The 57,671-nt window shown below is 31.4% G+C and carries 63 protein-coding genes and 3 pseudogenes (2 of these 66 only partly in view); 49 read left to right on the top strand and 17 right to left on the bottom strand.

Features of this window, described 5'->3' with window-relative positions:
* Positions 1 to 355, top strand: partial view of a THUMP domain-containing class I SAM-dependent RNA methyltransferase gene (locus CPG45_RS03880; RefSeq protein ID WP_096230713.1) — the 3' end only. Its footprint begins 782 nt before the window's first position; 355 of the gene's 1,137 nt are visible here — the last part of the coding sequence; its start codon lies off the left edge, out of view; it ends in the stop codon at positions 353 to 355.
* Positions 356 to 1,294: 939 nt separating this feature from the next.
* Here the strand turns inward: CPG45_RS03880 and CPG45_RS03870 are convergent.
* Both CPG45_RS03870 and CPG45_RS03865 read right to left on the bottom strand, forming a co-directional pair.
* Positions 1,295 to 2,047 (bottom strand): DUF4367 domain-containing protein, encoded by a 753-nt coding sequence (locus tag CPG45_RS03870; RefSeq protein WP_096230712.1) that lies wholly within the window; start codon positions 2,045 to 2,047, stop codon positions 1,295 to 1,297.
* A complete protein-coding gene (locus CPG45_RS03865) occupies positions 2,044 to 2,601 on the bottom strand; it encodes an RNA polymerase sigma factor (protein WP_096230711.1) in 558 nt (185 codons plus the stop codon). Before CPG45_RS03865 ends, CPG45_RS03870 begins: the two co-directional genes overlap by 4 nt.
* A gap of 291 nt (positions 2,602 to 2,892) precedes the next feature.
* Here CPG45_RS03865 and CPG45_RS03860 point away from each other — a divergent pair, with 291 nt between their 5' ends.
* The 3 genes from CPG45_RS03860 (at position 2,893) to CPG45_RS03850 (ending at position 6,857) form a co-directional block, all read left to right on the top strand.
* Positions 2,893 to 3,642, top strand: a complete 750-nt coding sequence (locus CPG45_RS03860; protein ID WP_096230710.1) for a LuxR C-terminal-related transcriptional regulator — start codon at positions 2,893 to 2,895, stop codon at positions 3,640 to 3,642.
* 206 nt (positions 3,643 to 3,848) lie between these two features.
* Positions 3,849 to 6,215 carry a DUF1430 domain-containing protein gene (locus tag CPG45_RS03855; RefSeq protein WP_096230709.1) on the top strand — a complete coding sequence of 789 codons (2,367 nt, stop codon included), beginning with the start codon at positions 3,849 to 3,851 and terminating at the stop codon, positions 6,213 to 6,215.
* Positions 6,216 to 6,218: 3 nt separating this feature from the next.
* Entirely contained in the window at positions 6,219 to 6,857 is a 639-nt protein-coding gene (locus CPG45_RS03850) for an ABC transporter ATP-binding protein (RefSeq protein WP_096230708.1), read from the top strand.
* 373 nt (positions 6,858 to 7,230) lie between these two features.
* Here CPG45_RS03850 and CPG45_RS17335 read toward each other — a convergent pair whose 3' ends face one another.
* From CPG45_RS17335 to CPG45_RS03835, 3 genes and pseudogenes are all read right to left on the bottom strand, one after another.
* Entirely contained in the window at positions 7,231 to 7,962 is a 732-nt protein-coding gene (locus tag CPG45_RS17335; RefSeq protein ID WP_231968989.1) for a transposase, read from the bottom strand.
* Complete coding sequence (locus tag CPG45_RS17330) at positions 7,908 to 8,762, bottom strand: hypothetical protein (protein WP_231968984.1); 855 nt, start codon at positions 8,760 to 8,762, stop codon at positions 7,908 to 7,910. The genes CPG45_RS17335 and CPG45_RS17330 overlap by 55 nt, the downstream gene beginning before the upstream one ends.
* Positions 8,763 to 9,363: 601 nt before the next feature.
* Positions 9,364 to 10,604 (bottom strand): annotated as a pseudogene (locus CPG45_RS03835) (IS110 family RNA-guided transposase).
* Positions 10,605 to 11,102: 498 nt separating this feature from the next.
* Here CPG45_RS03835 and CPG45_RS03830 point away from each other — a divergent pair.
* The gene (locus CPG45_RS03830) at positions 11,103 to 12,065 is read left to right on the top strand and encodes a hypothetical protein (protein ID WP_096230706.1); all 963 of its coding nucleotides are present in this window, start codon (positions 11,103 to 11,105) and stop codon (positions 12,063 to 12,065) included.
* A 1,317-nt stretch (positions 12,066 to 13,382) separates the two neighbouring features.
* On the opposite strand, the gene CPG45_RS03820 is transcribed toward CPG45_RS03830, so the two are convergent.
* Positions 13,383 to 13,916 carry a transposase gene (locus CPG45_RS03820; protein ID WP_255405167.1) on the bottom strand — a complete coding sequence of 178 codons (534 nt, stop codon included), beginning with the start codon at positions 13,914 to 13,916 and terminating at the stop codon, positions 13,383 to 13,385.
* 63 nt (positions 13,917 to 13,979) lie between these two features.
* Positions 13,980 to 14,420, bottom strand: a complete 441-nt coding sequence (locus CPG45_RS18115; protein ID WP_096230703.1) for a transposase zinc-binding domain-containing protein — start codon at positions 14,418 to 14,420, stop codon at positions 13,980 to 13,982.
* Between the two features lie 277 nt (positions 14,421 to 14,697).
* Between CPG45_RS18115 and CPG45_RS03810 the strand changes: the two genes are divergently transcribed.
* From CPG45_RS03810 to CPG45_RS18105, 4 genes are all read left to right on the top strand, one after another.
* Positions 14,698 to 15,189 (top strand): molybdopterin-dependent oxidoreductase, encoded by a 492-nt coding sequence (locus CPG45_RS03810; RefSeq protein ID WP_197702851.1) that lies wholly within the window; start codon positions 14,698 to 14,700, stop codon positions 15,187 to 15,189.
* A gap of 498 nt (positions 15,190 to 15,687) precedes the next feature.
* On the top strand, positions 15,688 to 16,194 hold the full coding sequence (locus CPG45_RS18110) for a hypothetical protein (protein ID WP_096230701.1): 507 nt from the start codon (positions 15,688 to 15,690) through the stop codon (positions 16,192 to 16,194).
* A gap of 339 nt (positions 16,195 to 16,533) precedes the next feature.
* The gene (locus tag CPG45_RS18015) at positions 16,534 to 16,932 is read left to right on the top strand and encodes an ABC transporter substrate-binding protein (protein WP_284697563.1); all 399 of its coding nucleotides are present in this window, start codon (positions 16,534 to 16,536) and stop codon (positions 16,930 to 16,932) included.
* A gap of 164 nt (positions 16,933 to 17,096) precedes the next feature.
* Positions 17,097 to 17,300, top strand: coding sequence for an ABC transporter ATP-binding protein (locus CPG45_RS18105; RefSeq protein ID WP_157732436.1), 204 nt, complete (start codon positions 17,097 to 17,099; stop codon positions 17,298 to 17,300).
* A gap of 222 nt (positions 17,301 to 17,522) precedes the next feature.
* Here the strand turns inward: CPG45_RS18105 and CPG45_RS17320 are convergent, their stop codons facing one another.
* Together CPG45_RS17320 and CPG45_RS17315 are read right to left on the bottom strand one after the other, a co-directional pair.
* Positions 17,523 to 18,233, bottom strand: coding sequence for a transposase (locus CPG45_RS17320; RefSeq protein WP_231968986.1), 711 nt, complete (start codon positions 18,231 to 18,233; stop codon positions 17,523 to 17,525).
* Positions 18,179 to 19,033 carry a hypothetical protein gene (locus CPG45_RS17315; protein ID WP_231968984.1) on the bottom strand — a complete coding sequence of 285 codons (855 nt, stop codon included), beginning with the start codon at positions 19,031 to 19,033 and terminating at the stop codon, positions 18,179 to 18,181. Before CPG45_RS17315 ends, CPG45_RS17320 begins: the two co-directional genes overlap by 55 nt.
* 283 nt (positions 19,034 to 19,316) lie before the next feature.
* Between CPG45_RS17315 and CPG45_RS03780 the strand changes: the two genes are divergently transcribed.
* The 18 genes and pseudogenes from CPG45_RS03780 (at position 19,317) to CPG45_RS03695 (ending at position 33,233) form a co-directional block, all read left to right on the top strand.
* Entirely contained in the window at positions 19,317 to 19,727 is a 411-nt protein-coding gene (locus CPG45_RS03780) for a hypothetical protein (RefSeq protein ID WP_096230699.1), read from the top strand.
* 379 nt (positions 19,728 to 20,106) lie between these two features.
* The gene (locus tag CPG45_RS03775; protein WP_096230698.1) at positions 20,107 to 20,865 is read left to right on the top strand and encodes a membrane-spanning protein; all 759 of its coding nucleotides are present in this window, start codon (positions 20,107 to 20,109) and stop codon (positions 20,863 to 20,865) included.
* Between the two features lie 396 nt (positions 20,866 to 21,261).
* Complete coding sequence (locus tag CPG45_RS03770) at positions 21,262 to 21,711, top strand: hypothetical protein (RefSeq protein WP_096230697.1); 450 nt, start codon at positions 21,262 to 21,264, stop codon at positions 21,709 to 21,711.
* Entirely contained in the window at positions 21,701 to 22,525 is an 825-nt protein-coding gene (locus CPG45_RS03765; protein WP_096230696.1) for a hypothetical protein, read from the top strand. Before CPG45_RS03770 ends, CPG45_RS03765 begins: the two co-directional genes overlap by 11 nt.
* Before the next feature lie 33 nt (positions 22,526 to 22,558).
* Positions 22,559 to 23,200, top strand: a complete 642-nt coding sequence (locus CPG45_RS03760) for an ABC transporter ATP-binding protein (RefSeq protein ID WP_096230695.1) — start codon at positions 22,559 to 22,561, stop codon at positions 23,198 to 23,200.
* A gap of 155 nt (positions 23,201 to 23,355) precedes the next feature.
* Positions 23,356 to 24,168 carry a hypothetical protein gene (locus CPG45_RS03755; protein ID WP_231969070.1) on the top strand — a complete coding sequence of 271 codons (813 nt, stop codon included), beginning with the start codon at positions 23,356 to 23,358 and terminating at the stop codon, positions 24,166 to 24,168.
* 17 nt (positions 24,169 to 24,185) lie between these two features.
* Positions 24,186 to 24,959 (top strand): hypothetical protein, encoded by a 774-nt coding sequence (locus CPG45_RS03750; RefSeq protein ID WP_096230693.1) that lies wholly within the window; start codon positions 24,186 to 24,188, stop codon positions 24,957 to 24,959.
* A 1-nt stretch (position 24,960) separates the two neighbouring features.
* On the top strand, positions 24,961 to 25,761 hold the full coding sequence (locus tag CPG45_RS03745) for a hypothetical protein (RefSeq protein ID WP_096230692.1): 801 nt from the start codon (positions 24,961 to 24,963) through the stop codon (positions 25,759 to 25,761).
* Between the two features lie 14 nt (positions 25,762 to 25,775).
* Complete coding sequence (locus CPG45_RS03740; protein ID WP_096230691.1) at positions 25,776 to 26,411, top strand: ATP-binding cassette domain-containing protein; 636 nt, start codon at positions 25,776 to 25,778, stop codon at positions 26,409 to 26,411.
* Positions 26,412 to 26,426: 15 nt separating this feature from the next.
* Positions 26,427 to 27,131, top strand: a complete 705-nt coding sequence (locus tag CPG45_RS03735; RefSeq protein WP_096230690.1) for a hypothetical protein — start codon at positions 26,427 to 26,429, stop codon at positions 27,129 to 27,131.
* 102 nt (positions 27,132 to 27,233) lie between these two features.
* A complete protein-coding gene (locus CPG45_RS03730) occupies positions 27,234 to 28,058 on the top strand; it encodes a hypothetical protein (RefSeq protein ID WP_096230689.1) in 825 nt (274 codons plus the stop codon).
* Positions 28,051 to 28,851, top strand: a complete 801-nt coding sequence (locus CPG45_RS03725; protein WP_096230688.1) for a hypothetical protein — start codon at positions 28,051 to 28,053, stop codon at positions 28,849 to 28,851. Before CPG45_RS03730 ends, CPG45_RS03725 begins: the two co-directional genes overlap by 8 nt.
* 2 nt (positions 28,852 to 28,853) lie before the next feature.
* A complete protein-coding gene (locus CPG45_RS03720; protein WP_096230687.1) occupies positions 28,854 to 29,651 on the top strand; it encodes a hypothetical protein in 798 nt (265 codons plus the stop codon).
* 12 nt (positions 29,652 to 29,663) lie between these two features.
* A complete protein-coding gene (locus tag CPG45_RS03715) occupies positions 29,664 to 30,308 on the top strand; it encodes an ATP-binding cassette domain-containing protein (protein WP_096230686.1) in 645 nt (214 codons plus the stop codon).
* A gap of 40 nt (positions 30,309 to 30,348) precedes the next feature.
* Positions 30,349 to 30,606, top strand: a pseudogene (locus CPG45_RS03710) (Rpn/YhgA-type helix-turn-helix domain-containing protein); the annotation flags it as partial.
* A 259-nt stretch (positions 30,607 to 30,865) separates the two neighbouring features.
* A complete protein-coding gene (locus tag CPG45_RS03705) occupies positions 30,866 to 31,558 on the top strand; it encodes a hypothetical protein (RefSeq protein ID WP_096230685.1) in 693 nt (230 codons plus the stop codon).
* A gap of 71 nt (positions 31,559 to 31,629) precedes the next feature.
* A complete protein-coding gene (locus CPG45_RS16990) occupies positions 31,630 to 32,181 on the top strand; it encodes a hypothetical protein (protein WP_096230684.1) in 552 nt (183 codons plus the stop codon).
* Between the two features lie 251 nt (positions 32,182 to 32,432).
* A complete protein-coding gene (locus CPG45_RS03695; RefSeq protein WP_096230683.1) occupies positions 32,433 to 33,233 on the top strand; it encodes a sigma-54-dependent transcriptional regulator family protein in 801 nt (266 codons plus the stop codon).
* 109 nt (positions 33,234 to 33,342) lie between these two features.
* Here CPG45_RS03695 and CPG45_RS03690 read toward each other — a convergent pair whose 3' ends face one another.
* Complete coding sequence (locus CPG45_RS03690; protein ID WP_096230682.1) at positions 33,343 to 33,783, bottom strand: HTH domain-containing protein; 441 nt, start codon at positions 33,781 to 33,783, stop codon at positions 33,343 to 33,345.
* A gap of 176 nt (positions 33,784 to 33,959) precedes the next feature.
* Between CPG45_RS03690 and CPG45_RS03685 the strand changes: the two genes are divergently transcribed.
* The 9 genes from CPG45_RS03685 to CPG45_RS03655 all read left to right on the top strand — a co-directional run bounded on the left by CPG45_RS03685 (position 33,960) and on the right by CPG45_RS03655 (position 40,579).
* Complete coding sequence (locus CPG45_RS03685; protein ID WP_096233455.1) at positions 33,960 to 34,811, top strand: Rpn family recombination-promoting nuclease/putative transposase; 852 nt, start codon at positions 33,960 to 33,962, stop codon at positions 34,809 to 34,811.
* A 260-nt stretch (positions 34,812 to 35,071) separates the two neighbouring features.
* Positions 35,072 to 35,773 carry a hypothetical protein gene (locus tag CPG45_RS03680; protein WP_096230681.1) on the top strand — a complete coding sequence of 234 codons (702 nt, stop codon included), beginning with the start codon at positions 35,072 to 35,074 and terminating at the stop codon, positions 35,771 to 35,773.
* A gap of 138 nt (positions 35,774 to 35,911) precedes the next feature.
* The gene (locus CPG45_RS17870) at positions 35,912 to 36,043 is read left to right on the top strand and encodes a hypothetical protein (RefSeq protein ID WP_255405131.1); all 132 of its coding nucleotides are present in this window, start codon (positions 35,912 to 35,914) and stop codon (positions 36,041 to 36,043) included.
* Between the two features lie 18 nt (positions 36,044 to 36,061).
* Positions 36,062 to 36,205, top strand: coding sequence for a hypothetical protein (locus CPG45_RS16740; protein WP_157732320.1), 144 nt, complete (start codon positions 36,062 to 36,064; stop codon positions 36,203 to 36,205).
* Complete coding sequence (locus tag CPG45_RS03675) at positions 36,192 to 36,827, top strand: hypothetical protein (RefSeq protein ID WP_096230680.1); 636 nt, start codon at positions 36,192 to 36,194, stop codon at positions 36,825 to 36,827. Before CPG45_RS16740 ends, CPG45_RS03675 begins: the two co-directional genes overlap by 14 nt.
* A gap of 125 nt (positions 36,828 to 36,952) precedes the next feature.
* A complete protein-coding gene (locus CPG45_RS03670) occupies positions 36,953 to 37,756 on the top strand; it encodes a sigma-54-dependent transcriptional regulator family protein (protein ID WP_231968982.1) in 804 nt (267 codons plus the stop codon).
* 221 nt (positions 37,757 to 37,977) lie between these two features.
* On the top strand, positions 37,978 to 38,685 hold the full coding sequence (locus CPG45_RS03665) for a hypothetical protein (protein WP_096230679.1): 708 nt from the start codon (positions 37,978 to 37,980) through the stop codon (positions 38,683 to 38,685).
* Between the two features lie 950 nt (positions 38,686 to 39,635).
* Positions 39,636 to 39,776 carry a hypothetical protein gene (locus CPG45_RS17310; protein ID WP_231968981.1) on the top strand — a complete coding sequence of 47 codons (141 nt, stop codon included), beginning with the start codon at positions 39,636 to 39,638 and terminating at the stop codon, positions 39,774 to 39,776.
* Between the two features lie 110 nt (positions 39,777 to 39,886).
* Positions 39,887 to 40,579: a transposase gene (locus CPG45_RS03655; RefSeq protein WP_197702838.1), complete on the top strand. Its 693-nt coding sequence runs from the start codon at positions 39,887 to 39,889 to the stop codon at positions 40,577 to 40,579.
* Between the two features lie 56 nt (positions 40,580 to 40,635).
* On the opposite strand, the gene CPG45_RS03650 is transcribed toward CPG45_RS03655, so the two are convergent.
* Positions 40,636 to 41,829 carry an IS110 family RNA-guided transposase gene (locus tag CPG45_RS03650; protein WP_096230678.1) on the bottom strand — a complete coding sequence of 398 codons (1,194 nt, stop codon included), beginning with the start codon at positions 41,827 to 41,829 and terminating at the stop codon, positions 40,636 to 40,638.
* Positions 41,830 to 42,122: 293 nt separating this feature from the next.
* On the opposite strand from CPG45_RS03650, the gene CPG45_RS03645 reads away from it, so the two are divergent.
* The 6 genes and pseudogenes from CPG45_RS03645 (at position 42,123) to CPG45_RS18430 (ending at position 48,617) form a co-directional block, all read left to right on the top strand.
* Positions 42,123 to 42,623: a DUF1648 domain-containing protein gene (locus CPG45_RS03645; protein WP_096230677.1), complete on the top strand. Its 501-nt coding sequence runs from the start codon at positions 42,123 to 42,125 to the stop codon at positions 42,621 to 42,623.
* 480 nt (positions 42,624 to 43,103) lie between these two features.
* Positions 43,104 to 43,888 (top strand): annotated as a pseudogene (locus CPG45_RS03640) (helix-turn-helix transcriptional regulator).
* A 161-nt stretch (positions 43,889 to 44,049) separates the two neighbouring features.
* Complete coding sequence (locus CPG45_RS03635) at positions 44,050 to 44,811, top strand: geobacillin-26 family protein (protein WP_096230676.1); 762 nt, start codon at positions 44,050 to 44,052, stop codon at positions 44,809 to 44,811.
* Between the two features lie 1,209 nt (positions 44,812 to 46,020).
* Positions 46,021 to 47,157: a group II intron reverse transcriptase/maturase gene (ltrA, locus tag CPG45_RS03625; RefSeq protein WP_096230674.1), complete on the top strand. Its 1,137-nt coding sequence runs from the start codon at positions 46,021 to 46,023 to the stop codon at positions 47,155 to 47,157.
* Positions 47,158 to 47,437: 280 nt separating this feature from the next.
* On the top strand, positions 47,438 to 47,917 hold the full coding sequence (locus CPG45_RS03620) for a group II intron maturase-specific domain-containing protein (RefSeq protein ID WP_231968979.1): 480 nt from the start codon (positions 47,438 to 47,440) through the stop codon (positions 47,915 to 47,917).
* 223 nt (positions 47,918 to 48,140) lie between these two features.
* Complete coding sequence (locus tag CPG45_RS18430; protein WP_231968977.1) at positions 48,141 to 48,617, top strand: ATP-binding cassette domain-containing protein; 477 nt, start codon at positions 48,141 to 48,143, stop codon at positions 48,615 to 48,617.
* Positions 48,618 to 48,742: 125 nt separating this feature from the next.
* Here the strand turns inward: CPG45_RS18430 and CPG45_RS03610 are convergent, their stop codons facing one another.
* Together CPG45_RS03610 and CPG45_RS03605 are read right to left on the bottom strand one after the other, a co-directional pair.
* Positions 48,743 to 49,171 (bottom strand): PIN domain-containing protein, encoded by a 429-nt coding sequence (locus CPG45_RS03610; RefSeq protein ID WP_096230673.1) that lies wholly within the window; start codon positions 49,169 to 49,171, stop codon positions 48,743 to 48,745.
* Positions 49,161 to 49,406, bottom strand: a complete 246-nt coding sequence (locus CPG45_RS03605; RefSeq protein ID WP_096230672.1) for a CopG family transcriptional regulator — start codon at positions 49,404 to 49,406, stop codon at positions 49,161 to 49,163. The genes CPG45_RS03610 and CPG45_RS03605 overlap by 11 nt, the downstream gene beginning before the upstream one ends.
* A gap of 374 nt (positions 49,407 to 49,780) precedes the next feature.
* Between CPG45_RS03605 and CPG45_RS17300 the strand changes: the two genes are divergently transcribed.
* The 6 genes from CPG45_RS17300 (at position 49,781) to CPG45_RS03580 (ending at position 52,511) form a co-directional block, all read left to right on the top strand.
* Complete coding sequence (locus CPG45_RS17300; RefSeq protein ID WP_231968975.1) at positions 49,781 to 49,969, top strand: hypothetical protein; 189 nt, start codon at positions 49,781 to 49,783, stop codon at positions 49,967 to 49,969.
* Positions 49,970 to 50,077: 108 nt separating this feature from the next.
* On the top strand, positions 50,078 to 50,224 hold the full coding sequence (locus CPG45_RS17295) for a helix-turn-helix domain-containing protein (RefSeq protein WP_231968973.1): 147 nt from the start codon (positions 50,078 to 50,080) through the stop codon (positions 50,222 to 50,224).
* 226 nt (positions 50,225 to 50,450) lie between these two features.
* Positions 50,451 to 50,846, top strand: a complete 396-nt coding sequence (locus tag CPG45_RS03595; protein ID WP_096230671.1) for a hypothetical protein — start codon at positions 50,451 to 50,453, stop codon at positions 50,844 to 50,846.
* Positions 50,847 to 51,099: 253 nt separating this feature from the next.
* A complete protein-coding gene (locus CPG45_RS03590; protein WP_096230670.1) occupies positions 51,100 to 51,300 on the top strand; it encodes a hypothetical protein in 201 nt (66 codons plus the stop codon).
* A gap of 85 nt (positions 51,301 to 51,385) precedes the next feature.
* Positions 51,386 to 52,054: a hypothetical protein gene (locus tag CPG45_RS03585; RefSeq protein ID WP_096230669.1), complete on the top strand. Its 669-nt coding sequence runs from the start codon at positions 51,386 to 51,388 to the stop codon at positions 52,052 to 52,054.
* A 223-nt stretch (positions 52,055 to 52,277) separates the two neighbouring features.
* Entirely contained in the window at positions 52,278 to 52,511 is a 234-nt protein-coding gene (locus tag CPG45_RS03580) for a LuxR C-terminal-related transcriptional regulator (RefSeq protein ID WP_096230668.1), read from the top strand.
* Between the two features lie 103 nt (positions 52,512 to 52,614).
* Here CPG45_RS03580 and CPG45_RS03575 read toward each other — a convergent pair whose 3' ends face one another.
* From CPG45_RS03575 to CPG45_RS03555, 4 genes are all read right to left on the bottom strand, one after another.
* Positions 52,615 to 53,040, bottom strand: a complete 426-nt coding sequence (locus CPG45_RS03575) for a helix-turn-helix domain-containing protein (protein WP_096230667.1) — start codon at positions 53,038 to 53,040, stop codon at positions 52,615 to 52,617.
* Positions 53,041 to 54,740: 1,700 nt separating this feature from the next.
* Positions 54,741 to 55,028, bottom strand: a complete 288-nt coding sequence (locus CPG45_RS03565) for a hypothetical protein (protein WP_096230665.1) — start codon at positions 55,026 to 55,028, stop codon at positions 54,741 to 54,743.
* A 225-nt stretch (positions 55,029 to 55,253) separates the two neighbouring features.
* Positions 55,254 to 55,736 (bottom strand): helix-turn-helix domain-containing protein, encoded by a 483-nt coding sequence (locus CPG45_RS03560; protein WP_157732318.1) that lies wholly within the window; start codon positions 55,734 to 55,736, stop codon positions 55,254 to 55,256.
* 203 nt (positions 55,737 to 55,939) lie between these two features.
* The gene (locus tag CPG45_RS03555; protein ID WP_231968967.1) at positions 55,940 to 56,176 is read right to left on the bottom strand and encodes a transposase; all 237 of its coding nucleotides are present in this window, start codon (positions 56,174 to 56,176) and stop codon (positions 55,940 to 55,942) included.
* A gap of 319 nt (positions 56,177 to 56,495) precedes the next feature.
* On the opposite strand from CPG45_RS03555, the gene CPG45_RS03550 reads away from it, so the two are divergent.
* A protein-coding gene (locus tag CPG45_RS03550; protein ID WP_096230663.1) for a S41 family peptidase crosses the window boundary here: on the top strand, positions 56,496 to 57,671 show its 5' portion. The gene runs 438 nt beyond the window's last position; the window shows 1,176 of its 1,614 coding nt (coding positions 1-1,176); its start codon is at positions 56,496 to 56,498; its stop codon lies beyond the right edge, outside the window.

Genomic DNA, 57,671 nt, shown 5'->3' with positions numbered 1-57,671 from the left:
TAATGATGCTGTTAAACTATCAAAAAGCAATGCCGAGAAGGCCGGTGTTGACGAATTTATTATATTTAAGAACGTTCCATTAAAGGACTTAAAGACAGATGATAAATATGGGATAATAATATGTAATCCTCCATATGGCGAGAGGATGGGAGAATTAAAAGAAGTAGAAAGATTATATCGTGAGATGGGACACATCTTCAAAAGTTTTGATACATGGTCATACTACATAATAACATCCCATGATGAATTTGAGAAACTCTTTGGCAAAAAAGCTACAAAAAGGAGAAAACTTTATAATGGCATGATAAAAACTACATATTATCAATATTATGGTCCAAGACCACCGAGGAAATAATTAACGCTTAATGGCGTTATTTTTTTAAACCTTATTATTAAAAATTCTGAACACTTAAAAACTTATTTGTACAATTGCCGAAATTAAATTATTATATAATAAAATCATAAAAAATCAACGGAAAATATATCTTAATTAATTACAATTAAAAATATAGAGGGATAACATTTGGTGATATTTCACAAAGATGAAGGAAATATAAATACATTAAGAAAAAAGTCTCTTGACATGATAATTAAGACACAAATAATGAAAAACATGCATTAAAAAAATCATTAAGCTGGTTTGATCTTATTCTTTTTGGCATTGGAGCCATAATAGGAACGGGTATTTTTGTGTTGATTGGCGTAGCAGCAAAATATGCCGGACCTAATTTTGTCATTTATTCTGTCAGGTTTGCCCTTTTGCTGCATTAAGCTATACTGGGATCATTAAGCATTTGGAGGTAAAAATCTACTAATGAATAAAAGAACAGCACTATATTCAGATGGTGCTGTTTTTTTATTTTGATGAAAAACACAAATAATGTTCACTTTTCTATGTAAGCTATATATTAAATGAGTGTCAGTACTGCTTTGCCAATAAACATGACAAACTATCTTCATTCTCACATTTTAACAAGTTTTAGTTAAAAACCTCTTATCCAGATATGTTCCTTAATATATTAGTAATTTAAAATACATTATTTATGGATGAATTGCTCCATATAAAGTAAATATTCCATAGAACATTATAAAATTCAAAATTACAATTAAACAAAATACTAAAATAATTTTAAGAATAGATTTATTCAACATTAATTCCCCTCAATATAGTTTTCTATATAATATATACAAATTTAGAGGGTATTTTGTTACACTGCAAAATGAATTTTATTTGTATGGAAATAATTATTTTCCTTTGTTAATAGCTTCCTTGAAAAAAACTAAAAAATTAACTTTATTTATTTATTTTTGCGCTTTTAGCAGCTTTTATAAGTTCATTCTTATCGATCTTTGACATGAGGGAAAATAAGTTATTATCTTTACGCCAAACGATCGTGTTTAGCCCATTTTTTTCAACTAATATGCCTTCATGGCCGTTTATATCTATCTTTTGTGTGATGGCATTTTCTGTGTCTACCATCATGTCAGTGTTTTCGTTTGAGCTTTGGCTGAAAATTATGAAATCGCCTTTGTCATTTGTATACTGAATGATTTTGGTTACTTCCTGTGACTCTACCTTGCTTATCTTGAACCCATGTGGCACGTATGAAAGATAATATTCATTATCCCAGTTGGATGGAATCATGGATGTGGAAGAAGACGTACTGGGTTCATTGTTTTCTTTTAATTTTATGTCTGTATAATCTTTTTTGATTTCAATTATGAGATTAAAGACGCGAGTCCTAAATGCAGAAACAGTTGTTATTGCCACGGTAAAACCTATAAAAGCCACAAAGAAGAATACAGCTACTTTTGGGAAAGCTTTTTTTGCTGAGATGAAGAATTTTTTGACTGCTTCTTTTCTTTTGTGATGTCTTAACATCTTTCTAATTTTAATGTCTAATTCTTTAGGATAAGGTATTTCTTCACTATTGGCTTCTTCCAGTTCATTAATTATGTTGTTTACATGGCAAGCCCCTGCATATTCCAGCAATGCCTCAAATATTTTGCTTTCAGATTTTAGCTTTTCATTGTAAAGGTCTTTCATATTTCAACATCTCCTTTATACTCGTATAAAGCATTCTTAAGGCTTTGCCGCGCACGATACAGTCTTACTCTTACATTGTCTTCCGTGATGTTTAAAAGATTTGCGATGTCTTTATTTGAGTATCCGTAATAGTATTTTAAAGAAATAATGTCTGCGTACTCTGTCTTTAGCTCCTTTACTTTTTCAGATACTCTTCTAAAAATGTCACTGTTTATTATCTTCTCGTCAAACGGCTCTGAGTCATCATGGAAAAATTCATCCGCATCTTCAATAAATAAATTTTTTTGCCTCTTTATTTTATTGTACATATTTATTGAGATGTTTCTAACTATAATAACAACTAATGCCCTTATTTTGTTACAGTCATAATCAGAAATTTTTTCAATGTAATTGATAATATTTATGAAAGCGGATTGGACAGCATCTTGTGCCAATTGATAGTCGTTTAAAATGTTGTATGCCATTTTAAACATATCCCTACTGTAATTTACATATATATCTTCGACTTTTTTTCTTTGGCATTCATCTGTAATTGTGTCAAATAAGATGAGCAAATTTCTTCCCTCCCTCGTCCATGCTTATGAACAAAATTTAAAACATGTCAAAAAGATTATATCATAAAACTTTTTCTGTAAGATATTTAACGAAAATTTCTGTATGTAAATTATATGATTAATAATGCTTATGGTCTAATTTTTTATGACTAAAAAATTTTTATAAAAACTGTAACGAAATAGGCAATAAATTTGTTATATATTTTGGGAGTGGATATGTTCATCAAATATATAAGAAAAATAAATTTGATTTTATGGGCATTAGAATAAAGATATTATAGGTGAGGAGAGATGATTGAAATCGTAAGCACTGATAAAGATAGAGATATATTTGAAATATCTTGGGGAAGGTGTTCAAAAAGCGGACTTAATAAATCAATAATACCTAATATTAATCCTGTTCAATTAGAAAATAATTTTTTGGCTGATGCATTTAAAAATATAGTAGAGAAATTAGATGGAACAATAGCATTAACTGACAGCGTACTCATTATAACAGATAAAAATGGTATTGTTTTAGATATAAAATCATTTGATAAATCTGCAGAGGTAAACTATTTAATGAAAAGTGGGATGGTTTTAGATGAATTGAATGCTGGAACAAACGCCATTTCAATGGTATTAAATACTGGTAAGTTATCATTTGTAAGAAAAAAAGAGCATTATATAGAATGTTTTAAAGATTTGTCCTGTATAGCTGCTCCTATATTTGATAAAGATTCAAATATTTTAGGAGTAATAGATATAACGACTTGTAATGATATAAATGATGTACATAAAGTTTTATTGCTTTTTTTAAAAAAGACTATAGAATCAGATTATTATGAATTAAGCGCGAAAGAAATATTAAATAGATTAGATGCAATTGACATAGGGATATTAAAATTATTGGCATATGGGTATACAGATAGCCAGATATCAAAAAAAATATACGTTTCAATAAGCAATGTAAAATATCATAAAAATAAATTAAGAAAAATTTTTAAGGCAAAATCTATAAGAGATTGCATATATAAAGCCACAAAAATTGGAGTCATATAACTATCCAAAAGTACAAAATTTATTCTTGATTTGTACTTTAGTACAAAAATAGGTTCAAGTTTAAATAAAATTGATACTTTTGGACAGTAGACATATACACTTATATGTATTATTCTGAAGATAAGAGAATTACCGGTAATTTCTCCCTGTAAATTACTTTAAATGTCTGGCATGCAAAATTTTAAGTTAAATAGGGGATCAATGATATGAAAAAAGCAATAATAGGTTTTCTCATCTTAGCATGTATAATTTCATTTTCTGCAGTATTATACCAAACTAGAGCTGAAGAGCTTAGTAAAATGGCATATGTAGAAAAGAATATTGCAAGAGAATTTGTTATTCCCGATGCAGGTGCTTTGGCTAGCCCACAATTAGTTTATCCTATAATTTTAAAAACTGCAAAGCAATGCAATGTCAACATCTTTAGAACAGAGGTAACTTTTGATAAAAATGACAAAGCACAAATCAAAAAATACGTGCTTCTAACAGATAAAACTCATTTTTTTGATGTTTTCAGACTTAAAAGTGGCAGATTTTTAACTGCTGATGATACACAGAATAGTAACTTTTATATTTCAACAAAAGATAGTAGAGTTACAAGTCAAGTAGGAGTTTTAAAAGAATTTGGCGGTAACGATCTTGTTGAAATAAAGTCTCTTAAGTCCTCTTACGATGAATTCCCTGTGGCTGACGATTATTACGTAGAGGTGCAAAACGACGATGAGTTTAATAAATTTATAAATACTTTAACTGATAACTTTAATGAAGTTCTTTCTAAGGAAATTCCTAAGCAAAGAATCAATTCTGAAAATCTTGTTAAAAATACCGATCAAGGCGGTATAAAGGATTTAGACAGAGGGGCAGGTGGAGTTTTTAAAAATTACAATGATGTAATTTTAATTATTGTATTAATATTATTTATATACTATATATTTAACGAATCAAAAAGGATAGGAATAGTAAAAATGCATGGTATATCAAATATTAGAATATGGTATTTGCTGATTGGAAAACTGCTTTTAACCATGCTTGTTCTTTCCGAAGCCATATCGCTATTACTTATCGCATTTATAAAAGATACAACAGCTCAATTTTTGTATAAAACCATTATGAATCAGCTTAAGATATATATCATAATAACAATTGTTTCGCTTTTTTCTTACGTTTATATTTCAAGGATTAAAATAAGCGATACAATAAAAAATTATAAAAATACTTTTGGCATCTTTACAATAAATACAGTGCTTAAAGTTGTATGCTCTGTATTGGCGATCATAATAGGTCTATCTGCGTTTAATCAAATTATGTACATATCAAAAAATCAAAAAGAGATGAAAAACTGGGAAAAGATAAAGGATTATGGTGTGTTTTATCCGATTGGAGGCATACTAGAACCTGGTGAGGATTACGGTCATTGGGAAGAAGGATTTATAGAGAGATATAGTAAGCTTTATCCAATACTTAATAAGATGGGCTCAATATACATTTGTGCTGCACAGTATCAAGAGTTGCCACCGGAAGTACAGAAAGAAAGGGAACGAATAGAAAAAGAAAAAAACATACCTAAACTTATTAAGACAATAACAGTTAATCCTAATTACTTAAAGCAATTTCCAGTGATGGATGTAAATAAAAAGCCTGTTTATGTACGGGAGGATACGACTGATTGGGTAGTATTAATACCGTATAAATATCGGTACAATGCAGATAAGATAATAAGCAATATTCAAAAAAATAGAAAACTTACATTACAAGTGATGTTTGAATATATAGAGAAAAATCATAAGAATGAAAAGATTCCAGATGGAATGATTCCAGAAAATATACAGAATCATCAGAATCAAAATATCGAAGTGATTTGGACTGCTAATAATCAAAAGATATTTAGCTTTGATCCAGAGGTAGCTCCTAAGGCACACAATGTTATAGTTGATCCGATTATACAAGTCATGACAGAAAAGAATAGCACTATGTATGATAAGGCTAGTGCTTCTGGTGGAGGTTTAAGTGACCCGATGAAAGTAAGGCTTATCAATAGAGATGCTTTGCTTACATATAAAACATTGAAACCCACAATAAAAGAATTAAAATTGGACGACAGTCTAAAACAACTAGTATTGCCAGGTGAATTTTATTTAAAACAAATATATAGTGCAGAAAAAAGTTTAAATATGAGTATTATGGAACTGATAGTAATATTAGCTGCTATAATAGTACTTGCAGTACAAAATGTGATAATTTTTTTCAGCGAATATAAATATAAGTTTATTGTGCGAAGAATATTTGGTACAGGCTTTTTCAGAACGTATAAAGAATGCTTTTTATTGTTTTTAGCAACATGGATAATACTGTTATTTATTGGCTATGTAATTTGCTATTTTATGAACTTGAACAAAATTTTAGCTTTTATATTGGGATTGTTCAATATACACATAGAGAGTAACGTGCCTAATATTGTAGTATACCTAATTATAGCATTTATACCTATTTTGGTAGAGCTTTTAGCATCTGCTATTTCACTTACGGTAATAGAGAATAGAAACAAGGTGAACATAATAAAGAAAGGGGCTTAATAAATGAAAAATGTATGTGAACTTATAGATATAACTAAAGCTTATGGTGACCATGTAGTTTTAAACCATATGAATTTGAATGTTCAAGAGAAAGAGATGGTAGCAATAACAGGGAGAAGTGGTTCTGGAAAGACAACAATTCTAAATATAATAGGATTGCTAGAGAGACCAACAAGCGGTACTATCAAATTATTTGATGAGGTAAATCCACAAATCGGTTCAGGTAAAGCGATAAGAATATTAAGGACAAAAGTATCGTATTTGTTTCAAAACTATGCGCTTATTGATAATGAAACTATAGATTATAATCTTGAAATCCCACTCATATATTCCAAAAAAACAAAAAAAGAAAAAGAAAAGTTGAAGATAGATGCATTAAAAAAAGTCGGTTTAGATATACCATTAAAGAAAAAAATATATGAACTTTCCGGTGGAGAACAGCAAAGGGTGGCAATAGCAAGAATTTTATTAAAGCCGTGTGAACTAATATTAGCAGATGAGCCAACAGGGTCATTAGATGCCGATAATAGGGATGAAATAATGAAAATATTAAAGAATTTAAATGAAGAAGGAAAAACAATAATTATAGTTACACATGACAAGCATGTTACTAATGTATGTAGTAGAACTGTGAATTTGTAAAACAAATATATTAATTGCCCTTTAGGGGCTATTTTTATGCATAAAATAAAAAAATTATTATAAAAAACTGTAACGAAATGTATGAGAAATTTGTTCTATATTATGGAGAAGAAATTAATGCACAATCTATTAGAGATTGCATATGTAAAGCTACAAAAATGGGAGTCGTATACCTTGATAAATAGTGAGGAAATTTGACTTAAACTACAACAATGCTTGTTTACAAAAAAATTCAATTTCGCAGAGGGGTTGGTGGTTTAAGAAAATTCAAAGAATGAATTTTACTAAGTAATTGAATCTAATTAACTTTAATCTATCAAATTATATTGAGTGATTTCGGAAACTAGTTTCCAGCATCATGTAATGACATAAATTAGAAATTAAATACAAAAAATAACAATGACTTTGCGATAAAAATAAGAAAAGAGGAAATAAAATTAAACTTAGATTTTTTCAATCTAGCATCAAGATGGATATTAATAGAGTGTATCATAATCCAGAAAGACCAGCGCTTTTTGCCTCTGGTTTTAGATAGCTCTAACTCATAATCATTAAGAAGCCTTTTATTAACACGCTCAGAAGAAGTTCGCTTTCTCATCTCCTCCTTCCATTCATCAGAACCACGTGGAATGGCAGTGAATAGGCGAGGGTCAAAAGAAGGCTTCGTATAAATAGTTCTGCCATAATCAGAAGAGGAGCACTTATCTTTACAATTGCATGAATCAACCTTACCAGTTGCAAAAGGACAGCGCCATTTAATTCTATTGCGGTCTTTCATAAAACCATTGTAAACCATAGGTAATCCTGCCATACAGACAGGAATACCATTTTCATTGATTTTAACAGTACCTTGGTACTGGCTTTTACCTTTATTCTTCTTGTTAAGAGGAATTATAGGTTTAATATTCCACTTATTAAGAAGATGGTAAGTGGGGTGATTATCGTGAGCACAATCACCAATAAATTTATCAAAAACAAAATCAGGATACAAAGCCCTTGCTTCAGACAAAGCAACAATAGCAGTAACACCATCATAACGAGGAGCCTCAACTAAGCGAAGATAAATAGGAATATCAGATTTAAGCTCCTCGTTATATGTAACCAAAAAATAACCAGAATAACCATAAAACCAAGTCTCATGATAACTATCCCAACCATAGCGAGCATCAGGGTCAGAGAACTTGCGATGGCAATCGCAATTAAAAATACCATTTTTAGCACAATCACAAGTTCTAATACCGAAAGGACTTCCGCCAGTCTTAATACAAGTACCATCACCTGAGATAGAAAGTTTTTCAGTATCACCGAGGATACCGGCTTCAGCGGAAGGCCTAACAGCAACATAGGCAAAAATTTGTTGAAAAAGCTTCTCAAGCCTTGATTCAAAATTTTACCCTGTAAAGCCAAATCAACAAATTTCTGTATAATACCAGGGTGGCGTGGTGGAAGCTTCTGATTTTTAGCAAGCTTTTTACGTGGTTTGCGTTTAAAAGGATGGAGAGAAACCTGTCGGTCTCTTTCAATATCAGGATCCTCAAGCCAAAACCTGTTAATCAAGTCATAATGAGTGCCAACACCAGGAATATTATCAGGGGATACGCCAATCATGTAGCACAAAAGATCATCATGATGAAGCATGTAAACCCATTTAGTAATACTGTGGCACTTAAGCATAGACATAAGCATAAAAGACCGAAAAACTTTAGGTTGGTTTTTGGCTGGAGAACCAGTATTAGAGTAATAAGGTTCAACCACAGGTTTAAGAACATCAAGATCCAAATTATAGAGTTTAGATAAAGCTTCAGAAAATTGAAGGACACAATTTTTATCTGAAGCATAAATATGCCGAATATTTTCGACAAGGAAAGACTGATAATCAGAATGCGAACGCCATGCGCCCAACATAAAATCACCTCAATAGCAAGTAGTATGGTAAAAACACCATCCATTTCGATTATTGTGGTGATTAAAAAAAGTCAAGATAGAATGTAACCAAATATGTTAGAAGAAGGAAAAACAAAGAAAAAAATTCTTACAATGTAAATAAAGATGTAAATGAATTGGAAATCGAAAAATGATTTCAGAATGAAATTTTGGGGGATAAATTTTAAATATGTCTCCTGAAATTCAGTTATATCAGGCAACAGAAGTTGCCGAGAATACTCATTCTTCGAGAGGAGGTGAGAACATTGAGGCAATTATCCCGAGATCCTCCCGCAAAAAAAGTAATAGTGGATCTGGCAGACAACCGGGTACTGACCTGACAATCGCGTGCCCTTGTTATTGCCGTCCATAACCACTATTACAATTTTATTTAACCATTTTTCAAAGGAATTTGCAATTTATTTAATCTCAAAAAAATTAGTATTTCGGTAATATGTCAAGGGGTGATTGAAAAAAATTAAAAAATTTTTTAAAAAAACAGCTAAAAAAGAGTATAGCAAAGCTAACCATTACTAAAAATAGCAATGGAAATATATGTTAATTATGGTAATGGGATATTATGTTAGTATTTACAATCATCTCCTTTCATTGCTGGTGGTTTATAAAGTTTTTCTTCGCGCAGCAGAGCAAAGACTAACCTTACAGCTTTGCGTGCCGTTAAAACTAAAGCATGTTTGTGTTTATGAGTTTTACCTTCATTAAATTTGCGAGCATAGTATTGTGAAAACTCAGGACAATATTTCCTAAGTTGGTCGGCTGCTTGAATAAAGTAATATCTGAGATACTCATTACCAGTGCGTTTTAAATATGTGTCCTCCGCTTTAAAATCCGCAGACTGGTATTCTGACCAATATATGCCGGAAAACTTTGCAAGGGCATTATCATTATCAAACCTTGATATTCCGCCTATCTCAGATATTAGGCCAGCTGCTATAGTTGGACCAATGCCATTTACTGAAGTAAGACAAAGAAATTGATTCTTAAATCCTTTGACTTCATTGGCAATGGTCTTTTCAGAAGCTTTCTTCTGCTTTTCAAGATACTGTATATTATCAAGGCAAGACTTGATAACAAAATTCAAAGAATCATTTACATTAGTGTTGATTCTATAAGATTTGCGTACAGCATCTTGGAGTAATTTAGCCGTAGCATTAGGGTCATTAAAATGGTCTCTGTCTTTATCAACTAAAAAGGCAATAAGATCTTCAAGCGGTCGAGCCGCAATATCATCAAGAGTTAAAAACTCATTAAATATTTCAGTAGCAGCCGTACCAAAATTGTTGCTAAAAACTTTAATCTGACATAAGCCACTAAATTTAAGAAACAGATTACTTAGGAAATAATTTTTCTCCCTGACAATACTATCAACAATGTGAAAGCGATGGCGGGTAAGCCTTTGGAGAGCAAGGTATCTAAAATCTACAGGACAAGATTTAGGAAGCCTTCCAAATCTTAATTTTTCAGCAAAATGACAAAAGCATCAACCCAGTCATTCTTAGGCAAATCGCCAAGAGACTTTTTAAAAGCCCTGACAGTATTAGCATTAAAAGTAGTTACAGAAGGATTAAAAGGCTTCAAAGAAACATGGTCAGCTAAATAATACTGAATATGCCAACCATAGACTGAAGTAGATTCTAGGCCAATAAAAACCTTCTGAATGTTGTATTTATTACAACAATCCAAGATATGAGACACTAAAATATCGCAACCAGAAGGATTATTATCCACAGAAAAACGATGGCAAGCATCGTTACCGTCTTGGTCGATAATATGAACCTTGACATCATCCAAACTTATATCCATGCCTACGAAAAGTTTATTCAAAGCTATGGCACCTCCTTTCAAAGGTAATGGTGTAAATGAAAGTTAATTTGAGATAACTGTGGGCCAGATTATGTAGCAACCTCGCAATTAGCTATTAGTATATAAACATGAATCCTCTGCTGCCAGGGGTTTATATACGACAAAGAGATTGCGTTAGAAAAGGCAAATCTGGTGTAGGGACCACACTAAAAAGAGCGGAAAAACCGCAAGGAGGACAAAAGCCTGTCCCATATTAACTTTACAGTATAATAATGCTACAAGTTATCTCAAAAGTAAACATAAAGGCCGTAAAATAAAAGATGTGGCGGCCTGTGCCATGTACTTAATTTGATATTTTAGATACATGGCAATAGATGTGATTTCCAAATGATGATTTTAAAAAGAGGTAATTTCCAATTATCAATGTGCTTTATTAAATTTTAAGATGTGAGACAAATTTATTGTCTACAAAAATAATTATACGAGGAGGTAATTTGGATGTTGAAGAAAAAATCTATTACGATTTTAATAGCCGTTGCGCTTATAGTATCCTCTATGGTCTCAACTGCATTCGCTGAAGTTGATAAATTCCCTGTGAAATATGGGGAACCCATTGAGGTAATGGAAGAAACAACTACAACCCAACAAGATATTGATAATACTATTAAAGCTATTGAAGACGATTTTAACAAAAGCAAACTTCCCAAAATAGACCAAGCCCAAATTCAACAAAATACTGAAAAAGCAATAAAGCTTCTTGATAAGTTAAATGGAACCAAATCGAAAAACGACAAAAGTGATCAACTAATAACTGCTACCGGTACTTACTATGATCAAAATAAAGCCAAATTAAGAGCAGCCAACTTTATGGAAGGAGTTCTCGATCTAGATGAAGGCTTAACCAGTACAGAGATATATAAAATTGGAGTTACCTATGCTAACCAAGCAAGAGATGCAGCCCTAAAAGAATTCCCTAGTAATGTTATGTTGCAAGATGCTTTTAGACACTTTAGTTGGAATTACATTTCTACCGGGGGTGTAGGAGCCCTGAAAACACGGACTGCTACAATAAATCATGAATGGGGGATATTAATCCTTGAACCCGTAACCAACTATTATACAAATAGATATAATACGTACAGAAGCCAAGGTTATAGCGACTATAATGCAGCCAATAAAGCTTTTTCTGATGCAGTTGCATATATTCCTGATTTAAAATATCAATTAGTCACAATTTGCAAGTCCAGTTATTCGTTTTTCAAGTCGTTCTTTACGGTAAGCAACATTATGGATTTGCATAATAACTGCTATGGTAGAGCATATTATGGAAAAATGCCAAATGCAGGTTATAAAACAGCTTTCTATACCGCTAAAAATAAAGGTGAGTTAATTTTATCTGAAAGCTCTGTAGGCGATTATCAGTACAAGTATGTATGGCAAAGCCAGTGGTATACCTATTAAAGTTTTTTAATGAATAGGATAACACTGCAGATTCGCAACATTATTTTATTAATAATTTTTCAATCCCCATCGTTACTAATGAGGCTTTCGCCTTATAAGTTTTCTCATCGCTGGTTAAATGTATAATTTCTGCTGATTAATAGCTCATCAAATATACCGGAAAACAATCCAGGATGTGACCTTTGAGGTTGCATCTTGGATTGTTTTGTGCTACAATAATTTCAGTAAAGGAGATCGTCTTATAAGATGAAATATAAAATATGGTTAGGAATTTCATTAATTCTATTAATTTCAACACTATACATCGTTATTACCTTTTGGCCAAACTATAAAGGTAATATGTTTCCCCTGTTCACTGATATAACTACCGTATTTCTTTTTATACCAGCTTATTTCATCCTACTAGTAGGAATACTGCCTTATATTGTTACTAAAATAATTCCTAATATTACATTACAATTAGTATTAATCACACTTATATTTGTGGGTTCATTTTTATATTCCCTTAGCTTTTTGGAGTATTCCCTGGGACTTAAGATTATTATTTCTATTATATGTTCCGGCTTTGGATTTTTATACTTTATTCTATCTAAGATTGTAAATGATAAAAAAATGTGATTATATCTTTAGCTCAATAATCTCTTGCCGCCCCTATTACTCGATTATATATTCAGTTCGTGAATAGGAATTTGCTTTTTCATGGACATTATATTACTGTCCGTCAAACATAAAATTGTAGCCGATTTATGCTTAATTTAACGATAATTTTTCTATAAACTGTTGCTTTACCGGATTTATATAAACGATAGCCTGGCTGTTTTACCAAAAAGGACAGGCATGCAGACTCTCATGCCAAAATGTGCGCACAATCAAACAGGCCATGACAGATTCCATGTAACAACACGTGAACAATCCTCATAGCCCTATACTGTCCAAATCGTGAACCTATCTTGATACCCCTAAATACAGTCCTCATAAGGTGTCAACTGGGAATATTCATCCTCATACGGCATTTGGAGGACAGAATCATCATTGGTTATATCATAAGACGGTCCGGAAGGTTTTGAAGCAGAATGTACTGATGCTCCCTATAAAGGTTGGGGGAGATCATGATTTCCCGGCATCCACAGATCCAGGTGCAGCAATATCTTCTTGATGGTCTCTTCCTCTTCTATAAAGGATATGATGCGCATGAAGCCATTGCACTTGGGGCATAGCAACGGGTCGGTATGGTAAACCTTTTGAATCAGGCGGGCCCAGTTTCTGCGGAAAACCTTTTTTGAAATATCGGAATCAACTAGTGAAGGCGCCTGGCTGTCAGTCTCTGTTTTTTTTGCGCATTCCCCCTGACTTGTTTGAATAGTACCCGTAATACCGGACAAGTTGTTCACCTCTGTTGGGAATATGGGTAACAAGCCGGGCCAACCAATCCAACGCCACAAAAGTTTTACGGACTCCGCTGTTTTTGCCTTTATAGATTACTCGCGCGACACAGTCATTCGATTCGGATGCCGGTATATAGAGCAACCTTTCCTGTGAAATGGGAGCCCGGACAATGTATTGGGCTAACCTTTCAATTCCCTCCTGGTCGGAAGGCCAGATGGCTTCTCCAGAATATACGTTAAACCCGCTGTGATGCCAACCCATCATATTTTCTATGATAAAATCAGTTATTTTCTCTTCTTTTTTTAGCATTTTGAAGACCTGCAGGCGAAACAACCCTTCCAGGGCTGAAGCGTCCGGTACGGCCCCAACCATAAACCCGCCGTCTTTATCAAAACAGCCATCCGTTGCAATGATGTGAAGGTGTGGGTTGAAATTCAGAAAATCTCCAAAGGTCTGCACAACTATGACAGCGCCTGGATTAGGATCATCCAGCGAAACCCCTTACTTCAGATAGACCGATAGAACCTTTCAGGCGCATTGGCTCAGCTTGGCCAGAAGTCTGCGGTCATACATGAAATATAATCTAAGCCTTTTGGGAATACTGAAGACCCATTGGCGATGGGGTACCCGTTTCAGCACCTCTCCATACAGGAACTCACCAAATTCAACCACACGTTTTTGATGGCAGGAAGGGCAAAAGTGCCGGCGTTTACAGGAAAATGGAAGTAGATATTCATGGTTGCAGTCATCGCATTTCACCCGGGCAAAACTCAGATGAAGGTCACCGCAGTCCAGATATTTGTATATGACGTCCAGCAAATAAGGCCGCCAATACCCATACTCCTTTTGGTACCTGTCTTCCCATGTACCTTCCAGTTCTTCAAAATGTGCTTCCACACACCGGTAATATTGGTTTTTGCGGGGGCTTCGGGGTGTATACACTTCAGCCCTGGAGAAAGCGTTTAGCATGCATGGTCATCCTTATACAGAACTAATATTCGATATAAGGTTACCGTATAATACCAAAACAATCAAGCGCTGTATACCAACAAAGCTTGTGCTAAAAGGTGATTCATTGTGCCGGTTATGATTAACATAACGCGTTTAGGCTGGAGGTTAGAAAACAGAATATTATTCAAAGAATAGCGAACAGAAAAAAGACCAGAAGATTTTTTGCAATTAGCAAGGACTATGACCACAAAACAAGAAATTGAAATGACTCATATGATTTTGAGCAAGCAAAGAAATCAAAGAAAAATACGGACCGGACTCCTTTACCGCTTTGAGTTCCGCCCGGTGCACCAACGAAGAGAACTATCTGGTGCAAAAATTTTCAAGGGTGGTGATGGGCACAAACAATGTAGACCACTGTGCCCGCAACTGCCACGCGCCCACGGTGGCCGGGCTGGCCACTTCCTTCGACAGCGGCGCGATGACCAATTCCATTTCTGAGATTGCAGGGACGGAATTATCACTGTTGATTGGGATAAATCCCACGGAAGCTTACCCGGTGATCGGCTATAAAATGAGGCAGGCGGCGCGCCGGGGCGCGAAGCTTATCGTGGTGGACCCGCGGCGCACCGAACTAGCGGAGGAGAAAGCTGCCGGTTATACCACCAAGGATATGAGCCAGCATAGTGGCTTGGGATTATTCATCATCAAACAGATTGTGGAGCGTCATGAGGGACTGTTGGACCTAATAAAACCTGAAAATTTTACCTCGGTGTGCAATTTGTGATTTATATTCCTTGGAATAGTTAAGTTTTTATTTTGTTAAAATTCAGTGGGCGTTGGACACTGATTCGAGCACTCCCCCAGCAGGCCGTTGTTTTTAACTTGACGGCATAACGTTCTTTGCTATTAGCGGGTTAACAAGCCGGCGGGAATATAATTATTTGTTGCACGCCGGCGAAGTAGGCACTTACGATGTGGGTATTGACAGTGCAAGCCAGGGCGAGGCCGCTTTGATTCCGGTGCAATTGCCTCCCGAATTTAAGGGGAAGGACTTTCGTGTAGCGGTTGCTTTTAAGGACACTGATGTTAATTGGGCGGGGTACAGTAGTAGCGGCCCCTGGCTCCACAATATCAGGTGCAGAATTGTCAGCATAGACCAACAAAAAGCCTTGTTCAAAGTGGCATGTTACGTATTATGGGGCGATAGCTCAGATTCTAATTTAAAATTTGCTGTTCTTGGCAAATTTACCTATATAGCCTGGGTGTAAAGGGGTGATGTATATTGGTTATTTTTTGCAACAAAGAATCTGTAGAAAATGAGATTATGTTTGTTTATAGCGGGTACGAAATGAACCTTTCTATTATGGAAGGAGCTAATATGCAGTTCGCAGGGAAGCTTAATGCCTATATTTTTGAGGACGACTACGATGTTATCATGAACCCTGGCGAATATAGAATCTATTTGCAAAAAACCAAACCGAAAAAACATATCGTTTGCAAGAAGCCCGTTGTCGAGTGGTATTTTGACGGCAACAAAAGCACTATAATATCAGACGGTGTAGATTATACGACGATAAAAGGCATTATATACGGTTTGCAGAATGATGAGAAAGTGGACGAGATACGCCTGCACAGAGAGCTTTTCAGTACCTTAAAAAACGAACTTGTACACCTTTGTCAGTTCAAACCCGTGAAGAAGCTAAATATGCCATTTTTGAGTATGTTGAAGTATTTTACAACCGGAAGTGACGTCATGCAGTCTGGGGTATTTGTCCCCGATGGAGATTAAACGCCGCAAGTTATTGGAAATTGCTACCTAAGTATACATGTACCACGCGGTCAAGGGCCGGCGAAGCCGGGACGGAGTCTTTACCCTTGACAGCCCACTGAACTCTATCCTTTTGCTCAGTTGGTCATGCAAAGCATGGCCAACTGCCTCCCGGTGAGGGAGGGTGCGGGCAGATCCCACAAAAGGGAGAAATCTAAAGTGAATTACACTAATGTGTGTCTATTTTATCGGGGACATCACAATGTGAAATATGTCAACAAGTAAACAACGTCCCTATTCTGTCATATTCTGTCACAAAGTGCTGACTTGAACAAAATCGTCCAGTATGATATATAAAAATTGTCAGCGTCGCTTCGTTCCGACAGTGGACGTTTTCAAGCATCTTTTTGCTTTTTACTTGTTGTGGTAGTATTGCTGGCTGGATGTGCCGCACCAACCAGTTCCCCAGAAGCAAAAGAGAAAGTATTGCAAATTGCTACCGGCAAGGATGACTACAGCTGTGGTTGGGGTGGGAAGGCCTGTTTGTGCAGTGAAGGTCTGGTAATGTTTGATTCTAACATGAAGATCAAACCTTTACTTGCTGAATCCTGGAAAATTGAAGACGGAAAAATATATACTTTTCAACTCAGAAAAGGAATTAAGTTTCATGATTGCACACCTTTTAATGCCCAGGCAGTGAAGTATGCGTTCGAAACTTACCTTAAGAAATCGGCAACAAGGGACGGAATTGAAGCTTAAAAAAGCTGAAAAACTTTGAAATCAGCCCGCCGTTGCCATGGCACCGGTACCAGGTTTTATGGAAAGTAGAGATCGAAGAATAATCAAACTTTCTTGATGACAGTCATTTGCCTTTACGCAGTTTGCGAGGGCGATATTACCTGTGGGCCATGATTTAGAAGGAAATAGGAGGTATAGCAAAATATGTCAACAATTTTCGTTCTGAAAGTAAAGAACCCTTTTACATACTTTTACAGTCAGTTCTACTACCCGACCCGTGGCAGAGAACCGGGCCAAAACCGGTGGTGCGAGGCGAGCCGACCGACCCAGCAAATTCTCCATCGGGCTGCCGCTTTCACCCACGCTGCCCATATGCATGCGATGTTTGACGGCAGGATGAGCCAGATGAGATTGATTTCGGAAACTAATTTCCAGTGTCATAAAATGACATAAATTAGAAATCAGATACAAAAAATAACAATGACTTTGCGATAAAAATAAGAAAAGAGGAAATAAAATGTAAAATAATGCAAATCAATCTAAAAAAAGAGTATAAGAAACAAAACCTAATAAAATAGGCTTAAAATTAACAGTATATGGAAGTATAATGTTTATGCTGCTCTATCTAATAATCCATCAAGCATAGAAATAAAATTAAACTTAGATTTTTTCAATCTAGCATCAAGATGGATATTAATAGAGTGTATCATAATCCAGAAAGACCAGCGCTTTTTGCCTCTGGTTTTAGATAGCTCTAACTCATAATCATTAAGAAGCCTTTTATTAACACGCTCAGAAGAAGTTCGCTTTCTCATCTCCTCCTTCCATTCATCAGAACCACGTGGAATGGCAGTGAATAGGCGAGGGTCAAAAGAAGGCTTCGTATAAATAGTTCTGCCATAATCAGAAGAGGAGCACTTATCTTTACAATTGCATGAATCAACCTTACCAGTTGCAAAAGGACAGCGCCATTTAATTCTATTGCGGTCTTTCATAAAACCATTGTAAACCATAGGTAATCCTGCCATACAGACAGGAATACCATTTTCATTGATTTTAACAGTACCTTGGTACTGGCTTTTACCTTTATTCTTCTTGTTAAGAGGAATTATAGGTTTAATATTCCACTTATTAAGAAGATGGTAAGTGGGGTGATTATCGTGAGCACAATCACCAATAAATTTATCAAAAACAAAATCAGGATACAAAGCCCTTGCTTCAGACAAAGCAACAATAGCAGTAACACCATCATAACGAGGAGCCTCAACTAAGCGAAGATAAATAGGAATATCAGATTTAAGCTCCTCGTTATATGTAACCAAAAAATAACCAGAATAACCATAAAACCAAGTCTCATGATAACTATCCCAACCATAGCGAGCATCAGGGTCAGAGAACTTGCGATGGCAATCGCAATTAAAAATACCATTTTTAGCACAATCACAAGTTCTAATACCGAAAGGACTTCCGCCAGTCTTAATACAAGTACCATCACCTGAGATAGAAAGTTTTTCAGTATCACCGAGGATACCGGCTTCAGCGGAAGGCCTAACAGCAACATAGGCAAAAATTTGTTGAAAAAGCTTCTCAAGCCTTGATTCAAAATTTTACCCTGTAAAGCCAAATCAACAAATTTCTGTATAATACCAGGGTGGCGTGGTGGAAGCTTCTGATTTTTAGCAAGCTTTTTACGTGGTTTGCGTTTAAAAGGATGGAGAGAAACCTGTCGGTCTCTTTCAATATCAGGATCCTCAAGCCAAAACCTGTTAATCAAGTCATAATGAGTGCCAACACCAGGAATATTATCAGGGGATACGCCAATCATGTAGCACAAAAGATCATCATGATGAAGCATGTAAACCCATTTAGTAATACTGTGGCACTTAAGCATAGACATAAGCATAAAAGACCGAAAAACTTTAGGTTGGTTTTTGGCTGGAGAACCAGTATTAGAGTAATAAGGTTCAACCACAGGTTTAAGAACATCAAGATCCAAATTATAGAGTTTAGATAAAGCTTCAGAAAATTGAAGGACACAATTTTTATCTGAAGCATAAATATGCCGAATATTTTCGACAAGGAAAGACTGATAATCAGAATGCGAACGCCATGCGCCCAACATAAAATCACCTCAATAGCAAGTAGTATGGTAAAAACACCATCCATTTCGATTATTGTGGCGATTAAAAAAAGTCAAGATAGAATGTAACCAAATATGTTAGAAGAAGGAAAAACAAAGAAAAAAATTCTTACAATGTAAATAAAGATGTAAATGAATTGGAAATCGAAAAATGATTTCAGAATGAAATTTTGGGGGATAAATTTTAAATATGTCTCCTGAAATTCAGTTATATCAGGCAACAGAAGTTGCCGAGAATACTCATATTATATGAGGGGGAATACAAATGAAAATGAAATTAATAAAAATTTTAACAATAGGATTAGCTGTGATGATATTTTTAGGCGCTGGTCAATGCATTTTTGCAAAAACCACAAGAACAATAGGTAATTATGATACTATAGTACCAGGTGTAGGTACATGGTATTCTCCTGCTATAGAGAAAGCTAATGGTTCTAATGGTGTAAATCATAATACTAGTATAGGGGGAGGCAAGACTTTGTTGACAGCAATTGCCTATGGTAACAATAGAATAACTGATGAATACGCTCTAACACCTCGTTCGAGAGTTTTGATACCATATCATACAGGAGAAAATATTTCAGGAAGAAAAGTGAGACTACAATTAAATACCCCATGGAATGTGCTTGTAGATGTTGAAGCACATGGTACGTGGAGTCCCGATTCTGAAGATTAAAATTTATATGTATTATTGAACGTATAACATTAATTACTGCTCAGCCGTAATTGTAATAATGTACGAGAAAAGTAGCCGGTTATTGTGATCCAAACGATTTGAAATGGTGATGCGGAGATGAGACACTGAGAAAATCTATAGTGTAACGTCTATGATAGCTGAGCAGTAACATGTGTCTTTTAATTGTAGGAATATTTTTATACTGATAAATGTTATATGTTTGACATTACTGATTTTTAAGTTTACAAATGATTGCTTTTACTATCAAGGCTGAATATAGAAAAGGAAGTCTTTTTATTTTCAAAAATTAAAGTTTAATTGTGTGATTTTCTCATTCTATTTATTATATATCAAAATAAATAATAAAGGGGAAGCTATAATGAATAATTTTTTGAAACAAGATTTAAATAGGGTATTTCGTTCATATTCGTTCTGGTTAGGTTTTTTTTTAACAATTGGGTCTTGTATTTTTGGAATATATCCTAATATAAAATATGCAAATGATTCGGGTGCATTACGTCTATTTTTTTATGCACATAGCGTAGGATCAACAAGTATTTATTCATTAATAGCGCCTTTAATCGCGGCTATTCCTTATTCGTATTCATATTGCATTGATAAACAAAGCGGATTTTTAAATTATATATATATTAGGGAAACAAAACATAAATATGCAATTTCAAGAATAATATCAAATGCTTTAGCGGGAGGAATAGTATTGGCATTACCGTTGCTTATTATACTTATTTCTGTGTGCATATTTTTCCCAATTAAGTCAGCATATTTAGGTAGTGTAGTTGGAGCCTTTGCAAATATATTTTTTAAGTCGCAAATTATGTACATTTTTATACTTATTGTGTTGTCTTTTATTTTCGGAATGATATATGCAACAATTGGGCTGGCTATATCAGCATTTACCAATAATAAATATCTGGCTATCGTTTTTCCGTTTTTTGTTTATTTAATACCTGCTATTATATTTCCGATTTTCGGCTTAGATGCTATTGAGCCGTCTACAACATTAATACCACATGCTAATGTCAATACTACTGAAAGTATGATATTTATACAACTTGGATTGTTGTTAATCATAAGCACTGTAAGTTTTTATAAAGGTGTAGTTAGAAAAGGTTATTGATGTGTCTAATCAGGCATTGATAGTTTTAGTAAAGGGAAATATTTCTGAAATACTGCATAGAAGGCGTTTTTTTGCTGCTTTAGCGATATCATTTCTTATTAGTCTATATAAATTTCAAATATAGCTATATATACAAGACTTTATAAGACGACGTTTAATATATATGACTTACTTTTGTCAAACATGAGTAATTTTCATGAAGTTATGTTTGCATTAAATTTTTTATTTTTATTTTTAATAGGAAATATGTTTTTACATGACAATGATAATTTACGAATTATAAGGTGTAATTCTAAAGATGAATGGTTCATTATGAATTTTTTATCTATATTCACTTTAGCTCTTATATTTGTTGTATGCATTATCATAATAAATGTACTCATAGGATGTTTAAATTTGGATTTTCAGAATTTATGGAGTGACGGCAGCAAAACAATAAGCAAAGAACTTAATAAAATGCCTATAGAAATTATAAGTTATATGTCACCATTAACAGCAGTTCTAATTTCATCTTTGTTTTTAATATTTAATTTTACGATCTTAGGAACTGTATTTTATATAGGGATAATATGCTTTAGAAAGGTATATATGGGTTTTATTACATCATCATTTATCATTATTATGAGCATAGCTGCAAAATATATGAATTTGATAAAATATACAAAATATCTTTTGGCAGATAATATCTTGTTATTTAATCATAATTTCAGACGGGCTAATACATTGCCGACTATTCCATACTCATTTATCTATTTGGCCAGTATCATCGTTATAACCTATATATTAGGATTATTTTTATTTAAAAGACAAGATTTTGATGTTGGAGGTAATAATAATGACTATTAGGATTATTAAAAATGATATGTGTAGTATTTTCTCTTTTAAAAGAGCATTAATATTGTTATCTATGTTTATAATTTTGTACATTGCTAATGCAAGTGAATTCTATATGTATAAAAATATTGGATTATTTGACTTTATTTTACTAGCATTAGGAGGCCCATTTAAAAATGCATTTAGAATCATAGATGAAATTAAATGGTTATTACCACAAATATTTTTATCATATGCATTAACTTATCTTATTGATCTTGAATTAAAAGAGAGAAATATATATTTATTGCCAAGAATATCTTCGCTAAAAATATGGTGGTTTAGCAAGATAGGTAGTCTCTCGGTTATTACTTTTATATATTTTACTATAGAATTTTTTGTTGTAATTATTTTAGCTTTTTTAAATTATCCAGTAAACAATAATTTTAGCAAAGTAATAGTTGAAACGTTTGTTAACGAAAAAAATGTAACCATTGTTTACAATGCAAAAATAATATTTAATATGTTTTTTTTACTGTGGCTTACAAGCTTTTTATTGAGTATTTTTCAATTATTGATAAGCATGATATTTAAGAATGCCATGGTAGGCTTAATATGTATAATAATGTTAAATGTAATATCGATTCATGCCGGGTTTGCAAAAGGCAGCCTATTTAAATGGTTTCCGTCAAATCATGGCATATTTATGAGACATAATATTTTTAATATATCTGGTAGAAATGATTTAATTTCTATCAGTTGGTCATATTCTTACGTTATCGCTTTAATTATTTTACTGATAATATTTGGCTTTAATTACATAAAAAAAAGGGAAATTTTATATTGAAATTTTTGATATTATGAAAGGATGATTAAAGTCATGGATAAAGCCATTATAATAACCAATTTAACAAAGATTATCAAAGGTAAGTATATTTTAAAAAACATAAACTTATCCGTAGAAAAAGGTAAAATATGTGGCATAGTAGGTCGTAATGGTTCTGGAAAGAGTATGCTTTTCAAAATAATTTCCGGATTAGTTTATCCTTCAGAGGGTAGAGTAGAAGTCTTTGGTGATGTTATAGGAAAAGATGTGAGTTTTCCTAAAGATTTTGGGGCAATTATTGAACATCCGGGTTTTTTGCCGCAGTACAGTGGATATAAAAATCTTAAATTATTAGCCTCTATAAAAAATATTATTAATGATGATGAGATTAAAAATGCAATGACAATAGTTGGATTGGATTATAATGATAAAAAACCGGTTAAAAAATATTCGTTAGGTATGAAACAAAGGCTAGGAATAGCGCAAGCTATAATGGAAAAACCTAAATTATTGATATTAGATGAGCCGATGAATGGATTAGATAAACAAGGAGTTGAATCAGTAAGGGAACTACTAAAATCATTAAATGCAGAGAATAATGTGACAATTCTCATGGCTAGTCATAATTCAGAAGATATAAACTTATTATGTGATGAAGTTTATGAAATAGATAATGGTATCTTGAGTAAGCTATAAAATTGATACTTTTGGACAATTGACACGTTTGTGTAAGTACTTTAACATAAAAAATAAAGGTAGTCATCAGCAGATTGTGATTATTTGTAATTTTATTATACTTAAGTTTTTAGATAATTAATAATTGCCAATTAGGATGTGATATTTTGAGAAATATGATTTTATTTGAGCTGAAAAATTGTATTAATAGAAAAGAATTTAAAATTGTTTTTATGGCATTGTTTTTAATATCTATAAGTGCATTTTTGCTGACATGCTATATTTTTTACGGCCATGCATTAAGTTTTGTTAGATCTGCATATGAATCAGGCATTATCAGAGGCAATTATTCCAGTTTGTTGTTAAATGTTGAAATCATATTGCTGCCGGTATTCGCTACAATAATATATTCTGATTCATTTTATACAAATGCCAGAATTGGTACCTATAAAAACATCTTAACAAGAACGGATAAAAAAATTTATATATTATCGCAATGTATAGTAATATTTTTTGTGACTTTTTTTACATTTTTTATACCATTGCTGATAAATCAGTTGCTGACTTTTATTGCCTTTCCACTAGTCGGATTTGATAACAATTCAGCATTACCTCCATTTGATTTAGGTTATCAAAAGGAGTATTTATTTGATTTTGTGAGAATTCAGTGGCCTCTATTATATGATTTTATATATATGGCTTTAGATAGTCTATTGGCGTCATTATTCGCACTATTTGGCTATTCTCTATTTTTTGTATTTAATAAGAGCAGAGTTTTTGTCATAGCAGGAATGTTTATAGTGCTTCAAATTTTAAATTTTATACTTTCGGTTGCAGGTTATTACGAATATTCCATAGAGCAGTATTTATACAGCTTATCGAAAGGCTCATATATAGCGTTAGTATTATGGATAGTATTATTGCTATCAGTAAGTCTTTCGATAATTATTTTAAAGGGATTTAAGTATGAAATAGATATAGTTAAATAGCGATGGGAGCAGGTATAATGAAAATAATACACAGTTTGATGATAAAGATGTTGTTAAGAAGCAAGAGATTGTATTTGATAATATCTATACTGATAGTTTTAGGCATATACAATGCTTTAAAGTATAGCGGAGATTTTATAAACCAATTAAATAGAGTGCAAAATAAAGACTTTTTATATTATATGTACAATGACTTTTTTAAGGTAAACATTGTGCTTTTAGTTATATTTCCGCTGTTTTTATCAATTTTAGAATTTAATATTGATATTTTTGATAGGTATAAAATAATACTCAAGTACAATGACATAAAAAGATGGTGGAGAGATAAAAATTTTGGAATGTTTTTGTATTCATTTATATATGTAACAATAATTAATTTAGTGATGATTGTAAATGTAATTTTTAGCGGCAACGGTGAAAAATTAGATTCAAGATTTTTTATATTTTTATTTACAGGTTTTTTGTTACACTTACTTGGCTTCTTAATTTTTTCACTGCTTTATGAAATATTTACACTAATTACTAAAAAAACGTGGATTGGATATGTTTTAACGTATGGCATTATATTGTTAGTATATGTAATCCAGCAGTTTTCATTTCAGCGGATTTTTCCTTTGAAGATAAGATCAGTAGAATATTATATGTTTCTTGTATACAAATTCAATACAAATAGATTCGTATTCGATTATATGGATTTGATTTATGTATTATGGTTTTTGCTAATCTACGTAATTCTATATATTTATGGATATTGTGTATGTAAGCATGTGGATATATATTGGAGTGAATAATGTGAGGAAATTATTAGAAAACGAAATAAATAAAAAAATAATAATATACGGTTCAATAATTGCTATTTTGCTTGGTTTATACAATGTTTATTTAACAAATTTATATGGAATTAATTCGTTGGAAGGCTTATTTTTTGCAGAATACGGTTTTGTAGATATTAGGGCCATTAAATATGTAATGCCATTTTTAAAATGGGTTTTACCTCAAATGACACTTATGTGGATTTTAAAGGAATTTGTTGCTGGTGAATTAGACAAGAATAGTGTTTATATTTTTACTCGTACTAATAGAAGAGGCAAATGGGTTATTGATAAGACTTACGATTTATTTAAATTTGTCATTTTATTTTACTTTATAATGTTTTTAATAACGTACATAATTGGTACTGTCGTTGGATATAAAATGTTATATATTTACAAAGGAATAGAGTTAATACTGACTATGCTTATATTGACGGTACTATTAAATTATGAATATATATTGATAATAAATATTTTATCGTTAAAAATGGATGTAATATACAGCTTTCTGATAGCTTTATTTGTAGATATATTTTCAATATTGCTGTCTTCATTCATTTATGAATATTTCAAAATGAAAATTTATTTGTTAAAGCTAGTTCCAGTTAGCCATGGAATTTTGGCATGGCACAGTATGAATAGCATGTATAATAATTTGTACATGTTTGAATTTAGCATAAAGAATTTTTCAATAATTGATTCAATTTCATATTTAATTTTATCATGTTTTATTATTGTGATTTACGGAATATATGTTTTTCAACATAAAGATATAATATGAGGAGGTAATGTAGAATGGGATATTTAGAAGTAACAAACCTTAGCAAAAATATAGGACAAAATGAGATATTAAAAAATATTAATCTAAATCTTGAAAAGGGTACGATATACGGCTTTTTTGGCAGAAATGGGTCTGGAAAGACAATGCTTTTTAGAGCGTTATGCGGCTTGATTAAGCCGACGTCTGGTACGATTACAATAAATAATAAAGTTCTGCATAGGGACATATCTTTTCCAGAGAGTATAGGCGTAATAATTGAATCACCGGGGTTTTGGGATCATTATACAGGTTTCGAGAATTTAAAAGTTTTATCATCAATAAAAAACATAATAGGTGATGAAGATATCAGAAAATCTATAAAAAGAGTTGGTCTAGATCCAGATGACAGAAGAATATATAAAAAATATTCTTTAGGGATGAAACAACGCCTTGCAATTGCTCAAGCTATTATGGAACGACCTGATATCATAATTCTAGATGAACCTACAAATTCACTTGATGAAAATGGCGTCCAGCTTGTAAGGGAAATATTGATAGGAGAGAAGAAGAGGGGTGCGCTTATACTTATTGCAAGCCACAACAAAGACGACATAGATATATTATCAGATGTTAAATACAAAGTTGATGATGGTTTGGTAATACAATCATAAAAAGAGGTGTATTGAATGAAGAAATTAGATAAGGTTTTGATTTCGATTGTCGTATCTTTGATTGTAATCAGCGTTGTGGTAGGAATTTTTACGAGGTTTTCATACAAAGACAATGTCTCTTTTTCTAGAATTTCAAATAATATAGATGATTATAAAATAGTTGTGGGAGATGTGGATTCTGATAGGGCATTTTATAAAAGTTTTTATGTGGAAAACATAAAAAGTCTATCAGATCTTGAACTTAAATCTGATTATATTTTAAAAGTGAGAGTAGAAGATGAAAGGAAAACATTAAATAATACATTGTATACAAAAGTAAATGTTGTTAAGATATACAAAGGAAATGATTTAAAAGGTAAAAATTATGTATATATTTATGAACCTTGTTTTTTTGATGTGTATAATAAAACATTTTATTCTCAATGGGGTTACAATTTTATGCACAGCAACGATGAATATATCGTTTTTTTAAGGAAGATAAAGGCTCCACAGGGATATCATTATAAAAACAATGAAGGCATTAGTTTTTTGTTTACTTCGGTGCCTTATGGAAAATACAAGTTAAAAGATACAGGCGAAGTTATTGCAGTAGATGAGAAAAAAATAAATCAAGGGTTAAAATATGGTGATGTTAAAGATTTGGATATAATAACGTCAGATAGTACTGTCGCAAATAGGTATGAAAGTATAAAAAATGAAGTATTAAGAAAATATAAATAGATCCGCATATTAAATGCTAATTTTCAAAAAATCTTTTTCATGATATGAGCAAATTCTTTGTAAGTTATTTTACATAATAAAAAATCGGGAGTGGTAGATATTATGTTGAGAGAAGAATTTAAAAGGGCCGTATTTGATAAAAAATTGTTATTCGTAGTATTAGTTTCGCTTTTATTATTATTTTTATCTGCATATCAGTCTATATTAAAACCGGCTGCATTTGCCAATATAAATTCACCAGATATATCAGATAAAAAGTTGTATTATGAAAATGTAATAAGACCTGGACAGAATGCGTATTTAATTTGGAGTCAGAGTTATTATCTTATTAAGACTTTTTTTGTGTTTATGATAATTCTACCTTTTACTTATTCATATATATATGAGAGGAATAAAAAATTTAATTATTTCAGTATATCCAGAATAGGTTTAAAAAAATATCATCAGATCAAATTTATTGTGAATGGTATCATGGGTGGAATCGCATTGGTTTTGCCCGAATTAATTTATTATATAATTTTGTTATTGGTTGCAAGAAATGAGATTTTACCAGTATCAATATTGCGTTCAAGAGGTGCACCAGATGGACTATATAGTAGTATATTTTTTAAAGATCCAAATAAATACATATTTATTGTATTTATAATGCATTTTATTTTAGGATTTTCTTTTGCGGGGTTTTCTGCTGGTATTACAAGTTTTTTTAACAAGAAATACATTATTTACACATTGCCATATATATTTTTTATAATTTATGAAATAGCCATATTTAATATTAATCAAAATTATTCAATGACAAATGCCTACAATTTTTTTTACAATAAAAGCTATGACATATTGCATTTTATAATTCTAAATTTAGGATTATTGGCAATAGGAATAATAACATACTATATAAACTATAAAGTGGTGCTAAAGAATGGATAAACGTATTATAAGAGGTTATGTGAATTTTACATTAAAAAGGGTTGTTAAACAAAAAAGTATATATATTATTTTTTTATACATACTGATATTTCCGTATTTGGCTATAAAGACAAATGTATTTAGTAGAGAAGATAATTTTTGGAATGGAGTGTTTTACTTATTAGGAAGCCATTATATATATGGAATTTTCTTCTTGGCAACATTTTTATTATTAATTTACAATGTATGTAATGATAGCAATATAACACCATTTGTTCATACAAGATTAGATAATAAAATAAATTGGCTTATATCAAAATATATATTGATATTTATTACAAGCATTATCTATTTGATTTTAATTATTTTCAGCGTTTATATTGGCGCATATCTAAATCTTGGCTATAGTCCCAATTGGAGCAGCAGCGCAATTAATGGTGATGATTTGTACACCTTGTTTGCAAAAAATTTAACACCTTTTAGCAGCATTATTATTTATTATATAAGGTTTCACCTGTCTTTAATTGTGCTGGGCATGTTGGAGATGGCTTTAGCTATAGGATTTACTTCAGTTAATTATGGTTTAAGTTTAGCTATAAGCATAATTATAGCGCTTGTAAGTACTGTAGTATTGAATCTAAGAAACATACCTATTATTAATTTACTCGATATTGGAAATATATATATTTTTTCGTTTAATTCAAATTATAATCTAATAGAGTTTATTGTGGCTAACAACTTTCACCTATTAATTATGATTGTGGCCATACATATTTTGTTAAAATATAATTTAAAGGAGATTGTTTTGAAATAGAAATGAATAAGTTGGGATTGTTAGTTTTCAATTATAACCTAAGATATATATATAAAAAGCTATTTATCTTTGCTTTCTTATCCTTAGCATTATCAATATTTAATGTTGTATATAATTCCTATTTTCAAAATATAACGATACTTGATTCGGTTGTATTATCTTTTGGTGGCTATAATATAGAAAATATAAACATAATACAGACGATGTTGGTATTTTTTCCTTATATCATGATAGCCATGGTAATAGAAATGTATATGGATAATATGATGGGGAAAAATGCTATATTTACTTTGCCAAGGATAATGAACAATAAATTATTTTATACATCGAATATTATTTCGATGTTAATAGTCATAGTGATGTTTTTTTTCATATATGATGTGGTTTTATACGGAATATCAAGTTTAATATTTAGTGGCACATGGATAAGCTATGTATTTTATGATTATACAAAATACAACAAAAATTTGTACTCTATATATAGGATATTGTTTAATATGTATTTTGCGCAAATTATAGGTACATTTACTATTTCTATGGTGCAATTATATATTACAAGAATTACAAGAAAACTTTATATAGGATTTGTTGTTGTCTTCGTTATTTACATTTTAAATTTTTCGCTGCCGAAATTAAATTTTTACTTAGGCGAGCATATTTTAATAACAAAATTGAATGTTCTTTCTAACAATTACAACCATTTGCCATTATATTTATTTTTCGCTGTTAATATTATATTTAGTATTTTGCTTATCCTTTTGACAATCAAAAATAAAGAAACAATTATCGATATTGATTAAGGAGTTGATAAAATGGATGAAATAGTTATAAAAGTTTCAAATCTGAGCAAAAGATTCAAAGATAAAGTTATATTCGAGAATGTAAATTTTGAATTGACAAAAGGGAAAATTTACGGATTTACAGGCTATAATGGATGTGGTAAATCGGTCCTTTTTAAGATTCTGTCTGGTCTAATGTCATCTACTGACGGCGATGTCTTTATACACAATAAAAAATTAGGAAAGGATATAGATTTTCCACCTGATTTAGGAGTTATTATAGAAAGTCCGGGATTTTTAGATGACTATTCCGGATATTATAATTTGAAATATTTAGCATCAATAAGGAATATTATAGGTGAAAAAGAGATAAAAGATGCATTAAAATTAGTTGGATTAGAAAATGATAGCAATAAGAAAGTAAAGAAATATTCACTTGGAATGAGACAGAGGCTGGCAATAGCGCAAGCAATAATGGAAAATCCAAAAATTTTAATATTGGATGAACCATTTAATGGTCTGGATAAAAATGGTGTTGCAAATATAAGAAATTTGCTTTTTAACCTCAAGAAAAATGGTACAACAATATTAATTGCAAGTCATATAAGTGAAGACATTAGATTACTATGTGATGAAGTATTTGAATTTGATAATGGTACATTAGTCAAAGTTTTATAAATTCTAATTTTGAACACATTATTTTCATTATTCATATTGGGGTATAGTCTTTAAAAAAGAAATTATTGAGAGAGTTTTTTCGGAGGTGATGAGGATGTTTAGGATTGAAGAATCAGAAACATACAAAATGATAATAGAAAAAGGCATTGAGAAAGGAATTGAAAAAGGTATTGAAAAAGGTGAAAAAGAGAAAAGCATAAAAATTGCAAAAAAGTTGTTAAAAGAAGGTATGGACATCGACAGAATAGCAGAAATTACAGAGTTGTCAAAAGAGGAGATAAAAAAATTGATAAATTAGGATAATAAGCAGGCTAAATGCCTGCCTTTTTTATAAAGTTAATTTATGACCGAAAAACGGTCGCAGTTTCGACAATATATTACACAGATTGACAAAGTATGACAGAAAAATTGACCTAATTTAGCACCTTCCCAGATGAGGATAATTGGTTTATAATAACATTAACAGAAATTGGCGCTATTTCCTGCAGATAAAATCGTAGTTAATATGCTTTTAGTACCGAGAAGCATATTGACTACAAAAAATGGAGACGCATTGTATGTCAAAGAAACTGGTTTCACTGCTTCTAATTGCTGTGTTTCTTTCAATTTCAAGTTTTAGCTTTGCTTTTGCTTTAGGTGTTGCGATTCCGAATTCTGAAGAGAAAGTACTCGGAAAACCTACTGATAAGGTTGGTACAATCGTTACTTTTGTGGATGCTAATCTTTCAAAAACTAGTCCATTAGTTACAAATAATCTTGTCTATCCAATGGGTACAATACATGAAGGATATGATCATTCTTATTATTATTATGATCATAGCGCTATATATGCTTATAATGTTGGACCAAGATGCAACGACATCTTTTTGATTTCAGTGGCAAGAGGAACAACTAAAACTTTAACTACGACAAAAACAGTATCTGGTACTATTGTCTTTACAACATCAGTTGAAGCTGGAATTCAGGATGTTGTTAAAGCTGGATTTGGGCTAACATCTTCCGGAACATATACTTATACTTGGTCTTTGACACAACAATTTACAGGGCCTCCTGCTCCTTATAACAGTCGTGATTATTATGGTGCCATAAATTATGATTTATATTCAGTCTATGTAAAGCGTTATGATGTGTATAGGGTATATAATGGAAATGCAATGACAGGTTATAACACTTATTATCAAGGTCTTACAACAGTAAATGGCGTTAAAATACCTAAAGCCGTTCAATATAGCGTAGATAGCATTCAATAGTATTTGAGTTTTAAAATATATTGCTTTCTATAGCTTTCTTATTTAGGCTTTAGATTATGGAGGACGTTTTAATGTCAATAAAAATTAAAAAGAAAACAATTATTTTCACAATTGTTGGCATCGTGATTGTATTACTGGGTTTGTATTTTATTTTTGCACACAAGGAAAATACCGTTAATTATACAAGTATATCAACAAATATGAAACAATTACAACAAGACGAAGAAAAATTTTTTCTTAACAATGTGCAAGTAAGCAATTTATCAATACAAAGGTGTCAAATGGAGGTTTCCGATAAAGTAGAACAGGGATTAAATTTTATTGTGACATACACACTACCTGGAATAAATAATGCTATAAAAAATCATAAAATTGGATTTCAAATAATATATCCCAAGAAATATGCAGATTTAATAGGGAGTAATATGACGCCCATAGCTTATGTATATCCCAACAATAACAATAATCAGACAATGTCTTCTGCTTTTAGCATATATATGCCAGGCATTTCTGACGATGAATTAGACAAATTGATAAAAGAACAGAATGATTTCACAATATACATTTACATCGATCAATTAAAGAAAAAAGAAATTACAGTCCATAACGATATTACAAACTAAATCAATTTATATGAAAGGCAGAAAATATTAGATTCAATCAAAAAGCCTATAAAATTGATAATAAAATGAGACGGCGGGGAAGAAGACTTATTGCTACAAAATTTTGATATAAAAATGTATTGATGGCTCTTAATAGGGCTATTTTTTTATACCTAAAAATTTTTTTAAAAAACTGTAACAAATTCCTGCGAAATTTGTTTCATATTATGGAGAGGTAATTCGGCGAGAAAAGTTTTAGGGGTGGTACGATTATGAATAATATTTATGAGGAATTGATTATGTCAATCGGAGAATCAAAACTTTCAGGTGTTGACCCAAATAAAAATAGGTTTAAAAAAATGCTTGATGAAAAAGAGTTGGCCAGGCGAAAAGAGAATTATAAAAGCATAATTTACATACTTGACATTATTTTTAATCCTAAAGGTGTATTTGCTAATCTCTTAAAACAAGGATATTTTTTTGTACTTTGTGATAAAGATGGATATGTAATAAGGTTGATATACGACCAAAAACTAAAGGACTATTTTAGTAGATTGCATTTTGTAGAAGGTGTTAGCTTAAGGATTGAAGATTGCGGTACAAATGCAATAAATATTGCAATGAAGTTGAAAAGGCAAGTAGAGATATGTGGAGCAGAACATTATTGTCATCTATTTAAAAATTGGAATTGTACTGCAATTCCAATTGTAGATTATTACGAAAGAGAAATAATTGCATATCTTGATATGTCGACATTAAATATTGATTGTCTGAAAGAAGAAAGTGTAATACTATGGAAGATTGCAGATTATATTGAAAAATGTCTGTGGCATATGCATGAAAAAGATGATTTGTTGAGTTCAAAGCTTGATTATATTGACAGATTGATATTATCTAAAATGGCATGCAAATATGAAAGAAAAATTGTGCTGAAAGAAATAGGGATTTCAGAGAGGACATTGCGTAGACACATAGAAAAACTTTATACATTATTTAACGTAAATAACGATTTGGGGATTGTGATGAAAGCAATAAACAATAAAATAATAGATACTTATGGGAACTTATTATAAAATTTATCTATGACCGAAAAACAGTCACAGTTTTGACAATATACTACATAAAGTGACAAAGCGCGATAAAAAATCGTTGCTTTAGGGTAAAATATTTTTAGATGGCCGATTATTTATATTTTATTGGCTGTTTGAATATATAATGAAGCATCATACAAGCTGCTGCTAACTTATATTTTTTTTCATAGTTAATTGAGTTAGTGTCATTCATAAAGTTTTCGATATCTTGTTTTTCTAATCCTGCATAAAGTGATATAGTTTCATATTTGAGGTCGAATATTTGTACCAGTACATCAATAACTCCTTTTATTCTTTCATCTTTATCAATTTCCATTCCGTCTGACAGAAGAAAGATTAAATCGGTAAAAAAGAAGCCTTTTAGATTATCTGATAGGTCGTCTATTTTTCTTTTTCCATTTATATAATCTGAAAGCCAATTAATGTCAATTCCTGTTACTTTACTTAAAGTGTTTAATGTGATTTTGTATTTGTCAATTACATACAGTAATTTTTTTCTAATTCCTTCACTATCATATTTTGCAATTTTCATGTACCGCTTTCCTTTCTTTATTTTAATTTAATAAGATTTTATAACATAAAATGCATAATAGCAAGAAGACTTATTGCTGCAAAATTTTGATATAAAAATGTTAGAGCAATAATCTGTATTTTTAATATTCATATGATATAATAAAGGTGAGATGAAGAGAAATGGAAGGAAGAAATATGAGCCCAAAATACGATCTAACGATGAAAAATATTTTTTCTGATATGGCAGATGACATAATGAGTTATTTTTTAGGACTACAATACACAAAGATTGATGAACTGAATATAGAATTTGCAAGAGTAGAACGTAGAGACAGCGACATGATATTCAAATGCACAACAGACAAAGGAAATGTGGCTGTGCACATAGAATTTCAATCAGAAAATGACGGAAAAATGCCTTATAGGATGCTAAGATATTCCCTAGAGATAATGGGAAAGCACAATCTCTTACCATATCAGATAGTCGTATATATAGGAAAAGACAATGTGAAAATGGCAAATAGTTTAAACTATGACTTTGGAGAACAGAACACATTAGACTATAAATACAGAATAATAAATGTTGGCGACATAAAATATACCGATGTTGTAAAGACAGATTATTATGACTTGTATTCACTTCTACCATTGATGGACAAAAATAGAAGGAAAAAAGAAGGGGAAAAATATCTGGAAAGATGTGTTGAAGCCATAAAAGACATTCCTTTGGACATAAACAAAAAGAAGGACATAGCGTTTAAGGCAGAAATATTATCGGGTATAGTTTATAAAAGAGAAATTATTGAAAAAGTTTTTTCGGAGGTGGTAAGGATGTTTAGGATTGAAGAATCTGAAACGTACAAAATGATAATAGAAAAAGGCATTGAGAAAGGAATTGAAAAAGGAATTGAAAAAGGTATTGAAAAAGGTGAAAAAGAGAAAAGCATAAAAATTGCAAAAAAGTTGTTAAAAGAAGGTATGGACATCGACAGAATAGCAGAGATTACAGAATTATCAAAAGAGGAGATAAAAAAATTGATGAATTAAGATAATAAGCAGGCTAAATGCCTGCCTTTTTTTATAAAGTTAATTTATGACCGAAAAACGGTCGCGATTTCGACAATATATTACATAAAGTGACAAAGTGTGACAGAAAAATTGACCTAATTTAGCACCTTCTCAAGTAAGGATAATTGGTTTATAATAACATTAACAGAAATTGGCGCCATTTCCTGCAGATAAAATCGTAGTTAATATGCTTTTTGGTACCGAGAAGCATATTGACTACAAAAAAGGAGATGTAAAGTATGTTAAAAAAACTGGTTTCACTGCTTCTAATTGTTGTGCTTTTTACAATTTCAAGTTTTAGCTTTGCTTTTGCTGACGATATAGCTAAAGGCAAAATTACAAACATTAGTAGTTATATGACTTGGATAAAAGAAAATACAAATGAAGAAGAAGCATCTAAATTTGTTGAACAAATCAAAACACTTCCACTAGACAAACAAGAAAAGTTTATTTCATATCTGAATAATGCAGATCTAATGGCTAAAGTGTTGACGGAAAAATTAGAACCCGGGGAAACGAAATATTTGGAAAATGGAGATATATCTATAACATTAAATGAAACTAATCAAAGCATTAATTTTAACCCTATGATTAAATCTAGCTCAGCAATTCAATATAGAAGAGCAACTTATACAAAATATATTGAAATATTCGGTATTGCTATACTTGAAAATGTTGTTTGGGTAGATTATTCACACGATGGAAATAGTATTCTTGGAATTCAAGGATGTGATGCAGTCACAACACGCAATTTTATTCCAGTATTGAGTCTTTCGTGGAGCGGCTTGCACAGTTGGGGGATAGGTGGAACTAGAGCTTATGCGAGTGCAGATATAACATTTAGTGTCTTGTATCAAGGGTCAGTTACATTAGGTGCTAGCGAAATAGGAGTATGGGGCGATATAAATAATCGAACAGATGGCTGGATAAAAAAATTATAGACTTTAATATTTATTCTTATAATATTAGTAAAATCTAATCAATCAATATTTTATTGATGGTTACGATTTTACTAATATTTGTATTATGAGCATGTTTGCAAAATAATGATATTATAAAGTGAAAGGAGATGATGCTAAGTGAGAAAATATAAAAAATTTATTTCACATGTACTTCTGGCACTGGCCATAATTTTACTTGCAATTATAGTTATATTTACTATAATAACAATATTTGATATGACAATTGTGAAAATATATACAGGTCAATGACAATGATAAAGAGAAAATATGATATATATACTGCAAAATATATATCTTTCTATTCATATTGATGCTGCAGCGCATTACTATGATGAGAATTGGATTACTCAACAAGCTGAGTATAATTATCATATGGGGGATAGGATAACTGAAGAATATGGCTGGAGGTGATTTTATAAAAAATAAGCGCGTAATAATCTTATGTTTAATAGTAGCAGTTGTCTTGAGCCTTTTTATATATTATGATTACTACAGCTATAAAAAAAGTCATTTTCAGATTTATCTATATCAAACAAATGACGCACCTAATTTAAATTATACAATGAAAAGCAAGCATTTTAAAATCAATACAACGATTGAGATTGGGAAAAATACTAATGAAAAGACGAATAGTTTAGATTCTACTGGGGACATCCAAAAAGCTCAAGATTCAAATGAATTTACTTCACTAATTTATACGATAAGAGTTGAGAACATCAGTAAGAAAAAATTAAATAATATTAAAATTGTTGCATTCCTTGATAAAGGGCTTGAGCCTTATATATTATCTGGATTGCTATATTTTGGAACTCCAATTCATCAGAAAATAGATTTAAATGTACCAACTAAAAAGAAAAAAGATAATTGTATTGATGTTAGTAGATCTGCATGGTTGCCGAATATCTCTCAAGTTAATGCAGATGAAAGGCAGAAAATATTAGATTCAATCAAAAAGCCAATCAAGCTGATAATAAAATGGGACGGCGGGGAAGAAGACTTATTGCTGCAAAATTTTGATATAAAAATGTATTGATGGCCCTCAATGGGGCTATTTTTTTTATACTTAAAAATTTTTTAAAAAACTGTAACGAATTTCTGAGAAATTTGTCTTATATTATGGAGGGATAATTCAGAGAGAAAAGTTTTAGGGGTGGTACGATGATCAATAATATTTATGATGAATTGATTATGTCCATTGGAGAATCAAAACTTTCAGGCGCTGACCCAAATAAAAATAGGTTTAAAAAAATGCTTGATGAAAAAGAGTTGGCCAGGCGAAAAGAGAATTATAAAAGCATAATTTACATACTTGACATCATTTTTAATCCGAAAAGTGCATTTGCTAATCTTTTAAAACAAGGATATTTTTTTATACTGTGTGATAAAGACGGATATGTAATAAAACTGATATACGACCAAAAACTAAAAGACTATTTTAGTAGACTGCATTTTGTAGAAGGCGTAAGCTTAAGGATTGAAGATTGCGGTACAAATGCAATAAATATTGCAATGAAGTTGAAAAGGCAAGTAGAGATATGCGGAGCAGAACATTATTGTCATCTATTCAAAAATTGGTACTGTACTGCAATCCCGATTGTAGATTATCATGAAAGAGAAATAATTGCATATCTCGACATGTCAGTGATGAACATTGATTGTTTACAACAAGAAAATGTGATACTTTGGAAGATTGCGGATTATATTGAAAAATGTCTTTGTTATATGTATGAGAAAAATGATTATCTAAGTTCAAAACTTGATCATATTGACAGATTGATATTATCTAAAATGGCATGCAAATATGAAAGAAAAATTGTGCTGAGAGAAATAGGAATTTCAGAGAGGACATTGTGTAGACACATAGAAAAACTTTATAAACTATTTAACGTAAATAACGATTTGGGGATTGTGATGAAAGCAATAAATAATAGAATAATAGACACTTATGGAAACTTATTATAAAGTTTATTTATGGCCGAAAAACGGTCACAGTTTCGACAATATATTACATAAAGTGACAATGTATGATAAAAAAATTGACCTAATTTAGCACCTTCTCAGATGAGGATAATGGGTTTATAATAACATTAACAGAAATTGGCGCCATTTCCTGCAGATAAAACGTAGTTAATATGCTTTTTGGTACCGAGAAGTATATTTACTACAAAAAGGAGATGTATGGAATGTTAAAAAAACTGGTTTCACTGCTTCTAGTAGCTGTGCTTCTTTCAATTTCAAGTTTTAGCTTTGCTTTTGCTAACACATCAACTTCTAATGATGATAAAAAAGACAATAAAATAATAAATGACAAAGATGATTTAAAAACCTTAACTGATGAAGAGTTAACTAAAATTATCAATGATTACAAATTAACGAAAGTTAACTCAGTACCATCTGGAATTACACCAAGGGAATTTAATAATTTAGATGAGCTAAAAAATTATTTAAAAGAATTTCCTAAAGGTCCTGTAAAAATAAAAAAACAATATAGTTATAAAGATTTTTTAACAAGTGAAAGCAGCAACAAAATAATACTTGATGCAACAGAATCAACAGAATCAAGACATCATATTATACAAGAATATGATGTTACACCTGTCACATATATTTTTTTGGAAGCAGATGTATATACACAGGTTGTATCTTTAGGTGGAACACATTTAGCTGAGGAAATAACAGATTGTCATGAATGGACCGATATGAATGGGTTTACTACAGGATATTCTTGGAACCAAACGTACGCTTATCATCGAATTAGCAGCGACAGGTATAATGTAGAAATATATGGAGGAGGAGTCTTAGATCAATATATTAAAATTGGTGGTGAAGAATACAAACAATCAGTCCCGATAGACATCGAGGCATCTTATACAGGAGGAGTTATAAATTAGTTCTCTATATAAATTCTATTACAACTTTTACAAGGTAGAATTTTATATATCTACCTTGTAAAAGTATTATATGTTATATCAGCTAAGTAGCATAATAGATAATTTGTACTAGAATACTATATTTAATGCAATAATTATATTTTATAATAATATGCAATTTGTTTTAAACAATTGATGTGTAGAGAGAATTTTTTCTATCTATTATTTTAATCGTAGAAGGGATTGAATATTAAATGATTATAAATCCAATATTATTTCAATTATTTAGTGTTCTACATATGATTTTTGTTGTCATTGATGAAATATCCATATTATTTCTTGTATATTTTGTGTATAAAATATATAGAAATATTGCTAAAAAGTAATTGAACTTATAATGTTTATGTTTAAATATGTACAAAATAAAGAAGATTTTTGACATTTTTAGAATATACTAGTTCTTGCATTGATTAGCGGTGAGGTGATTTTATAAAAATTAAGCGCATAATAATCTTTTGTTTAATAACAGCAATTATCTTGAGCCCTTTTATATATTATGATTTACTACAGTTATAAGAAAAGTCATTTTCAGATTTATCTATTATCAAACAAACGATGCACCTAATTTAAATTATACAACCAAAAGCAAGCATTTTAAAATCAATACAACGATTGAGATTAGGAAAAATACTAATGTATCAGACAAAAATGGTTTAGATTCTACTGGAGACATCCAAAAAACACAAGATTCAAATGAATTTACTTCACTAAATTATACTATAAGAGTTGAGAACATTAGTAAGGGAAAATTAAATAACATTAAAATTGTTGCATTTCTTGACAAAGGGCTTGAGCCTTATATAATATCTGGACTTGTGTATTTTGGAACACCAATTCAACAGTGAATAGATTTAAATGTACCAAATACAAAGAAAAAAGATAATTGTATTGATGTTAGCAGATCTGCATGGTTGCCGAATATCTATCAAGTTAATGCAGATGAAAGGCAGAAAATATTAGATTCAATCAAAAAGCCTATCAAGTTGATAATAAAATGGGACGACGGGGAAGAAGATTTATTGCTACAAGATATGAATATAAAAATATATTGATGGGGGCTGTTGCACAACTGACTGAATAGGTCATAGTGCATCAGTCTCTTTTTATACGCAAAAAAAAATTGCAGGTTCCAAAGAACCTGCAATTACTGTATAATTAAGTTATGAAAAAAAACAAATTATACAATAAAAATTATACACAATTTAATGGATGTTATCAATTAGTTCTTCCATTAAATTGTGAAATGTTAATACCAGAGGATGATTCGGTTCGCCTGCTTAGCCAAATATTGGAGGGATTGAATTACGAAAAGTTGTACAAGGCATATTCTTTCACTGGAAGAAAACCTGCAGTAGAGCCAAAAATCCTGTTTAAGGTATTAACTTATGCTTACATGAATAACATTTATTCCAGCAGAAAGATAGAAAGTGCATGCAAAAGGGATATTAATTTTATGTGGTTGCTTGAAGGAAGCAGAGCACCTGACCACTCTACTATTGCCAGATTCCGCAAGGAATATCTCGCCGATGCGATGGAAGATTTGTTTTATCAGTTGGTACAGCATCTCCATGAAATAGGTGAAGTAAAGTTTGAGCATCTCTTTGTAGACGGTACAAAGATTGAAGCCAATGCTAACCGCTATACATTTGTATGGAAAAAGGCTATTAATAAAAATCAGGCAAAGATGTTTACAAAAATACAATCTTGCATAGAATCAATGCATTTGTTAAGTGAAGATATATGTATAAAAGAATTAACTAAAATAGTATATATAGAAACAGAAAAGACCAACTATAAAAAGTCAATAGAGAAAAAACAAAAAAATTTTGCCAAGAGGGTGAATAAAAATGCATGACAAATAAACCTGGTAATACCAAGTTAAAAGTAAATATATGTAATTAGTATGATTTACTAACAATCATTTTTAGGAAGTTTTACTTCAAAAGCACAGTTGTTTTTTAAAATAGCACAAATAGTATAGCAAAGCTTGCGTGCTACAGCTCCAATAGCTGTAAGGTGATGTTTGCCTTCTGAACGTTTCTTTTGGTAAAAAGCCTTAAAAACAGGATCACAATTAGAGGCAACTAATGCAGCACTAAAAAGAGCTTTCCTAAGATAAGGAGAACCTCGCTTACTCATTTTGTTATTTGTACTGTTATATTCTCCTGATTGTGATATAGAAGCATCAATACCGGCATAAGCTACAAGCTTTGATGGATTTTTAAACCTTGAAATATCTCCTATTTCTCCTAAAATTGTTGCAGCTGTTACGTTGTCAATGCCAGGTATTGTAGTAATAGGAGAATTGATTTTATCAAGTAAAGCTGATATCTGCTCTTCAACATCTGTGACCTGTTTTTCGATAAAATTAATTTGCTCAATTAATAATCTTAATTGCAGAGAAAAACTATCCAAACAAAACTTAATACCAAAAGATTTTTTAGCAGCAGAAGAAATTTCATTGATTTTATCCATAGCAAATTTTTTCATAGTAATTTCAGACAAAACCTGCTGCAATTGTTCAGAAGAAATATTTTCAAAATCATCCGGCGTATTAAAGTGGAGTAAGATTTCCTTAGACGTTTGTCCAAAGATATTAGAAAAGATAGATTGATATTCGGGGAAAACTTGATCTAAAACACAAACGGTCTTACGCTTAAGGTCACCTATAGAATTGATGAGGTAATTTCTAAAACGAGAAAGATTGCGAAGAGAGATAGTATCTTCGTTGGCTAAAGAAGTTTCTAAGAAATCACCGTAGCGAATAAGATCTGCAATTAGTATAGAATCGATGATGTCGGTTTTGCGCTTTCTGATTTCAGTTCCTTTACGCCAACCATCAGTTTGAATAGGATTAATAACATGAATAACAAAACCTTTTTCAACAAGAAAAGAATAAATAGATAACCAGTAATGACCAGTAGCTTCCATACCAATTTCAACATCATTAACAGAGATGTTAAAGGAAGCAAGCTTATCAAGTAAGCTATTACCACCGACGTAAGAGTTTGGGAAAGAAAAAGCCTTAAAAATGGTGTTACATTTTTCATCAATTAAAGAAGCTACATGATTGTTTTTCCCGATATCAATACCTAAATAAAACATTTTTAATCACCCATAAACAATGTATTTTAGATAGTTCCTCTAAACTGATAAACGTTACTGCCTTGTTCCATATTCGAAGTACTAATCAAGTTAGTCAACATCCAACTTATTCGTAATCAGTTTATCAGACAGAGGTGTCAGTCTTTCAAGTACGAGCTCTGAATCTCAAGGAGAGAACGACAATACTCTATCTAATAACTTAATTATACACTTTTATGTATAATTTATCAGTTAAAAAGGATTATAGGTTGCCTTTATTAACCTAAATATATTATACAAGGAATGAAAATTAAATGTATAAAAATAGGCCTGTTTTAAAATTAAAATTTTCAACATTTGAAAAAGTTATCGAAATAATAGTAATAATTAATCTCATTTTAGAATTATTACTATTTATTAGGTATTGGCCATATCTTCCAAATAAAGTTCCAATACATTATAGTTTATCTGGTAATCCAGATTCTTGGGGTAGCAAAGGAACTCTTTTTTTAATACCTATAGTGAGCATTTTATTATATTTTATGTTTTCATATATAAGTAGATTTCCTCATATATTTAATTATATTCCTGAAATTACTGAGGAAAATGCAGAGCGCCAATATAGAAATGCGCGTACGCTTATGACTTGTTTAAAGGTAGAGGTTATTTTTTTGCTTTCATTTATCTTATATAAAGATATATATATAGCTTTAGGGAAGTTTAAAGAACTTGGAATCGGGTCTATTGCTATTTTATTGATAATAATTTTTGTTACAATAGTATATTTTATTATAAAATCAATAAAACTAAGGTGAAAATTGTAGATAAAAAGGATACAGAAGTTTACAGATGTGAGCTTTTTAAAATAACAGGTAAAAGTTATAGGCTTGAGTACAGGCAATCATTTTTGAATGGACATATGGAAAAAATTCAGGAAAGTTATTTTCCGAAATTTATCTGAAAGTACTTGCCGTTTACAAAAAATGCAGAAATACTAATTATTGATGTGAGAAACGATAAAATACAAAAGAAAATAAAATTAAACAATTGCCTCTATTTTAATAAGATGCCATAATTTCATTTTGAATGTTTTATAAAAAATCAAAATAATAAACTATAACTAAACAAAAAGCACTGTGTAGATTGCACAGTAGCTTATTTTTTTACAAATAAAAAACTTTGCAAATAATACTAATTTTTTCAAAAACATAGAAGGAATATGAAATTTTTTGTAGAAATGTAGAAATAATAAATTGTATTGAAACGTGTCTGAGTATTTAATGAGGTGAGTTTTTGTGGAAGAATTACAAATATATAATGAAATGCTTTCTTCATATAAAAGATGTATGGAGATAGGCCTTATAAGCTCAATACCGTCTCCTACTATAACTTTAAAAGAAGAAGATTTACAAATCAGATTAAATAAAAACATAGGACTTATTAATATATTTCACAATTGTGTTGATAATATTTTAAATAAGATTAAAGGAGAATACATATTTTTATTAACAGATAACGATGGTTATCTTTTAGATATAAGATGCAATAAAAAAACATGCAGATGCATTAATATGTATGGTTTTAAAATTGGTATATCTTTTAAAGAAGAATCCGTAGGGACAAATGCCATTTCAATGGCAATGAAATTGAGAGGTTTAATTTATTTAGAACCTCAGCATCATTACTGCGATATTTTAAAAAATGGTATTGTATTGCAGTGCCTATCATTATAGATGAAAAGATAATAGGATATCTTGATGTATCGACGATAGAATATGGTATGGCAGATGAAATGACTATAGTTTTAGAATTGCTTGCAGATAAAATTGCCGATGATTATAAGGGCTGCTTAAAAGAGCAAGAACCAGATAACTGCAATATAGATTTAACTGATAATCAGGTAGAGATATTGCTAATGCTTGCAAAGGGTTATAAAGAATTGGCCATATCAAGAGAGATTGGAATTAAACCGGTTACTGTAAAATATCATAAGAAAAAAATAATTGAGAAGCTATGCGTAAAAAGCATTCAGGAAGCAGTTGCAAAAGCGGTTAAATTAAATTTAATAGATATAGATTAAATTTTAAGACTATACTTTTGTATAGATTTTTTGCTTTTTATGTCAAAACTATACAAAGATATAGTAGACATTGGGAAAGATATCGTTGTAAAATGGAAATAAAGAAATCAATTCATTGAAGAATTGATCCAAAAATACTTAATATAAAAGGAGGAGAAAAAATGATAAAAAAGTTAGTTTCATTACTTCTAGTTGTGTCACTTCTTACTGTTTCATCTTTTAGTTCAATATTTGCTGCAGATACAATTACTAATACTGAATTACAAATTTCTTCAAAAACATATAATATAGCTGGGAATGAGTATGCAGTAAAGACAATAGAAGATAATAATAATATAAGAGAAGTACTTGTGGAAGAGACAAATAAGTCAACATTAGTTACATATAATAAAAATACGGGTGAATTTGAAGTTAAAGAAATAAAGAAAATTACTGGTGAAGTAAAAAATTATAAATTAGAATCTAAAATTGATAATATTAAAAAACAAAAAACTCAAAAAGTAATTGATAATTTAATAGTAAGACCTTTTTATCAAGTTTTATTAAACGAAGGCGATTTATGGTGGGGATATGCAGTAAATGTAATTAAATATACTGGACAAAGTGATTACGCTTGGAATTTATATACGCCCAAAAGTTCAAAGAGTGTATATGAAAATTCAGGGAATACTAATGATTTGAATAATTTCGAAGGTAATCTTAATTCAATGATTAAAAATGAGTATGCTGCTGAAGCTGCCGTAGGTGCTGCAATTGCTTCTTCAATAGCAGCAGCAATTTCGGGTCCAGAAACTATAGGAATGGGAACTATAGTTGGATTGCTTGTCGCAGCGGGTGGAGCTGCTACTGCTGCAGTATATTTTTACGATGCTAAGCAAGATGCTATACATTGTGATTATTACTTTAATAGAGTTAAATTTTAAGGAAGTATAATCTATGATTTTTTTGAGGACTTTGTTAGGTATAGCATTGATAGCATCCAATATTGCAATTTATGAATTATATATACATCATAGAAACAATATCAGAATGATTTTACTAAGCATATGGTTCTTTATTATATTAAATGGTCTATTAATATATTTTATAATCAGTACATTTCATTATCCTAGTTAAAAAACATGATGAAAAGGCAGGTAATCAACCTGCCTTTTTCATGCTGGTGGTGTGCCCGGCATGGGCGAAATCTTGTCGGTGAAAGTCCGCTGTGGGCTTGGTAGTGGGAACCACTAGCCAAAAGCAAGGGTGTCCATCGTGAGGTGGAATCTAAAAGAAGTCGGCGGCAAAGCTCTGGTCTGACGAACAGAAACTACATAAAAGGCATATGCCTGTGGGTGAGTTTGCCACACAAAACAAAGCCCTAAGACTATCCGAAACAGGTGGTGTAAATGTAGCAGATATATGGAGTGAAAGATTACGCTCTTACCCGGGGAGGTCTGATAGATAAGTTATGGATATGAAATTAGAAGTAACAACCCGTGCAGTGATGTATGGTTGAACTATCAAAAGTCAGCAGAGGTCATAGTGTGTGCGTGGCAGCGCAGCTGCCAGGCGGGTTAAAGTCCCGCTGAACTCCGGATTGGGGAGTTCATATCCAAACCTGGGAGTAATGTCTCAGGGGCTGGCGGAAGCCAGAGGACAGGGCGTCCACTGTGAAGTGGAGTCCGAAGGGTTTGAGGAGAAGTACCAGGCCGTAATCAATGGAAGCGATTCCGATGATGAACCGGTCGGCCAAAGACGGGGCAAGGTCGAGCCTGCACTATGGAGGCGAAGGCGTTCCAATCCACCCGTCGCACCAAGGTGTTTGCGGGCGGCATGGTACAGAAGGAAGCTGCGTGACCCATGGAGACCTTGTATCGTCTGTATAGGCAGTAAAGCAAGCTATAAGGCAACCCCGAAATGTTTGCTGATGCGGTGCAAGGAGTCGGAGAGCTGAATATTACTTTAACTGCTGAAAAACAAAAACAGCAGGACTGTTTCTTGAAAACAGCTGAATTTTTAACCCAAAAGGTGGAGTTCACGGGAAGGCGGCTCACATAACAAACTGAAATCAAAGGAGAATCAGCGAGTATGAAGCAAGGAAAGGAAAGTTCCCTAAGTGAAAGACCCGGAACTTGTGGCAGAGGATACTGATGATAACGGAGAAAGTAAGTGCAGGAAAGAAGCTCAAGGTACATTCATTGATTGACAAGGTGTACCACCCGACAAATCTGGAAATGGCATGGAAGAAAGTAAAGGCCAATGGAGGAGCCGGGGGAATAGATGGGATTTACATGGACGATTTCGAAAAGGTAGCCACAGAGGAGTTGAAATGTCTCCATGAACAAATTAAGAATGGGGTATACAAGCCTTTGCCAGTAAAGCGGGTATACATACCTAAAAGGGGAAAACCTCAAGAAAAGCGTCCGTTAGGAATTCCAGCAATCAAAGACCGAGTATGTCAACAAGCATTGAAGAACAGGATGGAGCCAATATTCGAGAAGATTTTTAATGATTGCAGCTTTGGTTACAGACCTGGACGTTCTCCTCACGACGCGATGAGGAAGATATGGCGAGAAATACAACAGGGGAATGAATGGATTGTAGACGGGGACCTTCGCGATTACTTTGGGACAGTAGACCATGAAATGCTAATTGATATGGTGGCTGAACAGATAAGTGATGGAAGAATCCTTGACTTAATCAGGAAAATGCTTAAAGTCGGCTATGTAGAGAACGGCCGTAGGTACGAAACCGAAGCCGGAACACCGCAGGGGTCGGTGATTAGTCCCCTATTGAGCAACATATACCTGACGCCATTCGATAATGCCATGACAGGAAAAGGATTCAAGCTTATCCGTTTTGCCGATGATTGGATGATAGTCTGCAAAAGCAGAGCAGAAGCCGAAAAGGCATTAAAAACGGCGAAAGAAGAACTCGCAAAACTCGGCTTAACCCTCCACCCAGACAAAACAAGGATAACCAATATAAAATGGGGATTCGAGTTCTTGGGCTATAAAATCAAGCAGGGAAAGGGACTGAAGCTACCGAAGGACAAAATCAAAACAGCAACAAATGCACTTAATCTGTATGCTTTCCCAACGGACAAATCCATAAGAAGATTCATGGATATAATACGGCAGAGAACCAAGAGAAAGATACCCATAACACTTAAAGAATTGATTGAAAATATTAATCCGGTAATCCGCGGGTGGGGAAACTACTACCGTAAGTCACATGTTCGGAAACTGTTCAATAAATTGGACAGATGGATAATCAGACGCTTTTAAACCATCAGCATAAAAGATGGAGAAATACTGGCTGGAAGAAGTATCCCGCAAAAAGGCTTTATGGTGAATACGAGTTGGTAAACCTTATACAATTAATACCTGGACTTGGGGAAAAAACCTGTTCTTAATTAGCATTGTTATGAGAAAGCGGACTGCGGGAAAACTGCACGGTCCGTTTGGTCGAGCGGACGGAGGAAGGCACACGCCAACCTCTTCCGACTCTACACCATGCAATACACGATAGTGTGGGAGGGACTGAACGATAGGAGGTTTCAGAATTTTGAAAGACACGAAGAAATATGATGAAAGCAGACAACTTCATAAAGAAGGTTATCTACATGAAAATAGAGTGGAACTCAAAGACAATGTAGAAATGCATAGTATTTCGTCCATGTCCGATAAAGGAAGAAACGATGTCAATGAATACGGTAGTGAAAATATAAAAATAAAACAAGCAATAGTAGGATGGGTAAACTATTTTGCTATTGCTGACATGAGAAATATTCTTAAAACACTTGATGAATGGTTAAGGCGAAGGATTAGAATGTGTTATTGGAAACAATGGAAGAAGATTAAAACTAAACATGATAATCTTGTAAACTTAGGAATTGAAAATAGTAAGGCATGGGAATATGCAAACACAAGAAAAAGCTATTGGAGAATATCCAACAGCCCTATATTATCCAGAGCACTAACCAATAAATACCTTAAAGAAATAGGTTTGGTTTCTATATCTGAAATTTATTCATCTGTACATTAATTTCTATTGAACCGCCGTGTACCGAACGGTACGCACGGTGGTGTGAGAGGTCGCTGAATAAAATAATTATTCAGCTCCTACTCGATTTTTTATGTCAAAACTATACTTTTGTATAGTAGACATTGGAAAAGCAGTGCTATAAAATGAAGATGTACAAGGGCATTATGTATATAAATATTTGCCTGATTGTCTTAATTAAGAAGAAATGAAGGAGACATGAATTTTGATAGAGGTTTATGGATTGACAGAAGTATTTAAAAATATAAAGGCTGTTGATAGTTTAAGCTTTCAGGTTAAAGAAGGAGAAGTTTACGGACTGCTTGGAGAAAATGGTGCAGGAAAAACAACAACATTGAGAATGCTTGCAACAATACTAAAGCCGACAAATGGGACAGCCAAAATGAACGGCATAGACCTCATAAAAGAGCCGAAACTTATAAGAAAAGGAATTACACCGATAACATTATTAGCATTAGTTCCAGCCTATATGCTTATGTATAAAATGCCCAGCGAGCTACCTCAATATTGCTTTATGATACCAATATTTAGCACAATATCAATATTTAAAGAATTATTATATGGTATTGTTAATATATCCCACATAGGTATATTTGTAGTTTCATCGTTAATATACATCATTGCAGCAATATACATAGCTTCATCAATGTTTAAACAAGAATGGTCACTTTTCAGGGTATAGATTACTCTATTACAATAAAAACATGCGGATAGTAGTATAAAAGCTCAACTACCACCTGATTTAGGCAAGTGGCAGTTGAGCTTTTATACTACTAAATTTTTTAATGATTCAAGATTACCTTCATTTTACAAAAATGGATTTATCACTTTTATTTTATTAAAATATTGCCCAGAATTTAAATCCTCGCTTAATATTATATCGCAATTAAGATTTATTGCACTGCAGATTATAAGAGAATCCCAAAATGAAATCATATAACGCTGTCCTATTTGAATTGCTTCAAGTATATTGTCAACACATGGTGTATCCAATTTCCAAAGTCCGAGATCTGAAATAATTTGTGATGCTTGGAATGAAGACAAAGGTTTTTTAACCTTTTTTGTAATGGTTACGTAAAACTCTGACAAGACCTGGGTACTCAGACAACCCTTTCTTGTATTCCACAATTCTTTTAATAGTTCTTTCGCAATTTCGTGTTTTTTACCGGCAGATGTATCGTGAGCATAAACTAAAATATTCGTATCAACAAATTGCAAATCAATATTATCTTTCATATAAATCCTCTCTATCCCATGTAGTTTTACCTTCTGTACCTAAATCAATATTATTTTCTAATATGTCAATATGGTGTAATCTAGCTTTCTCGTACAAATCCTCCTTTTTAACCATTTCTTCTAATGTTTTGGTTAAAAGCCCAGATACAGATGTTTGCTTATTTATAGCTAAATGCTTTATCTTTTGTAATAAATCTTTAGGTAATGATAATGTAATATTCTGCGTCTTATTCATAATATCGCCTCCACGTAATTTAGTATAGCACATATTTACGTGTATATCAATATATTTATTTGCCGATGAATGCCTTGAAAAAAATATGGGAGTCCGATATGGAATATTAAATCTAATGGTAAGGGTTCAATTACAATTGAGTTTAATTTAAAAGTCAATAAAGGGAATTTTAAAGCAGTATTTATTACACCGGATAATAGAGTAATAAAAATACTTGAACAAAGTGAAAGATGTATAAAAACAGGTCTCTTAAATTCAATACCATGTCCAGCTGTAACTTTAAAAGAAAAAGATTTAAAAATTGCATTTGTCAAGTGAAAAATTTTAGTGTAACATAGACAATATTTTGCGGCACTAATGCAATAAATATTGCGATGAAGACAAAAAGACAAGCAGAAATAAGTGGAGAAGAATATTATTGCCATCTATTTAAAAATTGGTACTGTATTGCGATAGATTATTATGAAAGAGAAATAATAGCATATCTCGACATGTCAATGTTAAACATTGGTTGTCTAAAACAAGAAAGCGTGATACTTTGGAAGATTGCGGATTATAATTGAAAAATGTCTTTGGTATATGCATGAGAAAGATGATTTATTGGGTTCAAAGCTTGATCATATTGACAGATTGATATTATCTATATGGCATGCAAATATGAAAGGAAAATTGTGTTGAAGGAAATAGGAATTTCAGAGAGGACATTGCGTAGACATATAGAAAAACTTTATACATTATTTAACGTAAGTAACGACTTGGGAATTGTCATGAAAGCCATAAATAATGGCATAATAGATGTTCACGGAAACTTATTATAAAAAATACATCTATTGACCGAAAAACGGTCACAGTTTTGACAATATATTACATAAAGTGACAATGCATGGCAAAAAAATTGACCTAATTTAGTACCTTCCCATATGAGGACAATTGGATTATAATAACATTAACAGAAATTGGCGCCATTTCCTGCAGATAAAAACGTAGTCAATATGCTTTTTGGTACCGAGAAGCATATTTGACTATAAAAAGGAGATGTATGGTATGATAAAAAAACTGGTTTCACTGCTTCTAGTTGCTGTACTTTTTACAATTTCAAGTTTTAGCTTTGCTTTTGCGGTTCCTACCAGTAATGTGTTGCCAAGGATTCTATCAATTGATGCAGAACAAAAGAGTACTGCGGAGTATGACAGATTTCTTAAAGATGTCGATAACTTTAAAAAATTTATACAAGCTCAAAAACCTAATCAAGGCTCGTTGTCAGATGATGCATTCTTATTAAAATGTGCGATTAAATACCACAATCAAAAGGTATCTAATGGGGAATTAGAAGGACCGTTACTTGATCTAAACGAAGCGATGGATTTAAAAGCTTCATCATCACAAGTAACGATTCAGTCAGCGGGGATAACAAAATCTTTTGTAAGAGCTCAATTGTGAACGGCTGCAGAATTGGCCTCTATTGCAGTTCCCAAAGCAGCATTTTTCCTGCAGCATTCTTTACAGGATAATCCCAGCGATGAATATCTCCCATCGAGTGATTCGATAGTACCCTGAGATAAAGGGAACTAAAGCGTACAAAAATGCTATTGCTCCTTTTAAGAGTTCTAGCAGTACGAGTCAAATAAGCTATCCAGTATTTACGGCAAGCAATTCAAACTGGGATTTATATTTAGCTTTACATGATACTACAATGTACAGCTATTCATCAGGCAAATCGATAACTTCATATGTTACAGATACGTATGATTTTCAACCTAAAAATTGGGGTGGATATGGATCCGGAATCCCATATGCCGCGGTAACACTAATCAATAATTATGGTGTATATGCTCAGTCTGTAGGAGCGATAGTAAAATACCATATTTGTATAACTGTCCCTGATACTAAGTAGTATTATCAAAAAATTTTGGGAATGTAGTGGCTGTTTAGATTTTTAAACAGCTACTACATTTGCTATATGATATGAGGTGATAGCAATGAATTTACATACACAATTGTACTTAGGCGATTTAGGCAATCGCATGTGTTATACATATGAAATATTTCTAATTAATATAGCTATACTAATGATTGTTTGGCTTGGCTTTTCACTTTATAAATGGAGACGGTCTGGAAATAGAAACCTCATAAAATGGTGGGGGATAACAGTTGGTATTCTTTTTACTTTGGGATTGTGCATACTGATATTTGCCGAGATATTTTCTGGGCCTCAATATACTGTTGCATCCAAAATTGGCATCTACATTCCAAGATCAGTTAATGTACTGGAAAATAACTATACAAGTGCTAGGGACCAAGAGTTACATTATATCGTTATAAAGTTCAATAAGTCCCAAATGAATACTTTCATAAAATCTGCAGAAGAAAAAGGATGGAAGTTTGGAACTGTCATCCCGTACTCATTAGCAAAATCGCTGCCAGAGCATAACCTAAAGCTTGAGGGAAAATATCCATTTCCAAAAGTCAAAAAGGATGGATACTATTATTTATATACAAATACAAAGTCAGAAAAAGATACAAATTCTTCTTTCATAACTAACTACACAACTAATAAGCTATTCTTTTTAGATATTAAATCAGGAATATTGTATTTTTATTATGATAGCTTTGAACTTGCGTCGGACTTGCGTTTTGAACCTCATTAACACAGTATGCTTTTTAGATACTACACATTTCATTTGATAAATGGCCTTTCGGGGTCTATTTTTTATACCTAAAAATTTTTTTAAATAAACTGTAACAAATTCCTGAGAAATTTTGTTTTATATTATGGAAGAAAAAATTGGTGAGGTATACATATTCACTGGCATTAGAATACAAAACTTATAGAGGTTTATAATTCATGAACATGGTAAAGGGAGTGAAAAAATGTTTTTAGTGGAAACAAAACTTGATAATTTAGACAAATTAATTTTATCATCATTGGCCCGTAATGGAATCAGAAAAGTAGTAGCAGATGATGTAGGTATATCAGAGCGGACATTAAGAAGGCACATAAAAAAACTTTATACTTTGCTAAATGTTCAAAATGATATTAAGTTAGTATTAACTGCTATAAATGCTGGAATTATCGATTCTTATGGCAATATATTAATTACATAATTATACAGATGAAAAAATTCACTGATATAAATTACAACAATAATACTCGATTTTAAAATGTTGTAGCGTAAACTAATGGAATAATGCGCAGGATAATTTTTATTTATTTTTTGAATATATAATGGAGCATCATACATGTCGCTGCTAGCTTATATTTTTTTTCATAGTTAATTGAGTTAGTATCATTCATAAAATTTTCGACATCTTGTTTTTCCAATCCTGCATAAAGTGATATAGTATCATATTCAAGGCCGAATATTTGTACGAGTACATCAATAACTCCTTTTATTCTTTCATCTTTATCAATTTTCATTCCGTCTGACAGAAGAAAGATTAAATCGGTAAAAAAGAAGCCTTTTAAATTATCTGATAGATCGTTTATTTCTCTCTTTCCATTTATATAATCTGAAAGCCAATTAATGTCAATACCTGTTACTTTACTTAAAGTGTTCAATGTAATTTTGTATTCTTCAATAACGGTCAGTAATTTTTTTCTAATTCCTACACTATCATATTTTGTAATTTTCATGTGTCACTTTTCTTCCTTTCTTTTAATTTAATAAGATTTTATAACATAGATTACATAATAGCAATAGAATACAAAATTAATAACAATAAAAATGTTATTAATACATGGTTAAATGATATATGACCGAAAATCGGTTACAGTTTCGACATTGTATTACATAAAGTGACAATGTATGACAAAAAGTCTGACCTAATTTAGTACCTTCCCAAATGAAGATAATGGGTTTATAATAACATTAACAGAAATTGGCGCCATTCCTTGTAGATAAAAATGTAATCAATGTTTTTTTCTGGTATTGGAATATCATATAAACCACAGAAAAGGAGTTACAAAAAATGATTGGCTTAATAAAAAAATGTTCAAAATTATTGGATAAACTTTACCATAATTGGCTTAGATGGTATTATTATGCTCATTAATTCTATTATATCTATGAATTATTTTACAAGCGTAAGTTACATAAAGACGTAATCATCTTATTATTTATGTATATTGGATATCTGCTTATTTAACAAGAGAATTAAGTGGTGTAGTAATATTGGAAAATGTTTTATTGCATGTTCATTGATACAATTTCAAGTAATTCTCAGTGAGAAATTTGTATGTTATATATTAATGGAAAGGATTGAATGTTAACATGATTATTAATCCAACAATATTTCAATTATTTAGTGTTTATGTTACACTAAAAGTTTTATATTAGCATATACACTTTAAGAATATTAAAAAACTTCCTAAGATATGTAATAACATCTTACGAAGTTTTTTAATATCTAAGTTCTTAATAAATCAGATTTATAGTCTATAAAATGGATTAGAGTGGGTTTTATCGGAAATGCTGATGCTACCCCTTAGTGAAAGCAAATAAAGCTCCTAAGGCAGCAAATAAAATTGAATATATAGGCTTTAGAAAAATGAAATGAATGGACAAGATTCCTATTATATTCAAAAATACAAATATAACATATAGTATTAAAGCAAATATGACAGGATAATTAAGTATTTTTATTATTCTTTTAGGTAAGTTAATTTTAAGTAGATAAATAACAAATATAGTAATAAAAGCCGCCATAAAATAATAAAAAAAAGGAACTGAAATATATTCATACATTATATCAAAAAATCGATTTATAGGTTTATAATATAATGTTTTTTCATAATATCTCATGTATACTAAACTCAGCAAAGCTATTAGAGCAAAAACTCCTTCATATGATAACATATTTTTTTTCATATTTTAAAGCCCCCTTTTAGTTGTTTATAAATTATACTATATATTATTATTGCAGGCAATGTTCATGAAATAAATTGCAGCTTTGAGGAGTAAATTATTTATTATATAACCATAATAAACCAAGTATATGACTGCATTTAAATATTTGTTTATATCTAATAATTTATATTTTCTGCATAGCTGATGGAATTATTTTTGTCAAGTAATTGTCGGCAAATTTTTTCTCCAACTTAATTCGCATAATATTTTGTATGTGACAAATTTCCATACAATTGTTTTTTGCATCATCATTGTCTTAATATTACTTTCTTTACTGATTTTTTATTCATTAAAACATTTATACCTAAGTTTATTCCTTTATTACACTGCGGCCATTTGTTTTAGTTGAATCTTCAAATGGTGACTCTTTTTCTTTTGTATGGTTATAGGGTTTTTGTCTGAAGCTTTGGCGCTACGCTCTAGATTTCTAAGGATTAGTAAGGTCAAATTTGACACTTACATATCTGTATGCTTTCATGCCATAAACGTAAACTCTACAGTCCAATATTGAATATGGAGGTGCATCAGACCTAAAAGCTGATATTTTTGAATTATTGATCTTTGATGTAGTTAATTTAACTTCTGATTCTGGAATTTTCCATTTCCAAACATATCCTGTTTCTGGATCAGAAATATTAACAATTATTTTAGTATTATTGTCTGAAGTATCTGCAGCAAAGACATAACTGAATCTAGAAACTGAAAGAAGTGCCACAACTAAAAATAAATTTCTTTAACATTTTAAAACATCTCATTTTTACAGCAATAATACTATTTCGACGTCTAAATTGCATTAATGACTACTTTTTATTAAACATAAAATAGTCCATTTATCTGTTTGACTATATTATAAACCACGATTTAACATTTGAGAAGGTACGAAAAACGGTCATTTTTTTCGATTTTATGACCGCTTTTCGGTCACTGATAAATTTAATAATTACAGCAATATCTCGCCATGTGAATCTATAATACCGGCATTAAAAGCAGTCATGACTAATCCAACATCGTTACTTACGCTCATTAAATTGTATAATTTATTAATATGCCTTCTTAATGTTCTTTCTGATATATCAATATCCTTGATGACTATCTTTCTTAAATAATTACGTGCTAACGATGATAATATTAATATATCAGTATCATCAATTTTTGTTCCAATTTCAGATGATATCTCACTTTTTTGAGATATACATTCTTCAAGATAAACCACTATATTTTTCAGGATAGTACTTTGTTCACTGATGTTAGGTATACCAATCCGTGAAATATCAAGATATCCCATTGTTTTGCCATTGTAATTGTCTCTTATCGGCATTGCTGTACAATACCAATTATTGAATAAGTCATAGCTATGATCTTTACCGCATATTTCAGTTAAAGTATTGTATTTCATGGCCAGCATTAGTACCACATTTTTCAATCCTTAAGCTATTACCTTCTTTAAGTTCAATTCGATAAAATAATCAATCAAATGGTTGTTGTGTATAAGTTTCATTATGTAGCCGTTTATGTTACAGAAAATAAAGAAAATATCCTTCTTTAAGAAGCACTTTATATTTAGAGCATTAGCTTGTTCATATATCTATTGAATACGCTGCTTTTGTACTTCTTTACGAGCTATTATTATTCCTTGCCCAAATTTATAATATTTGTCGCTTGAAGCTTAAAATACAGGTATGTCATTGATATAAGGCATAACAATCTATCTATTGATTTTGTTGAGCGTACTCGATACGTATTCAGTCCAAGATTATTCTTTGTTTGCCTAAAGAATATTTCTATAGGCCATCTTTGACTATAGTAATTTAGAATAGTCTCAGTATCTAATTCAGTATCAGTACAAATAAATGATTTTATCAAAACTATTTTCATCTTAAATGCTTGTATGTAGGTAAAAGTTACATTATTTGATACTGCAAGGTTGTCGAAAGCTGCCGGTAAAATATATTTAAAAACTCCTTTTTTTTTTAAGCATTAAGTGTTAAACTCGGATTATGGAAACTATTTTTCTGCAGATTTTTTTGTTTAACACTTTAATTTTATTAGAAAAAAGGGAATCTCCATATATTTTTGCAAAAAATTTTTCACTTTATTTTGTTATCAAAAGGCTTTTTTTAGCTATTTCGATGTTTTACCTGCCGAATTCAAGTTTACAAATAATAGTGGAGGTAATAAGTAGATGAAGAAGGTATTGAAGATTGCACTAATAGTTGTTATAGTGCTTGGAATCGCATTGACAGGGGTATACTATGCAATTTTTAATAGTCCTGTTCATGTAACAACCAAAAATATTGGCAATGAAAAACCATTGACCGTAGAGCAGAAACTTGAAGACTTTGAATATATGTATAACATTATGAAAGACAATTTCCCGTATTTTGAAGTTAAAAAGAGGACACTTGGATATGATTGGCTCGCACACAAAAGTGAATTTGAAGGATGGGTAAAGAAAACAAAAAACGATATAGAGTTCTATAATACAATGAATAGAATTCTTGCACTATTGCAAAATGGACATACAGGTATTTTAAGTCCGGATTATTATAAAATGTTTGTTAAATTATATGGCAGTATACCATTAGTTAATGGACCATGGAATCAAGTATTAAATAACAAAAATGTGGTAAATAGGTATAAATATTGGGGCAAGATAATAAATGAAAAACAATATGTTATTCCAGTTGTCTTTAAATATTTCGAAGGAAATTATGCAGCAATATGCGATATAAATAAAGATGATCCAAAAAAATATGGCATTGAAAGAGGAAGTATATTAAAAAAGGTTGGAGATTTAACTATAGATGAGTACATAAATTCTCTAAGAGATAAAGCATTTTTACAATATGATTTTAAGCGAAATATATTAAAGAAAGACCAATTATTGATATATACTAAAAATATAGAGAATATTAAGCTGATACTGTTGACACCTGAAGGAAAATCTATAGAAAAGGAAATAAAAAGCATAGAATATACACCACCTAAGTCAGATAATAATAAACTTCCCAATTATCAGAGCTTAATATTGAAAGAAAATAGAATCGCATATTTGAAAGTAAGAAGTTTAGATGGTTTGTCTGTTGATAAAGACCATGATGGTATATATAAATTTTTAAAAAGCATAAAAGATTATCCATATTTGATTATTGATATAAGAGGAAATGGTGGTGGAAGTGATTACTATTGGATGAAAAATATAGTCCCATATCTTACAGATAAAGCTTTGAGTGCCAGTAATTATTTAGTTATAAGAAACGGAGATTATATAAAACCATTTTTTAAAGCGAAATTTGGACCAGGTTTTAATAGTTTAAAATCGACTAAGGAATTACCGGACAATCTCAATTTTCCATAT

This window comes from Thermoanaerobacterium sp. RBIITD (assembly GCF_900205865.1).
GTDB lineage: Bacteria > Bacillota > Thermoanaerobacteria > Thermoanaerobacterales > Thermoanaerobacteraceae > Thermoanaerobacterium.
This window is presented reverse-complemented; position numbering and strand designations above follow the sequence as displayed.

Excerpts from the sequence above, each read along its gene's own strand:
- CPG45_RS03870 (WP_096230712.1), bottom strand. The coding sequence starts at position 2,047 with ATGAAAGACCTTTACAATGAAAAGCTAAAATCTGAAAGCAAAATATTT.
- CPG45_RS03860 (WP_096230710.1), top strand. The coding sequence starts at position 2,893 with ATGATTGAAATCGTAAGCACTGATAAAGATAGAGATATATTTGAAATA.
- CPG45_RS03855 (WP_096230709.1), top strand. The coding sequence starts at position 3,849 with ATGAAAAAAGCAATAATAGGTTTTCTCATCTTAGCATGTATAATTTCA.
- CPG45_RS03850 (WP_096230708.1), top strand. The coding sequence starts at position 6,219 with ATGAAAAATGTATGTGAACTTATAGATATAACTAAAGCTTATGGTGAC.
- CPG45_RS17330 (WP_231968984.1), bottom strand. The coding sequence starts at position 8,762 with ATGTTGGGCGCATGGCGTTCGCATTCTGATTATCAGTCTTTCCTTGTC.
- CPG45_RS03830 (WP_096230706.1), top strand. The coding sequence starts at position 11,103 with ATGTTGAAGAAAAAATCTATTACGATTTTAATAGCCGTTGCGCTTATA.
- CPG45_RS18115 (WP_096230703.1), bottom strand. The coding sequence starts at position 14,420 with ATGCTAAACGCTTTCTCCAGGGCTGAAGTGTATACACCCCGAAGCCCC.
- CPG45_RS17315 (WP_231968984.1), bottom strand. The coding sequence starts at position 19,033 with ATGTTGGGCGCATGGCGTTCGCATTCTGATTATCAGTCTTTCCTTGTC.
- CPG45_RS03780 (WP_096230699.1), top strand. The coding sequence starts at position 19,317 with ATGAAAATGAAATTAATAAAAATTTTAACAATAGGATTAGCTGTGATG.
- CPG45_RS03775 (WP_096230698.1), top strand. The coding sequence starts at position 20,107 with ATGAATAATTTTTTGAAACAAGATTTAAATAGGGTATTTCGTTCATAT.
- CPG45_RS03765 (WP_096230696.1), top strand. The coding sequence starts at position 21,701 with ATGACTATTAGGATTATTAAAAATGATATGTGTAGTATTTTCTCTTTT.
- CPG45_RS03760 (WP_096230695.1), top strand. The coding sequence starts at position 22,559 with ATGGATAAAGCCATTATAATAACCAATTTAACAAAGATTATCAAAGGT.
- CPG45_RS03755 (WP_231969070.1), top strand. The coding sequence starts at position 23,356 with ATGATTTTATTTGAGCTGAAAAATTGTATTAATAGAAAAGAATTTAAA.
- CPG45_RS03750 (WP_096230693.1), top strand. The coding sequence starts at position 24,186 with ATGAAAATAATACACAGTTTGATGATAAAGATGTTGTTAAGAAGCAAG.
- CPG45_RS03740 (WP_096230691.1), top strand. The coding sequence starts at position 25,776 with ATGGGATATTTAGAAGTAACAAACCTTAGCAAAAATATAGGACAAAAT.
- CPG45_RS03735 (WP_096230690.1), top strand. The coding sequence starts at position 26,427 with ATGAAGAAATTAGATAAGGTTTTGATTTCGATTGTCGTATCTTTGATT.
- CPG45_RS03730 (WP_096230689.1), top strand. The coding sequence starts at position 27,234 with ATGTTGAGAGAAGAATTTAAAAGGGCCGTATTTGATAAAAAATTGTTA.
- CPG45_RS03725 (WP_096230688.1), top strand. The coding sequence starts at position 28,051 with ATGGATAAACGTATTATAAGAGGTTATGTGAATTTTACATTAAAAAGG.
- CPG45_RS03720 (WP_096230687.1), top strand. The coding sequence starts at position 28,854 with ATGAATAAGTTGGGATTGTTAGTTTTCAATTATAACCTAAGATATATA.
- CPG45_RS03715 (WP_096230686.1), top strand. The coding sequence starts at position 29,664 with ATGGATGAAATAGTTATAAAAGTTTCAAATCTGAGCAAAAGATTCAAA.
- CPG45_RS03705 (WP_096230685.1), top strand. The coding sequence starts at position 30,866 with ATGTCAAAGAAACTGGTTTCACTGCTTCTAATTGCTGTGTTTCTTTCA.
- CPG45_RS16990 (WP_096230684.1), top strand. The coding sequence starts at position 31,630 with ATGTCAATAAAAATTAAAAAGAAAACAATTATTTTCACAATTGTTGGC.
- CPG45_RS03695 (WP_096230683.1), top strand. The coding sequence starts at position 32,433 with ATGAATAATATTTATGAGGAATTGATTATGTCAATCGGAGAATCAAAA.
- CPG45_RS03690 (WP_096230682.1), bottom strand. The coding sequence starts at position 33,783 with ATGAAAATTGCAAAATATGATAGTGAAGGAATTAGAAAAAAATTACTG.
- CPG45_RS03685 (WP_096233455.1), top strand. The coding sequence starts at position 33,960 with ATGAGCCCAAAATACGATCTAACGATGAAAAATATTTTTTCTGATATG.
- CPG45_RS03680 (WP_096230681.1), top strand. The coding sequence starts at position 35,072 with ATGTTAAAAAAACTGGTTTCACTGCTTCTAATTGTTGTGCTTTTTACA.
- CPG45_RS16740 (WP_157732320.1), top strand. The coding sequence starts at position 36,062 with ATGATATATATACTGCAAAATATATATCTTTCTATTCATATTGATGCT.
- CPG45_RS03675 (WP_096230680.1), top strand. The coding sequence starts at position 36,192 with ATGGCTGGAGGTGATTTTATAAAAAATAAGCGCGTAATAATCTTATGT.
- CPG45_RS03670 (WP_231968982.1), top strand. The coding sequence starts at position 36,953 with ATGATCAATAATATTTATGATGAATTGATTATGTCCATTGGAGAATCA.
- CPG45_RS03665 (WP_096230679.1), top strand. The coding sequence starts at position 37,978 with ATGTTAAAAAAACTGGTTTCACTGCTTCTAGTAGCTGTGCTTCTTTCA.
- CPG45_RS03655 (WP_197702838.1), top strand. The coding sequence starts at position 39,887 with ATGAAAAAAAACAAATTATACAATAAAAATTATACACAATTTAATGGA.
- CPG45_RS03650 (WP_096230678.1), bottom strand. The coding sequence starts at position 41,829 with ATGTTTTATTTAGGTATTGATATCGGGAAAAACAATCATGTAGCTTCT.
- CPG45_RS03645 (WP_096230677.1), top strand. The coding sequence starts at position 42,123 with ATGTATAAAAATAGGCCTGTTTTAAAATTAAAATTTTCAACATTTGAA.
- CPG45_RS03635 (WP_096230676.1), top strand. The coding sequence starts at position 44,050 with ATGATAAAAAAGTTAGTTTCATTACTTCTAGTTGTGTCACTTCTTACT.
- ltrA (WP_096230674.1), top strand. The coding sequence starts at position 46,021 with ATGATAACGGAGAAAGTAAGTGCAGGAAAGAAGCTCAAGGTACATTCA.
- CPG45_RS03610 (WP_096230673.1), bottom strand. The coding sequence starts at position 49,171 with ATGAAAGATAATATTGATTTGCAATTTGTTGATACGAATATTTTAGTT.
- CPG45_RS03605 (WP_096230672.1), bottom strand. The coding sequence starts at position 49,406 with ATGAATAAGACGCAGAATATTACATTATCATTACCTAAAGATTTATTA.
- CPG45_RS17300 (WP_231968975.1), top strand. The coding sequence starts at position 49,781 with ATGAAGACAAAAAGACAAGCAGAAATAAGTGGAGAAGAATATTATTGC.
- CPG45_RS03595 (WP_096230671.1), top strand. The coding sequence starts at position 50,451 with ATGATAAAAAAACTGGTTTCACTGCTTCTAGTTGCTGTACTTTTTACA.
- CPG45_RS03590 (WP_096230670.1), top strand. The coding sequence starts at position 51,100 with ATGTACAGCTATTCATCAGGCAAATCGATAACTTCATATGTTACAGAT.
- CPG45_RS03585 (WP_096230669.1), top strand. The coding sequence starts at position 51,386 with ATGAATTTACATACACAATTGTACTTAGGCGATTTAGGCAATCGCATG.
- CPG45_RS03580 (WP_096230668.1), top strand. The coding sequence starts at position 52,278 with ATGTTTTTAGTGGAAACAAAACTTGATAATTTAGACAAATTAATTTTA.
- CPG45_RS03575 (WP_096230667.1), bottom strand. The coding sequence starts at position 53,040 with ATGAAAATTACAAAATATGATAGTGTAGGAATTAGAAAAAAATTACTG.